This is a genomic window from Staphylococcus nepalensis (assembly GCF_002442935.1).
Classification (GTDB): Bacteria; Bacillota; Bacilli; order Staphylococcales; family Staphylococcaceae; genus Staphylococcus; species Staphylococcus nepalensis.
In genome coordinates, this window is record NZ_CP017466.1 from 1 (window position 1) to 57,671 (window position 57,671).

The following is a 57,671-nucleotide window of genomic DNA, read 5'->3' on the forward strand; positions in this document are numbered from 1 at the left end:
GTATACTATGAATTCTTGTAAGTTATCCACTTATACACATATAAGATGATTGTTTTTGTGGATAATTTATATCCTATTCACAGAGTTATTTACGATTTAGCAACATATTCACACCTATTTGACAGAGGTGATTGTTAAAAAGTATAATTATGTGGATAAGTTATCTAAATATTGATAAATAAAGGGTTATTTTATTAAAAAATATACAAAAACCCTGTGAGTAACTTATGTATATGATAAAGTTATCCACTGATTGTGTGTAAGTTGTGGATAATTATTAACAGCTTGTGATTATACTTATTCACACATGTTATTTTTGTGTATAACTTTTAAAATTTAGAAAGTTGGAGTTTGTTATTATGTCAGAACAAGAAATTTGGGAAAAAGTTTTAACATTGGCTCAAGAGAAAGTCAGCTATCCTAGCTATCAAACTTTCCTAAAAGATACAAAACTTTATTCATTACAAAATGATGAAGCTATCATAGTGATTGATGATCCTTTTGTAGCTAATTGGTTGAAAACACATTACGTTGAAATAGTACAATCTGCATTATATGAAGCTATTGGGCATGAAATCATGCCAGTTTTTTACTCTGAAGATGAATTAGAAAGTTTAAAATCTGAAGAGAAACAAAATAGCAATCAAAAATCTAATGAAAATGAAATAGACTTTGATACAGTCGATGTAGCAAGAATCGGCGATGAACAATTTAATACAAACAATACCTTTGAAACATTTGTCATTGGGCCTGGCAACAGATTCCCCCACGCTGCAAGTTTAGCCGTAGCAGAAGCACCTGCGCAAGCGTATAATCCACTTTTTATATATGGGGGTGTAGGGTTAGGAAAAACGCATCTAATGCATGCTATTGGTCATTATGTTTTAGATAATAACCCGAATGCTAAAGTTATTTATACATCAAGTGAAAAATTTACGAATGAGTTTATTAAATCAATTCGTGATAATAAAACTGAACGTTTTAGAGAAAAATACCGAAACATCGATGTGCTATTAATAGATGATATACAATTTATTCAAAACAAAGAACAAACTCAAGAAGAATTTTTCCATACTTTTAATGACTTACATCAAGCTAATAAGCAAATTGTTATTTCTAGTGATAGACCTCCAAAAGAAATTGCTAAATTAGAAGATCGTTTACGTTCTCGTTTTGAATGGGGGCTAATTGTGGACATAACGCCACCTGATTATGAAACAAGAATGGCAATTTTGCAGAAAAAAATTGGCGAAGAAAATATTAATATTCCTACTGAAGCGCTTACGTATATTGCAAATCAAATACAATCTAACATTCGTGAACTCGAGGGTGCGCTTACACGTGTATTAGCATTTTCAAAATTACAAGGACAACCAATCACAACTGAATTAACTGCTGCTGCTTTAAAAGATATTATTCAAGCACCTAAATCTAAAAAAATCACCATTCAAGATATTCAAAAAGTTGTTGGCGAATATTATAGTGTAAGAATTGAAGACTTTAGCGCGAAAAAACGTACAAAATCAATTGCCTATCCGCGCCAAATTGCTATGTACTTATCACGTGAATTAACTGATTTCTCCTTGCCTAAAATTGGGGAAGAATTTGGTGGCCGTGACCATACGACAGTGATTCATGCTCATGAAAAAATTGTGAAAGATATCAATAATGATCCAACCTTTAAACAAGAAGTTGAAAATTTAGAAAAAGAGATTAGAAACCAATAAAATCGACTGTACTATAACAGATTAAACGAATAAATTGGGAGATATAACAAATTGACGTATTGCTCTGATTTGTGGACAATGTGTAAAAGTAATACACACTGTGCACAAGTTATCCACAGTTATCAGCTGATGGCATACGTGAAATAATTTGAGTTATCCCCTAATCCACAAGCCCTACTACTATTACTACGGGTTTAAAACCTATATAATTATTATATAAACGACTGGAAGGAGTTTAAAAAATGGAATTTACAATTAGAAGAGATTATTTTATAAATCAATTAAATGATACACTAAAAGCAATCTCACCAAGAACAACATTACCTATACTCACTGGTATAAAAATTGAAGTTAAAAGCAATGAAGTGATACTCACTGGTTCAGATTCAGAAATCTCAATTGAAATCACTATTCCTAAACAAGTTGACGGAGAAGATATCATTGAAGTTGCTGAAACTGGTTCAGTTGTACTCCCTGGTCGTTTCTTTGTAGATATTATTAAAAAACTACCAGGAAAAGAAGTTAAATTATCAACGAATGAACAATTCCAAACTTTAATCACTTCTGGACATTCAGAATTTAACTTAAGTGGTTTAGACCCAGATCAATACCCGTTATTACCACAAGTTTCACGCGATGATGCAATTCAATTATCTGTGAAAGTCTTAAAAAACGTGATTGCACAAACTAATTTCGCTGTGTCCACCTCAGAAACACGCCCGGTACTAACGGGGGTTAACTGGCTTATACAGGATAATGAATTAATATGCACTGCTACTGACTCACACCGTTTGGCTGTGCGAAAAGTCGCTTTAGAAGATGCATCTGAAAACAAAAATGTCATCATTCCAGGTAAAGCCTTATCTGAATTAAATAAAATTATGTCAGACAATGAAGAAGAAATAGATATTTTCTTCGCATCAAACCAAGTTTTATTTAAAGTGGGTAATGTAAACTTTATTTCACGTCTATTAGAAGGTCATTATCCAGATACTTCACGTTTATTCCCAGAAAACTATGAAATCAAAATTGGTATAGATAATGGCGAATTTTACCATGCGATTGATCGTGCATCTTTATTAGCACGTGAAGGTGGAAATAATGTTATTAAATTAAGCACAGGTAGTGAATTAGTTGAATTATCTTCAACATCTCCAGAAATAGGTACTGTAAAAGAAGAAGTGAAAGCTAATAATGTTGATGGCGGTAACTTAAAAATTTCATTCAACTCTAAATATATGATGGATGCTTTAAAAGCGATCGATAATGATGAAGTAGAAGTTGAGTTCTTTGGCACGATGAAACCATTTATCTTAAAACCAAAAGACGATGACTCTGTTACGCAATTAATTTTACCGATCAGAACATATTAAAATCTTATAAGAAAGCGTAAGTATTATACTTTTCTAAAAAATTCTTTTTGTACATCAACGAGAATGGCTAAAAAAAGAATTATCAAGAATTAATCCTATAGAGGCAATGTATGATAGGCAAAAAGAGACCCAGATGGGTCTCTTTTTTATATGAAGAAGCTTGAGTTAAGTGAGTTTTATAATTTTTAGAAGTAATTCACCAAAATAAACCGTGTATATTAACAAAGCATATTTTAGTGCATTAAATATATTTAACTATCTACAAGCTATTTAGAGCTTTAATATAAGCATTTAGCAGTCTATTACGAACTTAGATGCCTAAAATTAATAAATGAGCTTAGAAACGCTTTAAAATGCAAAATGATAGATTAATGTAACAGTTTGCTATCGTTACACTTAAAAGTGATGATTTAATATATAGTTAATAAAATTGTTAATAATTAATTTTAAAGTTAGAATATTTTTCTAAAGAAATCGAATAATATGAATAAAAGTTTGTTATAATATATGAGTAATACGTTATTCTAAACACCTTTGTAAATAAATTTCAGAAATAAGTAAAAATAACACACAAGAAAACGCTTTCTAACTGTATTTTACATGAAATTTTTCTAAAAAAAAGGTATAATATATAGATGAGTTTAAAAGGAATGGAGTGATTGATTTGGTTGAAGAAGTAATTGTTGATGGAGACATTACTTTAGGGCAATTTCTAAAGACAGAAGGTATTATTGAGTCTGGCGGACAAGCGAAATGGTTCTTGCAAGATTTTGAAGTAATGATCAATGGTGAGCGTGAAACGCGTCGTGGTAAGAAGTTAAACCATCAAGATAACATCGAAATACCAGAAGTCGGTTCATTTTTGATTATACACCAAGGTGAAGAATGAAATTAAAGACACTCCAGTTAGACAATTACCGTAACTATGAGTCAATCACCTTAAATTGTCATCCTGAAGTCAATATATTGATTGGTGAAAACGCTCAGGGAAAGACAAATTTATTAGAATCTATATATACTTTAGCATTGGCAAAAAGCCATAGAACGTCAAATGACAAGGAATTGATACGTTTTGATAGTGACTATGCTAAAATAGAGGGTGAACTTAGTTATAGGTATGGTGAGATGCCTTTAACAATGTTTATAACTAAAAAGGGTAAACAAGTAAAAATCAATCACTTAGAGCAAAGTAGACTGACACAATATATTGGTCACTTAAATGTTGTCTTGTTTGCACCTGAAGATTTGAACATTGTCAAAGGGGCACCTCAAATAAGACGCAGATTTATAGATATGGAACTTGGGCAAATCTCAGCAGTCTATTTAAATGATTTGTCTCAGTACCAAAGAATTTTAAAACAAAAAAATAATTATTTGAAGCAATTGCAATACGGGCAAAAGACAGATAGCACTATGCTTGATGTCTTAAACCAACAATTTGCAGAATATGCACTCAAAGTTACACTCAGACGTGAACATTTTATTAAGGAACTTGAATCATTAGCAAAGCCTATCCATTCTGGTATTACTGACGAAAACGAAACACTGTCATTGGAGTATTTACCTAGCATCAAGCTAGATGGTGAAGAAAAAAGTGAGACAGAACGCTTAGAGGAAGTCTTAACTTTACTAGATGATAATAAAGATCGTGAAAAAGATAGAGGTGTATGTTTATTTGGGCCTCACAGAGATGATTTAGGTTTTAACGTAAATGGTATGGATGCACAAACTTACGGCTCACAAGGGCAACAAAGAACGACTGCTTTATCTATCAAGCTTGCGGAAATTGAGTTGATGAATATTGAAGTAGGCGAGTATCCCATTCTATTGCTAGACGATGTATTAAGTGAATTAGATGATTCACGTCAGTCTCATTTATTGAGCACAATTCAACATAAAGTGCAGACATTTGTGACTACAACATCGGTTGATGGCATTGATCATGAAATTATGAAAAACGCTAAACTTTATCGCATTAATAAAGGCGAAATTATAAAGTAACAGAAAGTGAAGGTGGAAGCATTGTCAGATGTGAACAACACGGAAGATTATGGTGCTGGTCAGATTCAGGTATTAGAAGGTCTTGAAGCGGTTCGTAAAAGACCAGGTATGTATATAGGCTCAACTTCAGAGAGAGGGCTACATCACTTAGTATGGGAAGTAGTCGACAATAGTATTGATGAAGCACTTGCAGGGTATGCTGACCAAATTGACGTCGTTATTGAAAAAGACAATTGGATTAAAGTAACAGACAACGGTCGTGGTATCCCTGTAGGCATACAAGAGAAAATGGGGCGTCCTGCTGTTGAAGTTATTTTAACTGTATTACACGCTGGTGGTAAATTCGGTGGTGGCGGTTATAAAGTTTCCGGCGGTCTCCACGGTGTAGGTTCTTCTGTAGTAAACGCGTTGTCTGAAGATTTAGAAGTGTATGTTTACAAAGATGAAAATATATATCATCAAGCATATAAAAAAGGTATACCTCAGTTTGACTTGAAAGTCATCGGAGAAACAGATGAAAACACTGGTACGACAATTCGTTTTAAAGCTGATCCTGAGATATTCACTGAAACAACGACATACAACTATGAAATATTGCAACAGCGTATTAGAGAGCTTGCATTTTTAAACAAAGGTATCTCAATCACATTAAGAGATGAACGTGAAGAGGAAACCCGCGAAGACACATATCACTATGAAGGTGGTATTAGATCTTACGTTGAAATGTTAAATGAAAATAAAGAACCTATCCATGAAGCGCCTATTTATGTACATCAATCAAAAGATGATATTGAAGTTGAAATTGCACTTCAATATAACAAAGGCTACGCTACAAACCTTTTAACATACGCTAATAACATCCACACGTATGAAGGTGGTACGCATGAAGAAGGTTTTAAACGTGCGCTTTCTCGAGTATTAAATAACTATGGGATTAATAGTAAAATTATGAAAGAAGATAAAGAAAGACTTTCAGGTGAAGATACACGTGAAGGTTTAACAGCTGTTGTTTCAATTAAACACAGTGACCCACAATTTGAAGGACAAACTAAAACAAAACTTGGTAACTCTGAAGTACGTCAAGTCGTAGACCGTATATTTTCTGAACTTTTTGAACGCTTCTTATACGAAAACCCGCAAGTGGGTCGCACAATAATAGAAAAAGGCATTATGGCATCCCAAGCGCGCCTTGCAGCTAAAAAAGCGCGTGAAGTGACACGCCGTAAGTCTGCTTTAGAAGTCTCTAGTTTACCTGGTAAACTAGCAGATTGTTCTAGTAAAGACCCTTCTCGCAGTGAAATATTTATTGTCGAGGGTGATTCTGCCGGGGGGTCTACTAAGTCTGGACGTGACTCGGAAACACAGGCAATTTTACCGTTACGTGGTAAGATATTAAACGTTGAAAAAGCACGATTAGATAGAATTTTAAACAATAATGAAATTCGTTCTATGATTACTGCTTTTGGTACTGGTATTGGTGGAGAATTTGATCTCAGTAAAGCACGTTACCATAAAATTATCTTGATGACGGATGCTGACGTAGACGGTGCGCATATTAGAACATTGTTATTAACATTCTTCTATCGCTTTATGAGACCATTAATTGAAGCAGGATACGTTTATATCGCACAACCACCATTATTCAAGTTGACACAAGGAAAACAAAAATACTATGTGTTTAATGAACGTGAGTTAGAAAAACTTAAAGGGCAATTAGACCCAAGTCCAAAATGGTCTATTGCACGTTACAAAGGTCTTGGTGAAATGAACGCCGATCAATTATGGGAGACTACAATGAACCCTGAGAATAGAGCGATGTTGCAAGTATCGTTAGATGATGCTATAGAAGCTGACCAAGTTTTCGAGATGTTAATGGGCGATGTTGTTGAGAATCGTAGACAGTTTATTGAAGATAATGCAGTCTATGCAAACTTAGATTTCTAAGACAATGAACTGAATTTTTGAAGGAGGATATCTTGATGGCTGAATTACCTGAATCAAGAATTAATGAACGAAATATAACAAATGAGATGCGTGAGTCGTTCCTAGATTATGCGATGAGCGTTATCGTCTCACGTGCGCTACCAGATGTTAGAGATGGTTTGAAACCAGTACATCGACGTATACTTTACGGCTTACACGAGCAAGGTATGACACCTGATAAATCATATAAGAAATCTGCACGTATTGTTGGGGACGTCATGGGTAAATATCACCCTCACGGAGACTCATCAATATACGAAGCCATGGTAAGAATGGCACAGGACTTCAGCTATCGATACCCTTTAATTGATGGCCAAGGTAACTTTGGTTCCATGGATGGCGATGGAGCAGCGGCAATGCGTTACACTGAAGCGCGCATGTCTAAAATCACACTTGAAATGCTGAGAGATATAAATAAAGATACGATTGATTTTGTTGATAACTACGATGGTAATGAAAGAGAGCCGTCAGTCTTACCATCCAGGTTCCCTAACTTACTAGTAAACGGTGCTTCAGGTATCGCGGTTGGTATGGCTACTAATATCCCACCACATAATTTAACTGAAGTTATAAATGGTGTATTAAGCTTAAGTTATAATCCGGATATTACTATTGCAGAGTTAATGGAAGATATTCAAGGACCGGATTTCCCTACAGCAGGTATCATTCTTGGTAGAAGTGGCGTACGTCGGGCGTTTGAAACTGGACGTGGTTCAGTCCAAATGCGTGCAAGAGCTGAGATTGAAGAACGTGGTGGCGGCCGTCAACGTATCGTTGTGACTGAGGTGCCTTACCAAGTCAATAAAGCACGTATGATTGAAAAAATCGCTGAATTAGCACGTGATAAGAAAATTGAAGGCATTACAGATTTACGTGATGAAACAAGTTTACGTACTGGTGTACGTGTGGTTATTGATATACGTAAAGATGCAAACGCGAGTGTTATATTAAATAACTTGTATAAACAAACGCCATTACAAACGTCCTTTGGCGTGAATATGATTGCTTTAGTGAATGGTAGGCCAAGATTAATTAACCTTAAAGAAGCATTAGTTGAATATCTTGAACATCAAAAAGTAGTCGTTAGAAGAAGAACAGAATACAACTTGAAAAAAGCACAAGACCGAGCTCATATCTTAGAAGGTTTGAGAATCGCTTTAGATCATATTGATGAAATTATTCGTGTGATTCGTGAATCTGACACTGATAAGGTTGCAATGGCAAACTTACAAGAACAATTCAAATTAACTGAACGACAAGCGCAAGCAATACTAGATATGCGTTTAAGACGTTTAACAGGTTTAGAAAGAGATAAAATTGAATCTGAATATAACGAATTAATTGCTTATATAGACGAGTTAAAAGCAATTCTTGCAGATGAAGAAAAATTATTACAACTTGTACGTGACGAATTAATTGATGTACGTGAACGTTTCGGTGATGAACGTAAGACGGAAATCCAATTGGGTGGTCTAGATAACATTGAAGATGAAGACCTTATACCAGAAGAACAAATTGTTATTACGTTAAGCCACAATAACTATATTAAGCGTCTACCAGTTTCAACATATAGAGCACAACATCGTGGTGGTCGTGGCGTACAAGGTATGCAAACGCTAGAAGAAGACTTTGTAAGTCAGCTTGTAACATTGAGCACCCATGATCATGTCCTATTCTTCACAAATAAAGGCAGAGTTTATAAACTAAAAGGATACGAAGTTCCTGAACTCTCGCGTCAGTCTAAAGGTATTCCAGTAGTCAATGCAATAGAACTCGATAATGACGAAACAATTAGCACAATGATTGCTGTTAAAGATTTAGAAAGTGAAGAAGATTATTTAGTGTTTGCAACATTGAATGGTATTGTTAAACGTTCAGCGTTAAGTAACTTCTCACATATTAACAAAAACGGTAAGATTGCTATTGGTTTCAAAGAGGACGATGAATTGATAGCAGTACGATTAACAGACGGGGATGAAGATATTCTCATCGGTACATCGCATGGTTCGCTCATCCGCTTTAATGAAACAGCATTACGTCCATTAGGGCGTACAGCTGCAGGTGTTAAAGGTATTACGCTCAGAGATGGCGATAGTGTCGTAGGACTAGACGTTACTAAAGCAGAAACAGATGACGAAATCCTTGTAGTAACAGAAAATGGTTACGGTAAACGTACGCCAGTAAGTGAATATCGTTTATCAAACCGTGGCGGTAAAGGAATTAAAACTGCAACAATCACAGAACGTAATGGTAAAGTAGTATGTATTACTTCAGTTGAAGGTAAAGAAGACTTGATGATTGTTACAAATGCAGGCGTCATTATCCGTATAGGCGTAGAAGATATTTCACAAAATGGCCGTGCTGCACAAGGTGTGAGATTGATTAAATTAAACGAAGATCAATTTGTTTCTACGGTAGCTAAAGTAGATGAAGAAGAAAAAGAAGCTGAAGAAAACGAGCTACAAGAAACAGATGATGAAGTAATTGAAAGTACTGATAATGCAAGTGAAAATCAACAATCAGAATCAGTAGTAAATGATCATTTATCAGAGGATATTGTCCACACAGAAACAGAAGATGAGGATGAAACAGATGAAGACGGTCGCCAAGAAGTAAGAGAAGACTTTATGGACCGTATCAACGAAGACATTGATAACGAAGATAATGATGAAACGTAAATTTAAATGATGTAATCCAAGAAATGAGCCTGAGGCATATATTGAAATGTCTCAGGCTCATATAATATTGGTAGCATATGACTAGGATTGAAAATATATATTTTCAACCCTAGTCATTTTAGTAAGGAGCGAGACAATGCATTCTTTTTAGAAAAATAGATTTTTGTCTCACTCTTTTTGTATTATTTAATTTTCTAATGATTTCATTGCATATGGAATTTCACTTATCAGTTGAGATGGCGGTACAACATACATTTTATCAGACAATGTTTCACCAATATAACTATGCGTATAAGTTGCACTTGTGACTGCTTCTTTGAGGTCATTGAATTGTCCCACAAAGCTTGTAATCATACCAGCAAGTGTATCGCCCATGCCACCTGTAGCCATTGCTGGCGTACCAATTGGAAGCTTGCATTCACTATCTTTAAAATAGATTTCAGTGCCGTGCATTTTTAACACAATTGTTGCGCCAATGTTATCAACCGCTTCACGATTACGTTCGTGAGTTTGTTCTTCTATTGGAATACCACTTAAACGTTCCCACTCTTTTTGATGGGGCGTAAAAATAACTTTACAGGTTGGAATATCTGGCTTCAATTTACTAAATATAGTGATTGCATCTCCGTCCACGATAAGTGTTTGATGTGGTTGGATATTTTGTAATAAGAACGTGATGGCATTGTTTCCTTTAAAATCACATCCTAACCCAGGCCCAATCAAGATACAATCTGTGTTTTCAATCATTTTAGTGAGCATTTTTGTATCATTGATGTCAATGACCATTGCTTCAGGGCAACGTGAATGTAACGCTGCATGGTTGGTTGGATGTGTAGCTACTGTGATTAAACCACTACCACTGTACACACAAGCACGTGCAGCAAGCATAATTGCCCCACCTAAGTTTGCGTTGCCTCCGATTAACAGAATTTTGCCATAATCCCCTTTATGTGTCTCGTCTTTACGCTTAGGAATACTTACGGATGAAATTGTTTCCAACATTGAAACCTCCTTTAGAGATATAAATTATGATCAATTTAGCTTATTTTAATGATTTGATTTTTTTATGAGTAAGTTTATTATTTTCGATAAAATAATACGTGGTTTTAAGCATTATCAAAGTGTAGTCTATTCTTATATTTACCCTAGTTACTTATTTTATAAATACAATGGAAAATATTATACCTGGTTTGCATTTTAGTCAATAGTTAGAAGTATTAAGCGTGGATTTGTTTTTAGAAAATATAAAATCACTTACTTTGCCTTATTAAAATACTAATTTAATACCATGTTACGGATATGCGTTAACCTATTGTCCTTAAAATTTTGTAAGCGTATACTCAAATTAATTGAAACACATTAAAAGCAAGGAGATGAAAATATGACATTGCAACTTAATGGAGAAAGTTTAACGATTAATAAAATAAAGGAATTACTATATCAAAGCGATGAAGTTAGTGTGACGGATGATGCATACCAGCGTGTAAAACAAAGCCGAGCAACCGTAGAGAAGATTATAGAGAATAAAGAAACGATTTATGGTATAACGACAGGATTCGGGTTATTCAGTGACGTACGGGTTGATGAAGGAGAATACAATCAATTACAAGTGAATTTAATTCGTTCGCATGCTTGTGGGATAGGAAAACCTTTTTCACAAGACGTTGCATTAGTGATGATGGTATTACGTCTAAATACATTACTTAAAGGTCATTCTGGTGTGACCGTCGATTTAGTAGATCAACTCATATACTTTATTAACAATAGAATCATTCCTATTATTCCTCAACAAGGATCACTGGGTGCTTCTGGAGATTTAGCGCCACTTTCACATCTAGCTTTAGCGCTAATCGGAGAAGGCAGCGTATATTATAAAAACGAGGAAGTAGACAGCCGGTATGTCTTAAATCTATTAAATCGTACCCCTTTAAGATTACAGGCTAAAGAAGGCTTAGCTTTAATTAATGGCACGCAAGCCATGACTGCTCAAGGTGTGATTAATTATATAGAAGCGGAATATATAGGTTATCAAGCAGAATGGATTGCTGCACTCACACATCAAGCATTAAATGGTATAACAGACGCATACCATGAAAACGTACATAAAGTACGTCATTTCAAAGAACAAATCGATGTTGCAGCACGTATGTTAGATTGGCTTGAAGGTTCAAAATTAACTACATCACAAGGAGACATTCGTGTACAAGACGCTTATACATTGCGTTGTATCCCACAAATACATGGCGCAAGCTTCCAGGTATTTAATTATGTGAAAGAAAAACTTGAATTTGAAATGAATGCAGCTAATGATAACCCATTAATATTTGATGAAGATGATGAAACGTTCGTTATTTCTGGCGGGAACTTTCACGGACAACCAATTGCTTTTGCACTGGATTTCTTAAAACTGGGTGTTAGCGAATTAGCTAATGTTTCAGAAAGAAGACTAGAAAGACTTGTTAATCCGCAATTAAACAATGGCTTGCCAGCATTCTTAAGCCCACAACCAGGACTACAAAGCGGTGCGATGATTATGCAATACGCAGCAGCGAGTTTGGTTTCAGAAAATAAGACACTTGCACATCCAGCGAGTGTAGATTCCATTCCATCATCAGCTAACCAAGAAGATCATGTGTCTATGGGAACAATTGCCTCTCGCCATGGCTATCAAATGATTGAAAATGCACGGCGTGTGCTAGCAATAGAAGCTATTATTGCACTTCAAGCAGTAGAATATAAAGATATTGAAAAATTATCACCTAAAACGTATGAAAAATATCAAGCTTTACGCAAGGTAGTACCCTCTATAACACAAGATCGACAATTTCATAAAGATATCGAAGCTGTTGCACAATATTTACTAGATCATGCTTATTCAAATGAAATTTAATTGTTTCAATGTCATCAGTCTTGAAAAATGGTGCGTTATTTGCTATATTTAAAACAACTCAATAAAGTTATTGTTCGTAGGATAAGTAGTGTTGAATCGTCTGATTTCAGAGAGCTTGTGGTTGGTGAGAACAAGCAATCAGTGTCAATATGAATCTACCTACTATAAAGAAGAACAATCGGATTTAACCGTTATTTTTGTGAAAGTGCAGTCTTTTTTGACTGTTAAATAGGGTGGCAACGCGTAAAGACCACGTCCCTTGTATAGGGATGTGGTCTTTTTTGTGTTCAATCTGAAAATATTTACATTTGAAAGGATGGAAAGTGATATGTTAGACATTAAACGATTTCGTAACGAACCAACGTTACTAAAAGACAAAGTTTCAAAACGTGGTATGGACGCAAAAGTAGTGGATGATGTATTAGCACTTGATGATAAGCGTCGTGAACTTATTCGCAGTGCTGAGGAAATGAAAGCGAAACGTAATAAAGTGAGTGGCGAAATCGCTGAGAAAAAACGTAATAAAGAAAATGCAGATGACGTTATTGTAGAAATGCGTAAATTAGGCGATGATATCAAACAATTAGATGCAGATTTAAATAAAGTAGATAAAGAATTAGAAGATTTATTATCACGTATCCCAAATATCATTCATGATGATGTGCCTGAAGGCGATTCTGATGAAGAGAATGTAGAATTAAAACGTTGGGGTACGCCAAGAGCATTTGACTTTGAAGAAAAAGCACATTGGGATTTAGTTGAATCATTACAAATGGCTAATTTCGAACGAGGCGCAAAAGTTTCTGGCGCTAGATTTGTCTTCTTAACTGGGGAAGGTGCTCAATTAGAAAGAGCATTGATGAACTATATGGTAACGAAACATACGACACAGCACGGTTACACTGAAATGATGGTGCCGCAATTAGTGAACGCCGATTCTATGTATGGTACAGGACAATTGCCAAAATTCGAAGAAGATTTATTCAAAATTGAAAAAGAAGGACTTTATACAATTCCAACTGCAGAGGTGCCATTAACGAATTATTATCGTAATGAAATTATTGAGCCAGATGTGTTGCCTGCTAAATTCACTGCCCAATCAGCTTGTTATCGTAGTGAAGCGGGTTCTGCAGGTAGAGATACAAGAGGCTTAATTCGATTACATCAATTCGATAAAGTAGAAATGGTGCGCTTTGAAAAACCAGAAGACTCTTGGAACGCATTAGAAGAAATGACACAACATGCAGAATCAATTTTAGAGGAGTTAGGATTACCTTATCGTAGAGTTATTTTATGTACAGGAGATATCGGTTTTGGTTCAAGTAAAACATATGACTTAGAAGTTTGGTTACCAAGTTATAACGAATACAAAGAAATCAGTTCTTGTTCAAATATTACTGATTTCCAAGCGCGTCGTTCTAACATTCGTTTTAAACGTGATAAAACAGCAAAACCGGAATTAGTGCATACGCTCAATGGCAGTGGCTTAGCAGTAGGTCGTACATTTGCTGCAATTGTAGAAAACTATCAAAATGAAGATGGATCAGTAACAATTCCAGATGCATTAGTGCCTTATATGGGCGGTAAAACAGTTATACGCCCAGTTAAATAGAAAGATGAATTAAAGTTTAAATATCATGATAAACTACGTGAATGTTTAAAATGAGCTTAGCATCATCTAGCTTTAAAAAAGCAGGATTGTAATCTTTGCGAGATTACTATTCCTGCTTTTTTAATTTGGAGAAAGGGTAGGGAGGGATCAATTTAAATGGTTAATCATAGATAATAATACAGAAAAACAGCATTTTACTTAACTATAAGAGGGACGTCTAAAATAATGATTTAAAAATTCTGAAATTAAAACTATTATAAAAACAGCATTTTAACACTTCGGTTAGTCTAACGTAAGACAAGCAGATGTCTAAAAGCATTGAATATATTTTACGAGTCGTATTAAAATAGTCATATTATTTTCTTATTACAAAAACTTTAGGAGGTGGCGTTATGGAAACACATTTAACTTTTAGGCAAGGTGTCAAAGAATGTGTGCCTACATTGTTAGGTTATGCAGGTGTTGGACTTTCATTTGGTATTGTAGCAGTAGCTTCGGGTTTTAATTTACTCGAGATTATTTTGTTATGTTTACTCGTTTACGCAGGTGCTGCACAATTTATTATATGTGCGTTAGTCATTGCTGGGACACCCATTTCTGCAATTGCATTAACTACGTTTATTGTTAATTCAAGGATGTTTTTATTAAGTATGACACTTGCACCAAGTTATAAAGATTATGGTTTTTGGAATCGTATCGGGATGTCTACACTCATTACTGATGAAACATTCGGTGTTGCTATCACGCCACATTTAAAAGGAGAAAAAATTAATGATCGCTGGCTACATGGTTTAAATATCACAGCATACCTATTTTGGACATTTGCAAGTATCGTTGGCGCTGTCTTTGGTAAATACATAACTAACCCCGATGCTTTTGGTTTGGACTTTGCGATTACCGCGATGTTTATATTTTTGGCTGTATCGCAGTTTGATACTATTAAACAATCACAAATTAGGACTTATCTAGTATTAATCGTTTGCGTGATTATACTAATGTTTGTTTTAAGCTTTTTCATGCCTTCATATGTAGCCATTATATTAGCATCCATCTTTACTGCTGCTTTAGGGGTGGTGATTGATAAATGACAACGACCCTACACATGTTATTAATCATCGTGTTATGCGGTGTGATTACTTGGTTAACACGCATCATACCCTTTATATTAATAACTAAAATTAGATTATCGGAAACAATCGTAAAATGGTTATCCTTTATTCCAATCACACTGTTTACGGCATTAATTATAGATGGTGTGTTAGAGCAACATGAAGGAACAATGATCTATAGTATTAATATCCCTTTTTTAGTTACTATGGTGCCAACAATTATTATCGCAGTCATTACACGAAGTCTAACGATGACAATTGTTGGCGGCATCTTGCTCATGGCTATTTTAAGATGGGTATTTTAAATATATGATTGAAGTACATCCCAAAATCCGTTAGAATGACAATAATTAGAAAATTATGAAATTTGAAGTACGCGTGCGTCATTGATGAAGTAAATCACTTTTATATACGTCGTTTTTTTTTAACAATTAAAACTAAATCTTATTTCGAGAAGCAGAGGGACTTGGCCCGATGAAGCTTCAGCAACCGGCTTTTAAAGCACGGTGCTAATACCAACGACTCGTCGAATAATAAGTATTTTAACTTCTTACTTATTATAAATAGGTGAGAAGTTTTTTTACTAGGTAGGAGGTAAATGATGACAAATTATACAGTTGATACATTGGAATTAGGGCCATTTACAACAGAATCAGGTGAAACGATTTTAAATTTGAAATTACGTTATGAGCATGTTGGGTATCAAGGGCAACCATTAGTGCTGGTATGCCACGCATTAACAGGTAATCATTTGACGTATGGCACGGATGATAATCCAGGGTGGTGGAGAGGCATTATAGATGGTGGTTATATGCCTATTCATGACTATCAATTTTTAACATTCAATGTCATTGGGAGCCCATATGGTTCTAGTTCGGCACTTACAGATGCAGACTTTCCTAAACATTTAACTTTACGAGATATTGTACATGCAATTGAATTAGGTATTAAAACGTTAGGGTTTGATCGAATTAATATTTTAATTGGAGGCTCTTTAGGTGGCATGCAAGCATTAGAATTATTATACAACCATAAATTTGAGGTCGATAAGGCAGTTATTTTAGCTGCTACAGACAAAACATCTTCATATAGTCGTGCATTTAATGAAATTGCTAGACAAGCAATTCAATTAGATCACAGCGAGGGTATGAGTATAGCAAGACAACTTGGCTTTTTAACTTATCGTTCGTCTAAGAGTTATGATAGACGCTTTACGCCGGACCAAGTTGTGAATTATCAAAAACACCAAGGTAACAAATTCAAGAAAAACTTTGACCCATTGAGCTATTTAACACTACTGGATGTCTTAGATAGCCATGATATAGATAGAGATCGCAAAGATGTAGATGAAGTATTTGGACGTCTTGATACTAAAGTCATGACGATGGGATTTACAGATGATTTATTATATCCAGATGATTTGGTATATGCGACTGGTGCTCGCTTTAAATACCATAAACACTTCTTTGTACCGGACAATGTAGGACATGATGGCTTTTTACTTAATTTTAATGATTGGGCGCCCAATTTATATCATTTCTTAAAAGTATCCAAATTCAAAAGAAAATAAATATATGGTTACGATGTACGTGGAAAAATAAGACGTCTGGAAGATGGCTTTCTAGTTGATTAAAAGAGTGAAGTGATTGCCTTACCAGGACGTCTTATTTTTATAGCATAACATCAGAAATAAATGAGGCATTTTGGTCAAATTAATGCGTAAAAGTACATTTTGAAGTATTAGTCTATTTTTGAATTTTATAGTTTGAATGGAACTTCTATTAAAAAGGATTGTCAATAATTGTATAAAAGTTTTAAAGAGGTTAAAATAATAAACATAGACAAAATTAGTATAGGAGTGGCGAACTTGTTTTCTAAAATAGATACTAAAGCCACTATACTTAGTGTGATTACGTTAATTATAGTGGCTTTAGCTTTACATATATTACCACCACTTGGGTTGCTGTTAGGCTTATTTGCAACAATTCCAGGTATTATTTTATGGCATAAATCTGTAGAATCATTTGCTTTGACAGCGGTGGTTACAGTTGTGTTAACAACATTGCTGGGTAATATATTCGTGTTAAGCATTATGATCCTCTTGCTTGTAGTGAGTTTTGTAGTGGGTCAATTATTAAAAGAACGTACATCTAAAGAACGTATACTTTATATAACAACAACGTATATTAGTATTATTGCGTTAATTGCATTTATGATGTTACAAGCATTAAAAAAAATACCAAACGCTACATCATTAATTAAACCATTTAAAGACCAGATGTATAGTGTGATTGCTAGCGCTTCTGTAAGCGCAGATTATAAACAAATGTTTGAAGAAACATTCCGCCAATCATCAGTTCAATTACCAAGTTATATTATTATTGGCGTTTTTCTATTAATATTAATCAATTTAATTATTACTTTTCCAATCTTGCGTAAATTCAAAATCGCTACACCCATATTCAAACCATTATACGCTTGGCAAATGAAGCGTTCTGTATTATGGATATATATTATTGTATTAATATGTGTTATGTTTTCAACCGAGCCAAGCGCATTTCAAACTATCGTATTAAACTTTCAAACTGTGTTATCATTATGTATGTATATTCAGGGGTTAAGTGTGATTCACTTTTTCGGAAAGGCAAAATCAATGCCGCCAGCACTTACTATCATTCTAATGGTGGTGGGGACAATTTTAACACCATTAACACATATTGTAAGTCTCCTGGGTTTTGTAGATTTATGCATCAATTTAAAACGTATCATTAAAAAATGATTTGAGGTGGAAGAATGAACCGTCAATCCACTAAAAAAGCGTTGATTTTACCATTTATAATCATGGTATTGACAGCGATAGCGCTTGTAGTCGTTTGGTTTATTTTTAATCAATTGATTGCAGGTATAGCCACCGTTGTTTTACTTGTGATTATTATAGGGACAGCACTGATGGTAAGACAAGCTTTACAAAAACTGGATAGCTATGTAGATAGTCTAAGCGGAATAATTTCAGCAAGTAGCAACACTGCTATTAAAAAGCTACCGATTGGTATGATTATCTTAGATGAAAATGAAAACATAGAGTGGATGAACCAATTTATGTCAGAGCGTTTGGATCGAAATGTTATTTCTGATCCAGTCAACGAAGTATATCCTAACATCTTAAAGCAATTAGAAAAGACACAAGAAGTTGAAATTCAAGAAAATGAATATCACTACCGTGTAAGATATTCAGAAAAAGAACACGTACTTTATTTCTTCGATATAACAGAAGAAGTACACACACAAGCATTATACGAAGCATCTAAACCAATCATTGCCACACTATTTTTAGATAACTACGATGAAATCACTCAAAATATGAATGACACACAACGATCAGAGATTAACTCAATGGTTACGCGTGTGATAAGTAGATGGGCGACAGAATATAATATCTATTTCAAACGGTATAGTTCTGATCAATTTGTCGCTTATTTAAATCAACATATTTTAGATGAAGTTGAAGCGTCTAACTTTAGTATACTAAGTCAATTACGCGAAAAAAGCGTGGGTTACCGTGCACAATTGACGTTAAGTATTGGCGTAGGTGAAGGTTCTGAGAATTTAATCGACTTAGGAGAATTGTCACAATCTGGACTCGATTTAGCGCTAGGGCGTGGTGGTGACCAAGTTGCGATTAAGAATATGAATGGGAATGTGCGTTTCTATGGCGGTAAGACTGACCCAATGGAAAAACGTACTCGTGTCAGAGCACGTGTTATCTCCCACGCATTAAAAGATATTTTAATGGAAGGCGATAAAGTCATTATTATGGGACATACACGCCCAGATTTAGATGCTATAGGCGCAGCGATTGGTGTATCACGCTTCGCTATGATGAATAATCTAGATGCTTACATTGTGTTAAATGATTCGGATATTGATCCGACATTACGCCGTGTAATGGATGCTGTAGATGAAAAACCAGAACTCAAAGATCGTTTCATAACATCAGATGAAGCATGGGATATTATGACATCTAAGACAACTTTAGTGGTTGTAGACACACATAAACCAGAAATGGTCATTGATGAAAATATTTTAAATAAAGCAAATCGTAAAGTTGTGATTGATCATCACAGACGTGGCGAAAGCTTTATTTCTAGCCCATTACTCGTCTATATGGAACCATATGCAAGTTCTACCGCAGAGCTAGTGACAGAATTACTAGAATATCAACCGACAGAACAAAGATTAACACGTTTAGAATCGACGATTATGTTTGCAGGTATTATCGTAGATACACGTAATTTCACATTACGTACAGGCTCAAGAACATTTGATGCGGCAAGTTATTTACGGGCACATGGTGCTGATACAATCTTGACGCAGCATTTCTTGAAAGACGACTTAGATACGTATATTAATCGTACAGAATTAATTCAAACAGTGAAGTTACAAGATCACGGTGTAGCCATTGCGCACGGTTCAGATGAAAAAATCTACCATCCTGTCACAGTTGCACAAGCTGCTGATGAACTGTTAAGTTTAGATGGCGTAGAGGCTTCTTATGTAATTGCTAGAAGAGAAGATAACCTAGTCGGTATGTCTGCCCGTTCGCTTGGTGCAGTTAATGTTCAACTGACAATGGAAGCACTCGGCGGCGGTGGTCACCTGACTAACGCAGCGACCCAATTAAAAGATGTAACTGTCGAAGAAGCAATAGAACAATTACAACAAGCAATAACAGAACAAATGAGTAGGAGTGAAAATACATGAAAGTAATATTTACACAAGATGTTAAAGGCAAAGGTAAAAAAGGCGAAGTTAAAGACGTACCTGTAGGCTATGCAAATAATTTCTTATTGAAGAAAAACTATGCAGTTGAAGCGACGCCAGGTAATTTAAAACAATTAGAAAAACAACACGAAGCTGCTGAAGCTGAGCGTCAACAAGAAATTGAAGATGCTAAAAAATTAAAAGAAACATTAAGTAATATTGAAGTTGAAGTATCTGCTAAAACAGGTGAAGGTGGAAAATTATTTGGCTCTGTAAGCACAAAACAAATCGCTCAAGCTTTACAACAACAACACGATATTAAATTAGATAAACGTAAAATGGATTTACCAAATGGTATCCATGCGTTAGGTTACACAAATGTGCCAGTTAAATTAGATAAAGAAGTAGAAGGTACAATTCGTGTACACACAGTTGAACAATAAAAACGGATTGAGATATGAGGTGTAATCATAATGGATGGAATGTATGAACAAAATCAAATGCCCCACAGTAATGAGGCTGAACAATCTGTCTTAGGTGCCATTATCATAGATCCGGAACTGATAAACAGAACTCAGGAAGTTTTACTTCCTGAGTCCTTTTATAGAGGCGCACATCAACACATCTTTAGAGCCATGATGAACCTCAACGAAGATAATAAAGATATTGACGTGGTTACAATTATGGATCAGTTGTCGTACGAAGGGCGACTAAATGAAGCGGGTGGCCCACAATATCTAGCAGAATTATCTAGTAATGTACCAACAACACGAAACGTTCAATACTATACAGATATCGTTTTTAAACACGCAACAAAACGTAAATTAATACAAACTGCTGATAGTATTGCGAACGACGGTTATAATGACGAATTAGAATTAGATACAATACTAAACGATGCCGAACGTCGTATCTTAGAATTATCGTCGACAAGAGAAAGCGACGGCTTTAAAGATATTAGAGACGTACTTGGAGAAGTATATGAAAACGCAGAATTGCTTGACCAAAATAGTGGTCAAACGCCGGGTATTCCAACTGGTTATCGAGATTTGGATCAAATGACAGCTGGTTTTAACCGCAATGATTTAATTATTTTAGCGGCTAGACCCTCTGTTGGTAAGACTGCCTTCGCACTTAATATTGCTCAGAAAGTAGCTACGCATGAAGACCATTTTTCAGTAGGTATTTTCTCACTTGAGATGGGTGCTGACCAATTAGCAACACGTATGATTTGTAGTTCGGGGAACGTCGATTCCAACCGTTTAAGAACAGGTATGATGACCGAAGAAGACTGGAATCGTTTTACGATTGCAGTAGGTAAATTATCTAGAACGAAGATATTTATTGACGATACACCTGGCATTCGAATTACAGATATCCGTTCAAAATGCCGCCGTTTAAAACAAGAACATGGCTTGGATATGGTCGTTATAGACTATCTTCAATTAATATCAGGTAGCGGCTCGAGATTTTCAGATAACCGACAACAAGAAGTATCTGAAATTTCGCGTACGCTCAAAGCGATTGCGAGAGAGATGGAATGTCCTGTCATTGCACTAAGTCAGTTATCACGTGGCGTAGAACAACGTCAAGATAAGCGACCAATGATGAGCGATATTCGTGAATCGGGATCAATTGAGCAAGACGCCGATATCGTTGCCTTCCTATACCGTGATGACTATTATAATCGTGGCGAAGATGAGGAAGACGACGATGGAGATACGAACTATGAACCTCAAACCAATGACGATAACGGCGAGATTGAAATTATTATTGCCAAACAACGTAATGGCCCAACAGGTACTGTGAAACTACACTTTATGAAACAATATAATAAATTTACAGACATCGATTATGCACATGCAGATATGGGTTAAGAAAAAGAAATAAAATTATTTTTTCCGTACAATAAATAACCAGGTTTATTTATTGTACGGTTTTTGTTTGTGTTTGATTCTTTATTATTTTATGAAGTATGTATTAGCATTTGAAAGAAAAGTCTTTGAAAACCTTGATAACAGTCAGTTTATAGTGTGTTGAGTGAAATTTGGATATTTACCAAAAACTAAAAAAACGTAAAAAATCAATGTTCGATTTTTGTTTGCAATATCGGTTTGGTATTGGTAGAATACTTAATGGTTAATTGAGAAAAACTTGGAGGTGCTCATATGTCATCAATCGTAGTCGTTGGGACACAATGGGGAGACGAAGGTAAAGGTAAAATCACAGATTTCTTAGCTGAACAAGCAGATGTTATTGCACGTTTTTCAGGCGGTAACAATGCAGGCCACACAATTAAATTTGGTGGAGAAACATATAAATTGCACTTAGTACCATCTGGTATTTTTTATAAAGAAAAATTAGCAGTGATTGGTAATGGCGTCGTTATCGACCCAGTCGCATTATTGAAAGAGTTAGACGGTTTAAATGAAAGAGGTATTTCTACAGATAATTTACGTATTTCTAATCGCGCTCAAGTTATTTTACCTTATCACATAAAACAAGATGAATATGAAGAAGAACGCCGTGGAGATAATAAAATTGGCACTACGAAAAAAGGTATCGGACCTGCTTATGTAGATAAAGCACAACGTATTGGCATCCGTGTTGCTGATTTATTAGATAAAGAAACTTTTGAAAAATTATTAAAAGAAAATATTGAATACAAATCAGCCTACTTCAAAGGCATGTTTGATAAAGTATGTCCATCATTTGAAGAAATTTTCGAAACTTATTATGCTGCAGGTCAACGCTTAGCAGAGTTTGTTACAGACACTGCAAAAGTTTTAGATGACGCATTTGTAGCTGAAGAAAAAGTATTATTTGAAGGCGCACAAGGGGTAATGTTAGATATCGATCATGGTACGTATCCATTTGTTACTTCAAGTAATCCTGTTGCAGGTAATGTCACTGTTGGTGGCGGTGTAGGACCAACATTTGTATCGAAAGTTATTGGCGTATGTAAAGCATATACCTCACGTGTTGGTGATGGCCCATTCCCAACAGAATTATTTGATGAAGATGGAGACCATATTCGTGAAGTTGGCCGTGAATACGGTACAACTACAGGACGTCCACGTCGTGTTGGTTGGTTTGACTCAGTCGTGTTACGTCACTCTCGTCGTGCAAGCGGTATTACAGACCTTTCTATTAACTCTATCGACGTGTTAACAGGTCTTAAAGAAGTGAAAATTTGTACAGCATACGAATTAGATGGTAAAGAAATCACAGAATACCCTGCGAACTTGAAAGATTTACAACGTTGCAAACCAATCTTTGAAACATTACCAGGTTGGACAGAAGATATTACAAGTTGCCGTTCATTAGAAGAATTGCCAATGAACGCACGCAGATATTTAGAACGCATTTCTGAATTATGTGATGTTCAAATTTCTATCTTCTCTGTAGGGCCCGACCGTAACCAAACAAACTTATTGAAATCATTATGGTAAGCTACTTAGTTAGATGCCCAAACCTTTAGAATTAAAAATAAAATTTTAAATATACAAACCCCTTGCAAAGGCTATTTCAAATTAGCATATCTGCAAGGGGCTTTTTGTTTAAATATTAGATTGTGTTAAGTGTTGATCACGAAAGTTTAGAATATGATCAACTGCTAATTGATAACCTGTTTTATCACTAGATTGTACAGATTTAACTTTTTTAATATTTTGTTGATAATATGGTAATGCTGCTAGCATGTCCAGCACAGTTTGTTTTAATTGCTCTGGCGTTATATCTTCTGTATTTAATTGACGACCAATATTTAACTTTTCAATCTGCTGGGCGACAACAGGTTGGTCGGCACTTTGCGGAAAAGCTAACATCGGCACGTCCATCAACATAGCTTCGTTTGTACTATTCATGCCTGCATGGGTTAAGAATAAGGCAGTATGTTGTAATAACTCTGTTTGAGGAACGTACTGTGCAACGGTAAAGTTAGATGGTATCATATCAAAATCTTCGAGTTGATTACGATAACCAATTGAAACGACGAATGAAGCATCAATATCTGCTAAAGCCTTAAAGCAATGATTGAAAAAAGTAGCATTTTGGTTGAAAACTGTCCCGAGGGAAATATAAATGACTGGACGCGTTGTATCGATTTGGTCCATAAATCCAGAAACATTAGGTTTAAGTACTGAAGGTCCAACAAATTTATAATCATTTGGATCAAAAGTATCATAATTGATTTGGAAACCTTTCATCACATAAGCAATGTTAATATTTCCCGGGTTATTCATGACTTCAAAACGTGAAGGAACAATGACATTATATGTGCTCTCTACGTGATTTTTTAATACTTCAAATGTTTCGTCAGCTTGTTGGATTTCCTCAGCATTCACGGTAGAAGTTAAATGATTTATAAATGTATCAAATGTTGCTTTTGTATGTGCGAAAGACGAAACAGATGAAACAGATGGTAAATTTAATTTCTGTGCAAGTATATAGCCACAACTAAACATAGAATCATGAATCATATAATCAAAATGTTCATTTTTAGTTTCTCTTAAAATGCGTGGAACAATAATATCTACTGTTCTCAATAAGCCATTAATGACATTAAATAAGTGATGATTTTCATGATGAGTGAATGCACTCATCATAGCTTCTGTAGGTAATGTTCTAATTTCAGCGCCTGTTTCACTTAATTTATCTTTGTACAAATCACTTGCATAATAAACGACTTCTTCGCCACGTTTCACTAATTCTTTAACAACTGCAATGGTTGGATTAACATGCCCAGCAGAACCTGGGTTAACAAATAATATTTTTGCCAATATTGCGCCTCCTTGTATGTTGTGAGGCCGTGACCTCAATAAAGTCTCGGTATCTCGACATCAATATGATATAGGTAGTAGATGATAAAGCGCACTTTTTATACACGAGTTTGGCTCATGAATCACTTACTTACGAAGAGGAGTAGAACTTATGTAAGCACCTTAGCACTTATATCCCCTTTTATGCTTTAGCGATTGATACTTATGCATGGGCTTATGCCTATGTCATCTTTTAGCCATAGCAAAACGTATACATAACCTTGAGCTCGTATAGTCTTCTATAAAGACGAGTAATACTTATATAAGCGATTCATCTTTTGTAACACGTCTTAGTCATCTAGCCTTGGCGGGGCGGCATCATCATTTTAGAAAATGTGACTTTTGCCCTGCTCTGATATAATTTTAGCAAAAGATATTTAAAACAAAAATATTTTGTATTTATTATTTAGATTTTAAAATATAAATGATTTTTAAATAAAGATGAAATGAGTTTATAACCGAAATAACATCCGTTTTAAAAAGATAAATAAGGCGGATAAATACTATTTTATCAGTATTTAATGTTGTTTTCTTACTTTATACATTAATGTTAGAAAATTATACTAAATAAATTTTAAAAATAGCTTGTCATCCTTAATAAGAGTTGATATAATTTATCTTGTGCTTAAGAGAGGCTCCTTGGTCAAGCGGTTAAGACACCGCCCTTTCACGGCGGTAACACGGGTTCGAGTCCCGTAGGAGTCACCATTTTTTTAGGTCTCGTAGTGTAGCGGTTAACACGCCTGCCTGTCACGCAGGAGATCGCGGGTTCGATTCCCGTCGAGACCGTATTGCCCATCCAATAGGATGGGCATTTTTTTATGTGGTTTGAACATAAAACATGTCAAACTTAAACCAGATATGGGAAGTAAACGACTGAGATAAAAATACGCTTATAACAAGCTTTCGAAAAGCGACACTTATTACGTGCTTAAGCTCATGCCATCTTTTATGCATTTTGATAGTGTTTGCCAAGACAGACCAACGCACTCATTTTAGTGAAATATATTTTACTTGGTTACCATCTTGCTATAACGCTTTTTTATACAATTAAAATCAAAAAGGTTAAACTAGAAAGTAATAAGTGGGATAAACGTGAGGTGAGACGATGACTGTAGATCCAAAATTAAAGGATTTAGATATGCTAGATACCATCAGTGAACGACACGGTGAATTACGAAATATTATAGAAACTAAAGCAAACGACATCAATGGCATACACAATTCTAGTTCTGAATGGTATATCATGGCTAAACTATATGAAAGCACATTAACATTTGTAGAAGTAACACAAGCTGTGAATTTAACGAGACAAGCTATTCATAAAGCAATTAAACAATTAGAAGAAAAAGAATTGGTTAAAGTTAAAAATATGACCCATAATAAAAAAGAAAAATGTGTGTCACTGACATATCAAGGTATCAAATGTATAGAACGCTATATGACTTATAAACAATTAATTGAAACACATATTGAAGCGATGATAGGTCCCGAGCAATTCCAGAGTTTTAAAATGATTTTACAACAAGATTGGCAACTCAAAGACTTAAAAGAGAATGACCCTAAATAAATGAAACGAATGAAGTATTGAGCCATTTCATAAAATGTGGTTTCAATACTTTTATTTTAAAATTTATTATCGTCAACTTAGTTGACAATAATTATAAAATTTTGCTACAGTAAGTAAGTTGATTATTCAAGGACATTGCTTTGAAGCAACTAAAATATCTATACATACCAATGAAAATGGCAATGTATAAATTTCAAAATTCAAATTGTGAATGTTCAATCATACAAATAAATTTGAATGGTAATATAGGAATAAGTTATGAACATAGAGGTTTTTAAAAAGAATGATTACTAGTCATATCGTGTACCAATGCATTACGTATACATATTAAGCATTCTTAAGTCTCTCAATGATACTTATACTTCATTTGACCATTAAAAGGAGTATATTAAATGGCTACACAAGTAAAAGTAAAAAATCCAAAAATGTACGCACTCGTACTTATGATTGGTGGATTTATGGGTCTGTTTAGTGAAACAGCGTTAAATATGGCTTTAACAGATATTATGACAGATTTCCAAGTTTCAGCTGCAGTCGTGCAATGGCTTACGACGGGGTACTTGCTCGTAATGGCTTGCTTAGTCCCCGCATCATCTTATTTAATTAAATGGTTTAATACCAAACAACTGATTATTACTGGTATTCTGTTATCATTATTAGGTGTCATTATTGGTGCACTTGCACCGAGTTTCGGATTCCTTTTATTAGGACGTATCGTACAAGCACTCGGTACAGGGATTTTATTACCAATCATGGTAACAGTATTAATGCTTATATTCCCTATAGAAAAACGGGGCGCCGTAATGGGGATCATGGGACTGGTTATTACTGCTGGACCAGCTCTTGGACCAACGCTTTCAGGTGTTATTATTTCTGCTTCAAGTTGGCATTTTATTTTTTGGATTAGTGCTATTTTATATATTATTGTATTATTATTAGCTATTTCGAAGGTAGAAAATGTAGGCGAAATTACAAAACCTAAAATCGATATCATTTCTATTGCTTTATCTACGGTAGGGTTTGCAGGGTTAATTTTTGCATTAAGTTCTTTAGCAGAAGCCTCTTTTACAAATATCATAGTATGGCTACCACTACTTATAGGCGTCGTTGCATTGGCAATCTTTATTGCACGTCAATTTAAAATCGATTCGCCCATGTTAAATTTAAATGTGTTCAAATATCCCATGTTTGTTTTAGGTGCTGTAATGGTTTTTGTAACTATTTTATGCGTACTTTCTATGGGTATCTTACTCCCACTTTATTTAAAGGGCGCTTTGCTATTTAATTCCATTATAGCCGGTTTAATCTTATTGCCAGGTAATGCTATCAATTTAGTATTATCACCTGTGGTAGGGTCTTTATTCGATGGATTCGGCGCAAGATATTTTGGCATTATTGGATTTTTACTGATGTTTATTGCAGCGATGGCCTTTGCATTGATGATTTCAGTTTCTACCCCTGTTTGGGCTATTATTTTAGCGTTTATGGTGCTTTTCTTTGGTATATCTATGGTGATGATGCCAGCACAGACAAATGCTTTAAATCAATTACCTCATCACCTTTACGCAGACGGTTCGGCGACGATTACGACTTTAATTCAAGTGGCAGGTTCAGCTGGTACTGCCATCGCGATTACCATTTATACGACTGCGATGCATGCATTTGGTACAAACCATCCTAATGCTGAACAAGAAGTCATACTGGCGTACGGTATTCAATACGCATGCTTCTTTATTGTTGGATTGACAGTTATCGGATTTATCTTATCGCTGTTCGTTAAAAAACTAAAAAAATATAACTCTATCAGTGATGCATATACAGGATCGAGGCCGTCATGTTTCAGTCATAACTAAAAGCATTAGAATGACAAAACATACGTCTTCTCTGATATGTATCACTTTATTTTTGCGCTATAGGCAATAAGGTCGAACAATGATATCATTTTATATAGACTGAATATGACTATAATTTATGATAATTACCCATTTAATAGTAAAAAATGTTATAATTTTACAATATACCAATTTTATTTTTTGTATAGAAAAATAGAATTAGCACGCTATAAATGGTAAATTATATTATAGAGAAATGCGTAGAAATTTATGTAAATGTACTACAATTTAGAAATGAGGTTTATAAATATGGCTAGAAAAGTTGTGGTAGTAGATGACGAAAAACCAATTGCTGATATTTTAGAATTCAACTTAAAAAAAGAAGGCTATGAAGTATACTGTGCATACGACGGAAACGACGCAGTAGATTTAATATACGATGAAGAACCAGATATTGTCTTATTAGATATTATGTTACCTGGCCGTGATGGTATGGAAGTATGTCGCGAAGTCCGCAAAAAATACGAAATGCCAATTATCATGTTAACAGCAAAAGATTCTGAAATTGATAAAGTTTTAGGGCTAGAGCTTGGGGCTGATGACTACGTAACGAAACCATTTAGTACGCGTGAATTAATCGCACGTGTAAAAGCAAATTTACGCCGCCATTATTCACAACCAGCACAAGAAGTGAATGATGCGTCTAATGAAATTACAATCAAAGATATTGTTATCTACCCAGATGCGTATTCTATTAAAAAACGCGGTGCAGATATCGAATTAACACACCGTGAATTTGAGTTATTCCATTATTTATCTAAACATATGGGTCAGGTAATGACACGCGAACATTTATTACAAACGGTTTGGGGCTATGACTATTTTGGTGACGTACGTACAGTAGACGTAACAATTCGCCGCTTGCGTGAAAAAATTGAAGATGATCCATCTCATCCAGAATATATAGTGACACGCCGCGGTGTTGGATATTTCCTCCAACAACATGATTAGGGGATAGTGTTAAATGAAATGGCTTAAACATTTTCAATCGTTACACACGAAACTTGTTATTGTCTATGTATTGTTAATCGTAATCGGAATGCAGATAATCGGTTTATACTTTACCAATAGTCTAGAAAAAGAATTAACGCAAACATTTAAAAATAATATTTCGCAGTACGCGAAACAAATAGAAATCAATATTGAAAAAGTCTATGACGAAGATAACTCAGTTAATGCTCAAAAAGAAGTACAAAACTTATTAAATGAGTATGCGAATAGACAAGAAATAGAAGAAATCCGTTTTATTGATAAAGACCAAATTATTATGGCTACCTCGAAGCAGTCTACGCGTAGTCTAATTAATCAAAAAGCTAATGATAGTTCTATACAAAAAGCCTTATCTTTAGGGGAAATTAATAGCCATACGGTATTAAAAGACTATGGTAACGGTAAACAGCGTGTGTGGGTCTACAATTTACCAGTGAAGACATCAAACGACGGCACGATTGGTAATGTTTATATTGAAGCAGATATAAACGATGTTTATAACCAATTAAGTAATATCAATCAGATATTTATTGTTGGGACAGGTATCTCTCTTTTAATCACAGTTATATTAGGTTTCTTTATTGCGCGCACAATTACCAAACCAATTACAGATATGCGTAACCAAACGGTGGAAATGTCTAAAGGTAATTATACGCAACGTGTTAAAATATATGGTAATGACGAAATTGGTGAACTCGCGCTAGCCTTCAATAACCTTTCAAAACGAGTACAAGAAGCACAAGCAAATACTGAGAGTGAAAAACGCCGTTTAGACTCAGTTATTACACATATGAGTGACGGTATTATCGCAACCGATCGCCGTGGTCGTGTACGTATTGTGAACGACATGGCATTGACAATGATGGGCATGAAAAAAGAAGACATTATCGGTCATTATATGTTAAACATGCTTAAATTAGAAGAAGACTTCTCATTAGATGAAATCCAAGAAAACAACGATAGTTTCTTATTGGATATCAATGAAAGTGAAGGTATTATTGCACGTGTTAACTTCAGCACAATCATACAAGAAACTGGGTTCGTGACAGGTTATATTGCTGTGCTCCATGACGTTACGGAACAACAACAAGTTGAACAAGAACGCCGTGAATTCGTAGCAAATGTGTCACATGAACTACGTACGCCATTAACCTCAATGAATAGTTATATCGAGGCCTTAGAAAGCGGTGCATGGAAAGACGATGAATTAGCGCCACAATTCTTATCCGTCACACGTGAAGAAACAGAACGTATGATTCGACTTGTAAATGATTTACTACAATTATCTAAAATGGACAATGAATCAGACCAAATCACTAAAGAAATTGTCGACTTCAATATGTTTATCAATAAAATTATCAACCGTCATGAAATGTCTGCTAAAGACACGACATTTGTCCGTGAAATTCCAAATCAAACTATCTTTACAGAAATTGATCCAGATAAGATGACACAAGTGTTCGACAATGTGATTACCAACGCGATGAAATATTCACGTGGTGATAAACGCGTCGAGTTTCACGTGAAACAGAACGCGCTTTATAATCGTATGACAATTCGTGTTAAAGATAATGGTATTGGTATCCCTATTAACAAAGTAGATAAAATCTTTGATCGTTTCTACCGTGTGGATAAAGCCCGTACACGTAAAATGGGTGGTACAGGTCTAGGACTAGCGATTTCTAAAGAAATTGTCGAAGCGCACAATGGCCGTATCTGGGCGAATAGTGTAGAAGGACAAGGGACGTCAATCTTTATTACACTTCCATGTGAAGTACTAGAAGATGGTGATTGGGATGCAGAGTAAAGAGTTGATTAAATCTATCATACTGTTTCTTTTAGTATTGATGAGCGCTATTTTAACGTATATGACATGGAACTTTTCACCTGATTTAGCGAACGTGGATAAAGATGATAATAGTAAGAAAGAAGCAAAATCAAATACAATTGGTAAACCTTTAGACCAAGGGATGTCTCAAGTGGTTACGCCATATCAAGTCATTCACTCTAAAGGCGAAAACACAGAAGGTATGGAAGCAACACGTAGCAATGTTGAAGAAACAATTCAGCCGTTAAAAAACCACCGCGTTTTACATGCTGAACAAATGCACAGTAACCATAATTTAATTATTCCAGATTTAAGCGATGAATTTTTAGTATTAGACTTTACGTATGATATGCCGTTAGCCACATACTTAGGACAAGTTTTAAATATTAATGCTAAAGTACCAAACAACTTTAAATTTGATCGTCTTTTAATCGATAATAATCAAGATGGTAAGATTAAACTTTATGCTATTAGTAAAGATAGACATAACGTCGTACGCATGACCACGACGGTTAAAGCAGATAAATTTTCACAAGCGATGAAAAAACAACAACAACAAATGCAACCATACACAGAAATTATTACGAATAAAGATACTATCGATAAGGCAACACATATTTTTGCGCCTAAATCACCAAAAGGACAAAAATCTTATCACACGATTTTTAATCGAATTAGTGTAGATACAATGAATTCTATTCTATTTAATGATTCAGTTGTTGTACGTAGTTCAAGAAGTGGTTCAGTGACTTACAATAACAATACAGGCGTTGCAAATTACAACGATGAAACTGAAAAATATCGCTATACGAATCTTTCAGAAGATGAAGCTCGTTCAAATAATATGCAAGACAGTATGCCAAGTACCTATGCATATATCAATAATCACGGTGGTTTTACCGATGATTTCAGATTATTCCACACCGACAATAAACGTGGTGAATTGACATATCAAATGTTCTTAAATGGTCGACCAACATTTAACGATGACGATTTAAATACATTAAAAGTATCTTGGGGTAATAAAGGTATTTTTGGTTACGCACGTACACTATTAAAAGCCAATGTAACCATTGATAGTGGTGAAAAGGAAGTAGACTTGCCTGGTGCTGAAACGGTCCGTTCTGAACTAGCTAATAATCCTGAAATAGAATTCGAAAAGGTAACCAATATGACCATAGGTTACAGCATGGAAGATAAGAAAGATAACGGCGATATCGAAATTCAACGCAACAGTGAATTCAATCCACAATGGTATGTAGAGTACGATGGCCAATGGCTTGCATACAAAGATGGGGGGCTAGAATAAATGAACTGGAAACACACGAAAACCTTATTTATTTTTGTATTTATTCTAGTGAACATTAGCCTCATCATTATCTATATTGATAAAGTGAATAAATCACACATTAATGACAGCGCCGACGAAAACGCAGTTAACTTTAAACAAGAAAAAATTGAAATTCCTGATAACTTACCAACCGTTAAAAACATTAAAATGCAGTTGCTGACCGCGAGATCTAACGACTTTTCATCCTATGCTAAATCACGTTCACATGTAACGAGTGAAGATTCTGGTCAGAAAATCAAAGGTGATATTAACAATCCTATTGATGTTAGTAACGACCAATATACAGATTTAAAATCTTATGTTAAAGATAGTGTTTATAAAGGCAAAAATTATGAAATGAGTAAGATTGACGATGATCACGTCACATTCGAACAGACATACAACAATTTTCCAATAATGAATAATAGCAAAGCTAAACTTGAATTTAACATTAATGATGATGGCAAAGCTTCCAGCTATAGACAAACAGCCATGAAAACCATAGCACCTTCAGAAGGTGCCAATAATGATAAGAAACAAGTAAACACAGCTAGAAGCGCAATTGAAGCACTCTATTACAATCGTTACCTCAAACGCAACGATGAAGTGACCAACATCCGACTGGGTTACTACACCGTCGTTAAGGAGCCTAACGTTCAAGTATTAGAAGCCAATTGGGAAGTCAAAGTTAAGCATGCAAATGAGTTCAAGACATACTACGTCGAAGCCATATCAGATAGCCCGAAAATTATTGAAGAATAATAAGAGTGATATTTTTGTAGTTTTTGCAGCGTGATTAAAAACATTGTGCAGTAGTATCAATCAGTTTTATAAAACTTGTATTAACCACTGACGATAAGAGAGCGGATATACGAAATTAAACGCATCATTTTTGATTTCTATACCGCTCTTTTTCTATAAAAATAGAGAAGCGGCATTTTAAAAATGAGCTATTTTATTAAACAATAAACTCAGTTTAAGCATCAAAGTATGTTAAAATAGATTATTGTTAAATGATAATGTATGAATGTGCAAAAACACGAGACGATATCATGTTATAAAAATGAATTCAAAACACCTATAAATGGTGAAAAAGTGATAAGTACATATTTTAAAATTCATTTTAGCTATTATAAAAACATCAATAATTATACGGAAGGCATGCTAAGGGCACATAAACCGCAGACTGCCTTTAAGCATATAAGCAAATAGGTTTATTAGATTAGAAAGGGTGAATCGCTTGATACGGATGAGTGTATTAGCGAGTGGTAGTACAGGAAACGCCACTTATGTAGAAAGTGATAAAGGTAGTATCCTTGTCGATGCAGGCTTAACAGGTAAAAAAATGGAAGCACTATTTGGACAAATCGACAAACAAATTAAAAATTTAAATGGCATCTTAGTGACACATGAACATTCAGACCATATCAAAGGCCTCGGTGTCTTAGCACGTAAATACGGCTTGCCCATTTACGCAAACGAAAAAACATGGTCAGCGATTGAAAAGAAAGACAGTAAAATTCCAATGGATCAGAAATTCATTTTTAATCCATACGATACAAAATCTATTGCAGGATTCGATATCGAGTCCTTTAACGTATCTCATGATGCCATAGATCCACAATTCTATATTTTCCATAATAATTATAAAAAATTCACGATACTTACTGATACAGGCTACGTTTCAGACCGCATGAAAGGTATGATTCAAGGTAGCGACGCTTTCGTATTTGAAAGCAATCACGACGTTGATATGCTGCGCATGTGCGGTTATCCATGGAAAACCAAACAACGTATCCTAAGCGATATGGGACACGTATCCAACGAAGATGCAGGACATGCAATGACAGATGTCATAACAGGCAGCACCAAACGCATTTACCTATCCCATTTATCACAAGATAATAACATGAAAGACCTTGCCCGCATGAGCGTCGGCCAAGTCCTAAACGAACACGATATCGATACAGAAAAAGAAGTCCTCCTCTGCGACACAGACAAAGCACAAGCCACACCAATATATACACTATAGAAGCGCTTGGTCTCATAGGTTGTGGGACCTAGCGCTTCTTAATGCATTAGCCTCAGCTAATGTAAACCGTAGTTTAGTAGTGTTAACCAAAAAGTTTAGCGGCTCTTAATGCATTAGCCAAGGGCTAATGTAAACTGTAGTTTAGTAGGGTTAACCAAAAAGTTTAGCGGCTCTTAATGCATTAGCCTCAGCTAATGTAAACCATAGTTTAGTAGTATTAACCAAAAAGTTTAGCGGTTCTTAATGCGTTTGCCAAGGACTAATGTAAATTCATATAAGATGTAGGACATAGCATTTCTAAATGTAGCCAACAGCAAGTTGTTGTAATCTTAAATTTGGCATAAGTTTAGTGATTTTTTAAGTAACGAATATATATTTAGTATCTATACAAATAAAATATGATAGAAGTCTTAGTCTATATTCCAATGAGAGTATAGGCTATTTTGTGGTTAAGAAATTAAAACAAAAGATAATTGGAATATAAAATAATTTAAAGTAGGCTAATAACATAGTTATACATATATGCATTTATCTGATAATTTATAAACAGTGGATAACTTCGCTTATAGCAAGAATAACTCAGACAAAATGTAAAAAATACGTAAATTATGTGAATAAGTATGTAAGACACCCAGTAACTTATCCACTAAATTATGCAAAGTTATCCAGAGGTGTGCACAATTAATATAGAAGTACCCACATTATACACAGAGTTATCCACAAACAAACAAGTTATACACGTATAATTGTGAAAATAACGTAAATATTTTTAAATTATCGTATACATTCCTGTTATAATAAGAGGGAATAGTGTGAGTAAGTGAATAACTTGTGGATAAGTATAATAACTACTGATTCTTAAAGCTTTTACAGGAGGCAAATAATGAAAATTACTATACTTGCAGTAGGTAAATTAAAAGAAAAATACTGGAAACAAGCAATAGCTGAATACGAAAAAAGACTTAGTGCTTATTCAAAAATAGAAATTATAGAAGTACCAGATGAAAAAGCGCCTGAAAATATGAGTGATAAAGAAGTAGAACAAGTCAAAGAAAAAGAAGGCCAACGTTTACTAGCAAAAGTAAAACCACAATCTACAGTGGTAACTTTAGAAATTAAAGGGAACATGCTGACGTCTGAAGGATTAGCTAAAGAAATAGAAGGACGAATGACTAGAGGACAAAGCGACTTCACATTTATTATTGGCGGGTCCAATGGTTTACACCAGGACGTCTTAAACAGAAGCAATTACGCCTTGTCATTTAGTAAAATGACTTTTCCACACCAAATGATGCGCGTCATCTTAATTGAGCAAGTCTACCGTGCGTTTAAAATTATGCGAGGGGAAGCGTATCACAAATAAAACTAAAAAATAAGTTGCGAACAACTTAGAGGGTGGTTTAGAGATGGAAAGAGAAATAATAATTTCAATATGCTCAATTATTGTTGCGATTTTTGCATGTGCTGCAGCTATTATAACTGCCATATATACAAGAAAAGCATATATTACACAAAATAAAGGTTATATTGGTGTATATTGTGAAGGCTATTATATAGGTAAGTTTGTCAAAAAAATTGTAATTAAAAATTATGGTAATTCCCCAGCAAAAATTAATAAGATAAGTGTAAAAGGGATTGAAAATCAAGATTACTTAAAAAAATTTATTAATGCTCAAAAAGATAAAACATATATGCCTAATCAAATTTCGACGTGCATAATTTTACCTGATAACTATGACTTAGTAATCGAATTGGAATACAGTTATATAAGTATGAATAGAAATGAAACTCAATATTTGACTATTGATTTAAGCAATACGAATAAAGAATTATATACTATAGTTGAAAATGTAGGTAGCAAATTTGAAAATGAAATACTTACAGCATTAAATCAATTATTTAGTAAAATTTAAAAAGGAGTTAAAAAGCAATGTCATCAAATGAGATAGTAAGAAAATTATATTCAAAGGAAGATATTCGCATAGAATTAGAACTTACTCCACATAAATTCAATAAAAAAATGGATACAATTTCTAACCTTTTTAAAATTGATATGAAAAATTTTCACAATTACAAAGGCCAAGATATAAATAATCAATATACATTTAACGGCGTCGCAAAAGAATTAATAAAGGTGTTACTCAAAAGTATTGACTATTACCCAGTGGATATAAATTCCAAAAATTTTAAACAAAATGGAAAATCTAAAAAAGAGATGATTGAAAATATAAATGCCTCTAGTTACATGGAATATACATATCAGTTAATGAAATCTATCAATGAAATTAAATACAAAAGATTAATTGCAGACATACATATGAAAGATGTATATCAAAATACCAAAGCATGGTTAAGCATTGGTGAATCAATTAATAAAAAGGAACAAGAATTATACCAATATATGAAACCTTTGCCTTTACATAAAAGAATTGAGCTACAAAATGAAGTATTAAAATCTATAGATGAAACAATTTTTCAATTTATGGCAAAAGAGCATAGAAACAACCAAATTGAAGAAAATGATGAATTAGGGGCTTATATAAAAGGAATTAAAGAAGATAAGGATACAAAGAATGATTATGAATTGAATCACCTCTTATATAAGAAGAATCAATTACCTATAGATACTTTAATTAAAGATATGTGGGACTATGATGAAACAGAACATATTGAGCTTGATTGGTTAATTGTAGATATGTTGAAGCGTTCACAAAGAGCTGACGTTTATTTTAAAGAAAGTTTAGATAAGAAAAACAAATTGAGGAAAAATATACATAAAGATTCTATTAAAAATATATCTAAGTTGATTGATCATGAACTGCTAAAAAGTAACCATAGGTGGGACATATTATCTTTTTATAAAAGTTATCAGTTTTGGAATAATATCAAATTAAATCGAGATATCCAAAAATACAATGTTTTATATTATAAAAATAATAATTTAAGCATTGAAAATCAAAGTGCTATTATAAAGAAAATCAAAACGATAGAAGCCAATTTAGAAAATGCTAATAAACAATCGAGCTATTTAGACCATTTTTTACAAGCTAAATTTGATTTAGAAAAACTGGAAAGTGAATTAATGAAATATAATTTGAACCCAAAATATATAGATAAGATTAATGACGATTTTATAAGGTATGCTATCGAAGATGTACATAATGCAATTATTAAAATCGACAGATATATAAGCACTGATGAAGTGAATTTAAATTATTCAAATATTCAAATGGTTGTAAGAAATGAAATAAAGGAGCAAGGTAGTTTTTTTGTAACACAAACATTGAATACATTGTCAAAGGTAGAAGAATCTGACTGTCACTTCGATAATTTTATGGTAGGGCCTTTTGTCGAAAATTTTAAAAGAGCAATTAAAAATCGCAGATTTGGTATGAAAACCAAATAATCTTATTTATATAGAAGTTATAGCTAAGAGAAAATCAAAGTGATTTTTCAAACCCCATAAACGCTGTTATAAAAGCGTTTATGGGGTTTTTTCTTATTTCTTTTTTTTCAGATACTCAGATACTTCGGAAATTAATTTTGATAGATTAAACATTGTCGAGGCCAAGACAAATAAAAAATTAAAGCAAAAGTTAGCGCGCAACTTTCTGCTATAAAGGAGCAGATTTATATGGAGACAAGAGACAAACTGATGTCATTGACTCAAAGTGACAAAACACAGCAATGGTTAATGGACAAATCATCTAACCAAACTGATGTTCAACAATTGCAGCAACAATTCAGCCAGCAGTTAGATCAAAAATATAATGCACTTTTAGCTGATGAACAAGCTAAGTTAGACCAATATGTGGAAGTACATCAAGGATTGGAAGCATTAAAGAAAGAGATTGAATCGGAACCCATTATGCTTAATATCGATAAATTACCCGATGTAAAATCAACAATGCTTGAAAAGGCTAAGAACGATGAACATTCTGATAAAATCGAACAGTTATTTGATAGATTAGATCATTCATTAAATGGAACGTATCGATTATATACACAATTATCGTTGATAGGTACACGAACACATCGAATCACAACTAAAAATTTTAATCTTCAGGGCTTACCTAAAGCAGTCCAACGCACAATTTTACCTTCAAAATATAAGAAGGTGTATACAGTTGACTTTAAATCATTTGAGCCATCAGTTGTAGCATACATGACCCAAGATTCAAAACTGATTGACTTTTTGAATCAGAAAGACGGACTGTATGACGCATTACTAAGTGAATTAGAATTACAAGATGAGCAACGAGTACTTGTTAAACGTGCATTTATTGGTTCGTTTCTATTTGGCGGCAACTTCGATAGCCCTAAATTCAAGTTGAAACAATATGTAAGTGAAGTGCAATGGTTGGATGCGGTCAGCCAATTTACAAAAGTCATTGAACTTAAGAAACAAATCGAAGAGCATAAAACCATGCCTATGCCCTACGGCATTGAACATGATATGAGCGCATTTCAAGGTAGCAGTATTATGGCATTTTATGTACAAACTGTAGCGAGTTATATTTTCAAACACATTCTATTGGAAGTGTACAGAGCACAATGCGAACAAAAAACGTTTAAAATTATTGTACCCATACACGATGCGATTATGATTGAATGTGATGATGAAGTAACTGCACGTGATGTTGCTCAGCTAATGAAAAGTACAGCTAACCAGTTGTTCAATGATGAATTTGCACATGTGACAGTGGAAGAACTGGGAGGTGAAGGCCATGAATAATGATAGAGGACAAAGTTTACAAATACCAAATAGCACACCACTCAAAGAAAATTATATATATGTAGCTACGTTATATTCTGTGAGAGAAACAAATTTCTCAGGTGATGTGAAACATCAATTCACATATGAAATTGAAGTGAATAATCAGATCGTATATGTGAATCGTAATATCTCAACACAAAAGACAGCTAAGCAGTTGTCAATCAATGATTGGCTTAAACGTCACAGTAATTATAGCTCCACTCATGAGAATTATGACCCTTACATTGATAGAAAGCATTTAATCCATGTAGGTTGCTTTAACGGTAATTACTATGTACAAGATGTAGCATCATTAAATGAAGATGGAGGATTATTATAATGAACCATATATTACAAATGTTATCTAAGCTATTAAGTGTGGCTAAGGAGGCAATCGACCGTCAAGGTCTGATTGCTATCCTAACAAGTAGTATTGGAAATGATGAAATGGATAATTCTGAACAAGCTATAACGGTGTATAACGAGCTTATCGATAAGCTACAGCTTAACATTCCTAAAGATGTCGACTATAGACCTAACATATACAGTTATTTTGGCATTCAAAAAAAGCCAAATGACACAATATTAGTGGAAATGATGATAAGTATTTTTCATATCAAGCGTTTTGATTCAGAGTTGTTTATTTTCAAAGATATAGGTTGGCAAAAGGTAAATGAAGATGAATTGCAAGGGTTGATATCTAAAATGATACACGTGTTGTTGGTAGATTATAAACCTTCACTAAGTACTTTGACAAATATAGTGAATGGCTTACAAAAATCAACAGATGTAGAAGAACTTGTTGAGAATAAACAATACATTGGTTGTGGTAGAACCATGTTCAATCTGAATACATTTGAAGTAGTGGGAAATTGCATAGAAATTTTCCCAAAAACACGCTTGAATTTGGCAGTAGATAAAAGTGATGTCATCACTGACAAGATACCACCGTATTTTAATGAATATATGCTAGAACTTGCTAATTTCGATTCTGATTTACAATACTTTCTTTTCCAACATACAGCGGTGTTACTCACTGCAGATACTAAACTACGTCGTGGACTTGTTTTGTATGGAACTGCAAAAAATGGGAAATCGGTCTATATCAAATTAGTTAAGTCATTCTTTTATAGTAATGATATCGTATCTAAAACACTTAATGAACTTGGCGGGCGTTTCGATAAGGAAAGCCTAATTGGTAAACGAATTATGGCAAGTGATGAAGTGGGGAAAGCTAATGTTGATGAAGCAACTGTGAATGATTTCAAAAAATTACTATCTGTTGAACCAATTCATGCTGACCGTAAAGGAAGAACGCAAGTAGAAGTTACGTTAGATTTAAAACTCATTTTTAATACGAATGCTGTACTCAATTTTCCATCATCCCATGCAAAAGCATTAGAGCGTAGAATGGCTGTTATTCCATGTGAATATTATGTTGAAAAAGCTGACCCTGACTTAATTGAAAAGTTACAGGATGAAAAGAAAGAAATCTTTCTTTACTTGATGTATGTGTATAAGCAAATTGTAAAAAATGATATTGAGTACCTCCAAAATGATCGTGTTACTGAAATTTCTCATGATTGGTTAAATTTTGGATATGAATTTGTTTCTAGTAAATCAGCAAGTATTGCAAATCAGAAAGCGTGTATTAATTTACTCAGAAAACTTATAGAAATCAAACCAGGATCACGAATCAAAGTATCCGAGTTAAATAAAGTTATTAATGAAGAAATAAAGGTGAGTTCTCAGGTTATTAAACAGTTAATTCAAGCAAACTTTGATACTCAAACCAAACTATACAATGGCTACGATTATTGGATTGATTTAGGTTGGAAAGAAACTGATAAAAAAGATGACATGATTTCATTCGATAAAAATGAGAATGTAACAGATGATGAGTTTTTATACGAAGATGATTTGAACTTAGGTTGGGAGGACTTTGACGATGAATAATGAACAAATTGAAGCATTTGTAGAAGTGCTTGTGCCTATCATAGAAGAACGTATCAATCAAGGTAAGTAATCTAATTACGTACTACAGGCAACTGCCTGTAGTACTCATATAATTAAGTGGTAAAAGTGATAAAAATGAAACGAAATTATAAATATATATTATTCATATGATGTTACAAGACCGATGGTCTGTAGCAATAATCTAATAAAAGGAGCGGTATGATATGAAGGGTAAAATTGCACTTTATTCACGCGTTAGTACGTCAGAGCAGTCGGAGCATGGGTACTCAATCCATGAGCAAGAACAAGTACTCATCAAAGAGGTTGTGAAAAACTATCCAGGTTATGACTATGAAACTTATATCGATTCTGGTATATCAGGTAAAAATATTGAAGGTCGACCAGCAATGAAACGTCTATTACAAGATGTTAAGGATAATAAAATCGAAATGGTGTTAAGTTGGAAATTGAATCGTATCTCACGCTCAATGAGAGACGTTTTTAATATTATTCATGAATTCAAAGAGCATGGGGTAGGATATAAATCGATTTCTGAGAATATTGATACATCCAATGCATCTGGAGAAGTGCTTGTTACTATGTTTGGTCTTATAGGATCAATCGAACGTTCAACACTCATCAGTAACGTCAAGATGTCGATGAATGCCAAAGCACGTAGTGGAGAGGCTATTACAGGTAGAGTTTTAGGCTACAAGTTATCACTTAACCCACTTACTCAGAAGAATGATTTAGTTATTGATGAAAATGAAGCTAACATTGTTCGAGAAATATTCGATTTGTACTTAAATCATAATAAAGGACTTAAGGCAATTACAACAGTACTGAACAAAAAAGGATATCGTACCATCAACAAAAAGCCATTTTCGGTTTTTGGTGTCAAATATATTCTGAACAACCCTGTTTATAAAGGTTATGTCAGATTCAATAATCATCAAAACTGGTCAGTTCAACGAAGAAGTGGTAAAAGTGACGAAAATGATGTGATATTGGTCAAAGGAAAACATGAAGCCATTATAAGTGAAGAAGTATTTGATCAAGTTCATGAGAAATTAGCATCTAAAAGTTTTAAACCAGGCAGACCTATTGGCGGAGATTTTTACCTTCGTAGCCTTATTAAATGCCCAGAATGCGGAAATAATATGGTATGTCGACGGACTTATTATAAAACGAAAAAGTCCAAAGAACGGACAATCAAGCGTTATTACATTTGTTCCTTATTCAATCGTTCAGGGAGTTCTGCATGTCACAGTAATGCCATCAATGCTGAAGTCGTCGAGCGTGTAATTAATGTTCATTTGAATCGTATTCTGTCTCAACCAGATATTATCAAGCAGATTGCGTCAAATGTGATAGAAGAACTGAAACAAAAGCATAGTAACCAAACAGAAATTAAATATGACATTGATAGTTTAGAAAAACAAAAAGCTAAGCTTAAAACACAACAAGAACGATTGTTAGAATTGTTCTTAGATGATCAAATGGATAGCGAAATGTTAAAAGCAAAACAAAGTCAGATGAATGGACAACTAAAGATGCTAGATAAGCAAATTAAAGAAGCGCAACAAGCTACTGAATCACAAGATGAAGTACCAAATTTTGATAAACTGAAAAGCCGTTTAACCATGATGATTAGCCGATTTAGTGTCTACTTAAGGGAAGCTACACCAGAAGCAAAAAATCAACTTATGAAGATGTTGATTGATTCTATTGAAATTACTACAGATAAAAAAGTGAAACTCGTACGGTATAAAATTGACGAAAGTCTTATCCCTCAATCTTTGAAAAAAGATTGGGGGTCTTTTTTTATGCCCAAAATTCACTTTATTATTTATGGTACACAGAAATATTCTATCGACAAAATTACCACTTTTGCCACTTTGTCATAAGTGATAAAAGTGAATGAAATGAACAGAAAATTAAATTTATATTATAAAAATGATGTAGCAAGTAATTACATCATTACACATTATAGGAGGTCATAACAATGACAATAGAACTACAACTCAAACACTATATAACCAATTTATTCAACCTACCAAAAGGTGAAAAGTGGGAATGTGAATCTATCGAGGAAATCGCTGATGATATTCTACCTGAACAATACGTTAGACTTGGGCCGCTTAGTAATAAAACACTTCAAACTAATACCTATTACTCTGACACACTTCACGAAAACAACCTCTATCCTTTCATTCTCTACTATCAGAAACAACTCATAGCTATCGGATATATCGATGAAAATCATGATATGGATTTCTTATATCTACACAACACCATCATGCCCCTTTTGGATCAACGATACTTACTAACAGGAGGAGAATAGTATGCATAAATATATCAAAATCACACAATTAGTCATCACAATCCTAAGCGAAATCATTACATGGATGAAAGAATCAGAACGAAAGGAGATATCTTATGAATAGATACATGACACGCGGCATTGCCAATAACTTACCTATTACCTTACAACACCAATTATGGCAAATTGTAGCACAACGTGAAAACGAACAGTCCGAGGAATTAGAAGCAATAGATTACTTTCATATCTTTCAGTTCAACATGCACAATAACCAATTATATTTCCAACACAAGCAAGAACGTCCTGAGTACATCAGAATTCATAAAGCTAATTATTCAAAAACTATCAGTATGAATAAGGTCTACATTATCCGCGAAGATGATGTAGACCTTTCTTATTATGTGATGTTATTACCGGAAGAATACTAGAGGAGAGAATATTACATGGAAACAATAAAAAGTACATTAGAAACAGAGGCCATATTCAGCGATGACCAACAACATCGCTATATACTTAAGAAAACATGGGAAAGTGAAAAACAAACAATTACGATCATTACAATGTATCCACATTATGATGGCATTCTCAATATTGATCTAACAACTCAACTCATAATAAACAAAGTTTCAGAAATGAAAACATTTGGTTCAATCAATTTTGTGAATCTATACTCTAATATTACAACCCCTATCAATCTCAAACATTTAGAAAACGCATATGATAAGCATACAGATATTCAAATTATGAAGGCCGTGAAAGAATCGGATGAAGTGATATTAGCATGGGGTGCTTACGCTAAAAAACCCGTCGTCGAAGCACGTGTTAATGAAGTATTAGAAATGTTGAAACCACATAAGAAGAAAGTGAAACAACTCGTAAATCCAGCAACCAATGAAATCATGCATCCCCTTAATCCAAAAGCACGAAGTAAGTGGACATATAAGTAATATTAATAAATAATACTAGCTAATTTTCAAAAATAATTGTAGAAAAGCGTAGCAAAATAGATTAATATAATATTGATGCATTTAAACGATACAGATACTTTGATAGAAAATAAATAATATTGCTGTATAATGAGAGTGGAGCCTGGGAGATGATAAGTTGTCCCAGGCATTTTTAATGTATTAGCAGACAATGACTGAATTGAAAATACGCTTCTATCAAGATTGTTTCAACTTTGGTAGAAGCCCTAGTATTGAAACGTTCGTATGTAGAGTATCATAGCGATTTAAATAAAGTTATCTTTAATGACCTTAAAGATAACTTTATTTTTTGCTATATGTGGCTTGTTAAAAAATTGCGAATTCCACTTAATTAACGAGATTCTATTAGCATATATTTATAAAATTTTATTACTTTTTGTGAACGAATTAATAATTTTTAGTTTGAAATTTATTTGAAAACTTACAATAAAGGTGTATAATCAAAATTGTACAAATCAAAATTGTGGAGGGTATTATGGAAGAAACAATTGATTTAAATAAACTATTTGGAATATTAAAAAAAAATATGAAATATTTAATAATTTTACCGATAGTTTTTCTTGTTTTAAGTATGGTAATGACATTTTTATTTATGACACCTAAATATTCTTCTTCTACACAAGTACTTGTTAACCAAAAAGAAACAGACAGCGAAATGATGGCTCAACAAGTGCAATCCGACTTACAACTAGTCAATACATACTCAGAAATTATTAAAAGTCCAAGAATATTAGACAAAGTATCTAAAAATTTAAAGGGTAAGTATTCTAGTAAAGAAATTGAAGGCATGCTCACAGTTAGCAATCAAGCAGAATCACAAATTTTAAACATAACTGTTGAAAATGAAAGTCGTGAAGCAGCGGGTAAAGTTGCTAATGAAATAGCGAACGTCTTTAGTAAAGATGTTAATAAAATTATGAACGTAGATAATGTTTCTATTCTTTCTAAAGCAGATAATAATGGGAATAAAGTTTCACCTAAACCGTTTACAAATGCAGTGGTCGGTGTTTTTTTAGGCTTAATTATCGCACTTGTTATAATATTCTTGAAAGAAATCTTAGATAAGAGAATAAAAACGGAAGAAGATGTAGAAGAATTATTGGATTTACCAGTATTAGGCACTATACAAGACTTTAGTAAATAAGGGGAGGTAAGAATATGGCTAAAAATGAAAATGTAAAACCACTTATTACAGCAGATAAACCTAAATCAGTAATAAGTGAAAAATTCAGAGGTATTCGTACGAACATTTTATTCTCGACAGCGGATAACGATGTTCAAACTGTCGTAGTTACTTCTGAAAAACCATCAGCTGGCAAATCAACAATTTCTGCTAACGTTGCAATCACATATGCACAAGCTGGATATAAGACATTGTTGATAGATGGAGATATGAGAAAACCGACACAGCATTATATGTTTAGTACGACGAACATTGATGGTTTGTCAAATTTAATCATTAATAAAACAGATTATTCTAAAGCAATTCATAAGACAGATATTTCAGGTTTGGATCTAATTACAGCGGGTCCGATTCCACCAAATCCTTCAGAATTAATAGGTTCAGAAAACTTATTAGAAATATTTCAATATGTAAAAAAAGAATATGATTTTATTATTATTGATACGTCTCCAGTAAATACCGTAACAGATGCACAGTTGTTCTCTGAAATTGCTAAATATGTTGTTTATGTAGTAGATGTACAAAAAAATGATCGAAACGCAGTGAAAAAAGGTAAAGAACTCATTGAAAAAGCGGGTGCAAAAATTTTAGGAGTTGTGTTAAATAAAGCGCCTAAAGATAAATCATCTAGTTATTATTATTACTACGGGAAAGATGAAAAATGATTGACATCCATAATCATGTTTTAGTAGGATTTGACGATGGGCCGCAATCTTTAGATGTAACCATTGCTTTATTAAAGCAAGCAAGAGCACAAGGGATTAAAGGTATTGTTGTAACACCACATCATTTACACCCTAGATATGACAATATATTTACTGATGTAGAATGGGGAATTAATAAGCTACAACATAATCAACAAATCAAAGACTTAGAAATCCAATTATATGCTGGTCAAGAAATCAGGATAACTGACCAAATATTGGATGATATAGAGCAACATAAAGTTAAAGGCATTAACGGATCTAAATATCTTCTAATAGAATTACCTTCTAATTCAGTACCTCACTACACCAAGAATCTTCTGTATGAAATTCAAACTAAAGGTTTTGTTCCGATAATAGCGCATCCTGAGCGTAATAAATCAATTGCTAAAGATATTAATTTACTTTATGAATTAATAAATAATGGTGCGTTAAGTCAAATCACTGCTTCATCTTTAACAGGTGAGCTTGGTAAAAATATACAAAAATTATCTATACAAATGTTAGAACACAATTTAGTACATTTTGTTGCTTCAGATGCACATCATTCAGAAAGTAGACCATTTAGTTTGGATGCTTTGTTTAGCACGCCTAAATTAAAAAATATTGAATCTGTTATAAGCGTGTTACTAAATAATAATGAGTCAATGATTCAAGACAAGAGTGTGGTTATGGGAAGACCCATTGAATTTAAGAGGAATAAATTTTTTGGTCTATTTTAATTAAAGAAATCGGGGAATGAGAATTGAAATATATATCAATTAAGCAAAGACTTATAATGTTGTTGTTCATAGACTCAATAATTGTAACTTTTTCAGTGTTTTTAGGATATTACATCTTAGAACCCTTTTTTAAAGGCTACTCAATTAACGTATTGATTTTATCATCATTCATCTTACTTATATCGCATCATGTATTCGCTCAAATCTTTGATTTGTATCATAGAGCCTGGGAATATGCGAGTATTAGTGAATTAATATTAATCGTTAAAGCAGTTACAAGTTCCATCGTTGCTACAGGGATAATTGTTCCAATATTTACACAACAAGCACCTTTTTTACGATTGTATTTTATAACTTGGATGATGCACTTATTGTTAATCGGTGGGTCAAGGTTGTCTTGGAGAATATATAGAAAGACATTTATTAGTAAAGAAGGTAAAAAGAAACCAACTCTTATAGTAGGTGGCGGTAGAGGTGGTTCATTACTTATTCGTCAAATGATGAATACACCATATATGGGAATGGAACCAGTTCTAGTAGTAGATGATGATTCAAATAAACAAAAAATGTCTATCACATCTGGCGTTAAAGTTCAAGGTTACGTTACAGATATACCAGAATTAGTAAAGAAATTTAATATTAAAAAAATCATCATTGCGATTCCGACACTTTCACAACAGAGATTAAGAGAAATCAATAAGTTGTGTGAAGGTGCAAATGTAGAAGTATTTAAAATGCCTAACATAGAAAATGTTATGTCAGGTGAAATTGAAGTTAATCAATTGAAAAAAGTAGAGGTTGAAGATTTACTAGAAAGAGATCCAGTAGAGCTAGATATGGTATCCATTTCAAAAGAACTAACACACAAAACGATACTTGTAACAGGAGCAGGTGGATCAATCGGTTCTGAAATATGTAGACAAGTATGTAAGTTCACACCAGATAGAATCATGCTACTTGGTCATGGAGAGAATAGTATATATCACATTCATCAAGAACTTACTGGACTATATAAAGAAGAAATAGAAGTCATACCCATTATTGCAGACGTTCAAGATAAAGAGCGTATGAAAGAAGTCATGCAAGCTTATAAACCATACGTTGTTTATCATGCAGCAGCACATAAACACGTACCATTAATGGAGTATAACCCACAAGAAGCAATTAAGAATAATGTTTTAGGAACAAGAAATACAGCAGAAGCAGCTAAATTAGCAGAAGTAAGTAAATTTGTAATGGTATCAACAGATAAAGCCGTAAATCCACCAAACGTTATGGGTGCTTCTAAACGATTAGCAGAAATGGTCATACAAAGTATGAACAATGAAACAAGTAAGACGGACTTCGTAGCAGTACGATTTGGAAATGTGCTTGGTTCAAGAGGATCAGTAATACCATTATTTAAGAGGCAAATAGAAGCGGGCGGCCCAGTAAAAGTGACTCACCCAGATATGACAAGATACTTTATGACGATACCAGAAGCGTCAAGATTAGTATTACAAGCTGGAGCATTAGCAACAGGTGGAGAAGTATTCGTGCTAGATATGGGCAAACGGGTTAAGATTGTTGATTTAGCTAAAAACCTTATCAGACTAAGTGGTTATAATGAAGAAGATATAGGTATTGAATTTAGTGGTATTAGACCAGGTGAAAAATTATTTGAAGAATTGTTGAATAAAGATGAAATACATCCGGAGCAAGTGTATGAGAAGATTTATCGAGGGAAAGTCAAAGAAATTGAAATAAATGAAGTTAATACATATATAAATGAAATACTAAGTGTTAAAGGTGATATTAAAAAGAAAACAATAAAAATAGCTAATAGGAAGTTTTAAAATGATTAATATATATAGAATTATTACCGTATTTTTATCAATTATAAGTATAATATTTAGTTTATTAAATCATAATGATATTCCCAAAAACTTGCTTTTTTTACCATTGTGTTTTGTTTTACTTTTTTTAATTATACCTTCCTTTTCAAAATATAATTTTAAAAACATAGGTATTACTATTTTAAATTTTTCTATGCTAATAAGGTATTCAATATCACCCTTATTAATGTCGATTTATGGAGTGAATCTGAATTCAGGATTATATTTATCTGAAAAGGTACAATCAAGAGCTATTAATTTAATGATATATGAGATGATACTTATATTTATAACTTTTTTAATATTTCAAAAGAGATTTTATAAATCTTCACAGAATCAAATTAAGTTAATTAAACCTAGCAAAAGTTTATTTAGTTGGTTATTTGTCATCGTAGCTCTAGTAGTTATTTTAGTTTTCCCAGAAATACTTAGTCGATATTCGTTTGTATGGACAGCAACTAAGCTGAAAAGTAAAGAGGTTGAAGGAATTTCTTATTCATTTTTACTTATAATAGTACAATTAGGCCATTTAGTTTTTACGGTAAATTTAATTAATTTATTGTATAAATATTACACAAAAAAGAAATCTTTGACACTTGTAATTTTATCGTTATTTGTTGTTGGAGTATCTTCATCATTTATGGTTGGTACTAGTAGGTTTAGTATTGTATTACCTTTAGTTACAGGTTTATTTACAGTTTTTTTAATTTATAAACCTTATAGAAGATTAATTGGTTTATTTTCATTAGTTATCTCATTAGTTTTAATCATTTTAACAAGTATCTTAAAGACCAAAACAATTGCCGGTGAAAGAAGTTTAAGTTCATTATCTAAAGGATTTAATGAATTGAATAGTAATTTGCAATTGTATTTTTCAGGAGTAGCTAACGTATCACATTCATTAAATACTAGACTGATATATGAACCATTTAACTTTGATGATATTTTAGCGGATTTATTTAAATCGGTTGTATTTATAAGTAAATATTTCATGGATTTTCAAAGTGCAATAGTTAATTATAATATTAACTTTTATGGTAGAACTGGAATTCAAGATCAAATATTACCTATGATAGGTCAAGGTTATCTATATTTTGGTTATATTTTAGCGCCTGTTTTTTCAATAGCAACAATTATAATAATTATGTATCTAGATAAAAAAATAGTTGAAAATAATTCTTTGTTCAATATATATATATTAGTTTATTTATGTCTTAAATTTGCATTGTTTAATATGGCAAATGCGACAATCCTAATATCATTTTTTACAAACTTTTTTGTTGTTTTAATGGTTATAAATATACTGAATAAACGCATTAGGTTAGGTAGGGATGTTAAAAAATGAATATCGGAAAAAAAGATGTACTTTGGGGATATCTAAGCTTAGGAATGGTTCATGGAATTAATTTATTGCTATTACCAGTTATTTTAAAATTTTTAAATATCAATGAAATTGGATTGTGGTACACATTTACATCATTATATGGAATGGCGATGTTAATAGATTTTGGGTTTCAAACAGTAATAGGTAGGAATATAAGTTATTTATGGGCTGGTTCTAGTGAAATAAAAAAAGCTAGTTACAATAATAACAAATTGTCTTTTGACATAACATACTTTATAAAAGTACTTTCAACTGTTAAATTTATATATTTTTGTATGGGATTAATAGTGTTAATATTTTTATCAACAATTGGCACAATTTATATAATTGAAATATCTAAAGATGAAATTGAATTACAAAGTGCTTTAACTGCATACTTTTTGTATATGACGTCTATTATTTTGAATATATCATTTTCATACTGGAATGCTTTGTTAAAAGGTATTGGAGCAATTAAATCATATAATCAAATACTTATACTAACTAAATCGGTACAATTAATTTTATCAATTTTATTTTTAATTTTTGGAATGGGAATTGTAGGTGTGTCGTTAGCATATTTAATATCGGTAATCGTAAATAGAATAGCGCAATCCAAAATATACTATAATTTTTCGACTGATACTTATAATACTCAAAAGCAAATTAAAATATCCTATAATAAAGAAATATTTATGGCGTTGTTACCAAATACAATGAAAACAGGAATTCTATCATTTACAAACTACTTAATAATAAATTTCCCAATAATTTTAAGTTCATACTACTTATCACTTGAAATGTCTGGTAGGTTCGGACTTTTTAATCAAATATTGACTATAATCATTACTATTTCTAACTCTTATTTTAATACTTATTTGTCTAAAATTAATTATTTAAGAGTGAAAAATCAATATTACGAAGTTGTAGAAATTTTCAAAAAAGCAATGATGACTAATTATATATTTAATATTACAGCTTTTGTATTACTAGTATTTATGGGTGGATATATTTTAGAGTTAATAAATAAAAATTATGAATTAATACCTATAATACCAATGATCTTAGTGATTATTTATAGATTTTTGTATAACAATCAAGGGTTATTCACAACATTTCTTACTACTAAAAATAGTATTCCTCACTACATACATTTTTTAGTTTCAGCTATAGTGACTATTATTGTACAGATTATACTTCTTGAATTTGTTGATAATAGCTTGATAAATCTAATATTACCATTATTATTTGTGCAATTATTTTTTAATAATTGGTACTGGGTTTATTATGTTATCAAAGACATAATAAAAGATAAAGAAAGTTATGACAATGAAATAAATTAAAAAGAGTGGGGATTTGATGAAGATACTATTTGTTGTAAATAATTTTAATTTTGGTGGTCCGCAAAAAAGCTTGCTTAATCTGATGTATGAATTGGAAGATAAAGATGTTGAAGTTGATTTAATGGTTTTGAACAATCAGAAGCAGTTAAGTAAGTATCTACCGAGTTATGTAAATATTGTAGAGGTTCCATCTAAATTCTCTTTGTTAATGTTATCTAAAGAAAACATTATAAAAAATATGGCTAGAAACATAACTCATCCAATATTAATTTTAAAAGTCATAATTTTTTTGATAAAAAGCTTATTGAAACTACAAGAAAATGTCAAAGCCAAACAAATATTTTGGATTAAAAACAAATGGAAATGTAAAAAAAACAGAAAACACTATGATTTTGCTATTGGTGTATCTGGCGGACATTCAGTTTTTTATATTGTTGATTATATTAATGCAAAAAATAAACTAGGCTGGATCAGAACAGATTATAGAGTCTTAAAAAGAGATAATGATATAGATTCTACTTATTTTGATCAAGTAGATGGTATGTTATCAGTTTCATCATTGTGTGCAAACATATTTGAAGAATTATTTAATATTAAACCAAAAGTTTTTTACAATAGCTTACCGACTAAGTTGTATCAAAATATACAAAGTAAGCCTCTAGAAATTGATTTGAATAAATTGAATATTTGTACGATTTGCAGATTAGATACTGGAAAAGGATTAGATTTATTAATAGATGCAGCTGTGATTTTAAAAGAAAATAATATAAATATTAACTGGTATGTCGTAGGTACTGGGAAATTAAGTAATTGGCTTAAAACAGAAATTGAAGAGCACGAGCTCCATGAAATTGTAAAACCATTGGGATTTGTATTTAATACAGGAAATATAATTAAAAAAATGGATTTCTTAGTTCATCCTTCAAGATTTGAAGGAAAGTCTAATACAATTGATGAGGCGCTCTATTATTGTAAACCTGTGGTAGCAACAAACTTTGAAACTGTATATGAACAAATTAATAATGGGAAAAATGGCTTTATTGTTAATATGGATGGTAAGGAAATTGCAAATAAGATTATGAAGTTAGCTAATAAACTTCATCTATTAGAAGTTATGAAAAGTAATATTATTAAAAATAAAGTAGAAGAAATCGATAAAGGAAAAGAGTTTTTAAATACAATCTATAGCTTCGGAAAGGGATAATATGAAAGTAACTATATTTACACCTACCTATAACAGAAGAGACACTTTACCAAGACTTTATGATTCATTATTATCACAAACTTCAAAGCAGTTTGAATGGATAATTGTTGATGATGGTTCAACAGATGATACTGAAGAATATGTGAAAAGTCTAGAGACAGATTTATTTGATATCAAATATATAAAACAAAAAAACGTTGGAAAACACGTTGCTACAAATGTTGGAATGAAAAATGCTAATGGCGATATATTTACTTGTTTAGACAGTGATGATTGGTTCTATGAGGATACAATTGAGTTTATAATTGAAGAGTTCAAAACAAATAAAGAGATGACAGGATTTATTGCATTAGATACATATCAAGATGGATCTATTGTAGGAGAAAAATTACCGGAAATAAATTTTGTTAACTGGGTAGATTTACGTTATAAACATAACGTTAAGGGCGATAAATGTTATGTCTTTAGGACAGATGTTATTAAAAACATGACATTTCCACAGTATGGAAATTCTAAACATATGCCGCCTTCATATCAATTATTTGAATACAGTAGGAAATTCGATTTTAAATTAATTAATAAGCCATTAAAATACGTTGAATACTTATCAGATGGATTGACATTTCAGATAAAAAAACAATATTTTATGTCAGCAGAAAATTATTGCGAATATAGAAAAATCGGACATCAGTTATTACCTAATAACAAAGAAAAAATTAAAAATATAATTTTATTTGATATTTCGTGGATTCATACAGGTTTTAAAAAAGAACATCAATTTCAAGGTACAACAAATAAGTTGTTGTCTATATTATTATTGTTGCCTTCTACTGTTATATATTTCTATTTTAAAGGGAGATTGATATGAACAAAAAAAAGCTAAGGCAAAAAATTATAAAAGTTGCACAAATCCCAATTAATATTATACCAAAGTTAATTCTTAATATTATTTGGGATGTAACTAGCACTAGTGAATCGTTAGGTGCAATTTTATATCGTTATTTATATATAAAAAAATATGCTAACAATATAGGAGAGAATGTATTTATCGGTAAATACGTTACATTAAAAAATATCCAAAATTTAAGTGTTGGAAATAATGTGAGTATACACGCATATAATTATATCGATGCTTTTGGTAATGTAATTATTCGCGATAATGTTTCAATTGCAAATCATTCTACTATAATTTCTTCTAGTCATACTTGGGATGATATTAATAAACCTATTAAATATAATCATGTAACTAAAAATCCAATAATGATAAAAAATGATGTTTGGATTGGTTCAGGGGTTAGAATATTAGGCGATTCAATAATAGAAGAACGAAATGTTATTGCGGCAGCAGCTGTAGTTAATAAAAAAACAGAAAAAAACTCATTGTATGTTGGTGTTCCCATAAAAAAAATAAAGGAGATATAATATGAAAATTCTAATCACAGGAACAGCAGGTTTTATCGGTTCTCATTTATCAAAAAAATTAATATCACAAGGTCACAAGGTTGTAGGTATTGATAATATAAATGATTATTATGATGTAACAATTAAAGAAGATAGATTGAAATCAATCGGTACAGAAAATTTCACTTTCTATAAAATTAATCTTGAAGATGATTCAGCAATGGATGAAATATTCAAAAATGAAAAGCCTCAAATAGTTGTTAATTTAGCTGCTCAAGCAGGTGTTCGTTATAGTTTGGAAAATCCTAGAGCATACATTGATTCAAATATAGTTGGATTCACTAATATATTAGAGTGTTCAAGACATAATAAAGTAGAACATTTAATTTATGCTTCATCTAGCTCTGTTTATGGTGCTAACACTTCTAAGCCGTTTGCAACTTCTGATAATGTTGATCATCCTTTAAGTTTATATGCCGCTACTAAAAAATCTAATGAGTTAATGGCTCATACATATAGCCATTTATATAATTTACCAACTACTGGGTTAAGATTTTTTACTGTATATGGACCGTGGGGAAGACCAGATATGGCATTGTTTAAATTTACGAAAGCTATTGTGAATGATGAGAGTATTGACGTATATAATCACGGTAACATGATGAGAGACTTTACATATGTTGATGATATTGTTGAAGCTATAAGTAGATTAGTTAAGAAACCAGCACAACCAAATCCTGAATGGTCTGGGGCTAATCCAGATCCTAGTTCATCTTATGCACCATACAAAATATATAATATCGGTAACAATAGTCCAGTTAGATTGATGGAATTTGTTGAAGCAATTGAAAATAAGCTAGGCAAGGTTGCTAAAAAGAATTACATGGACTTACAACCAGGGGACGTACCAGAAACTTATGCAAATGTAGATGAATTATTTAATAATATTGATTTCAAACCAGAAACTACAATTCAAGATGGAGTTAATAAGTTTGTTGATTGGTATTTAGATTATTATAAATAAAGATAATAAGGGAGATTATGACATGAAGAGAAAAATAGCTATCGTTGGACTAGGTTATGTAGGGTTACCGGTTGCTGTAGCCTTTGGGAAACAACAAGAAGTTGTTGGATTTGATATTAATGAAACAAGAATTAATGAGTTGAAAAGTGGCTATGATCGTACTAATGAAGTGACTGATAATGATTTAAAAGAAAGTAATATTCTATTTACTAATCAACCAGAAGTACTAAGCAAAGTTGATTTTATTATTGTAGCAGTACCAACTCCTATCAATAAAAACAATCAACCTGATTTAACTCCGTTGATCAAAGCTAGCGAAACAGTTGGTAAAGCTTTAACAAAAGATACTATAGTAGTGTATGAATCAACTGTATATCCTGGCGCAACAGAGGAAGATTGTGTACCAGTACTTGAAAAATTCTCTGGTTTAACTAGTGGAAAAGATTTCTTTGTTGGCTATTCACCTGAGCGTATTAATCCAGGAGATAAAGTACATACATTTGAAACTATTACAAAAGTTGTTTCTGGTCAAACGCCAGAGGTGTTAGATGTAGTTGCTGAAGTATACAGTATGGCAATTAAAGCTGGAGTTCATAAAGCGTCATCAATCAAAGTAGCAGAAGCTGCAAAGGTTATTGAAAATACACAACGTGATGTAAATATTGCATTAATGAATGAAATCGCAATTATATTTGATAAAGTTGGAATTGATACTACAGAAGTATTAGAAGCTTCAAGCACAAAATGGAACTTCTTAAACTTCAAGCCTGGATTAGTTGGCGGACATTGTATCGGTGTAGATCCATATTACTTAACTTATAAAGCACAAGAACTAGGACATCATCCAGAAGTAATATTAGCTGGAAGACGTACCAATGATAATATGGCTAAACATGTAGTAGCTAATATTATTAAAGAATTATTGAAAAAAGGTATCGAAGTTCAAGGTATGACGATTAACTTATTAGGCTTAACATTCAAAGATAACTGTCCTGATTTAAGAAATACTAAAGTTATTGATATCGTTAGAGAACTAGAAGAGTATGGGATGAGTGTTAAAGTTAATGATGTAGAAGCAGATAAAGCAACTGCAAAAATATTATACGATATTGATTTAATAGATAAAAATGAAATGACAAAATCTGATGCACTAATATTTGCAGTTTCACATAATGATTATGTTGAAAATAAAAATGAATATTTAAATTTATTAAATGACAATGGTATTATAATTGATATAAAAGGACTAATTAAAGATAATGATTTAAAAGTAAATCAAACTATTTGGAGATTATAATATGAAGATTGTTCAAGTAGTGGCGGTCGATGTAACTTTAGAAACTTTGCTAAAGCCCTTAATTAAAGCTACTCAAAATAAAGGGATTGAAACTCATTGTGTATCAAATAAAGGTCCTTATTATAATGAATTAATAGATAATGATTTTTATTTTCATGAGGTTAAAATTGATAGAAAAATTAGTCCAATTAATAACTTGAAATCGATAATCTCACTAGTGAAATTATTTAGAAACATCAAACCGACAATAGTGCATGTGCATACTCCTGTAGCTTCTGTCTTAGGAAGAATTGCTGCTAAAATAGCTAAAGTTCCAGTGATAATTTACACGGCACATGGTTTTTATTTTCACGAAGGTATGTCAAATAAGCAGTATAATTTTTTTTATAAAATTGAGAAATATGTAGGAAAATTCTGCACGGATTATATATTCACACAAAGTGAAGAAGATTTTGAAGTTGCAAAATCAGGAAAGTTTTTATCTAAGAAAAACAGTGATAATTTTGTTCATATTAGCAATGGTATAGACATTACTAATAAGTTTAATTACAGCAAATTTAAAAAACAGCGTAACATAAACTTAAGAAAAAAATATGGATTGAGGGAAGACGATCTTGTAGTCACATTTATAGGTAGATTAGTGAAAGAAAAAGGTATACTAGATTTTTTAGATAGTTATAAATTTTTACAAACTGAAAATGTAAAATTTATAGTTATCGGTGGTTTACCTGAAGGTGAAAGAGATACTGAGACAGTAAACAAACTTGAAAAATACAAAGCAAATAAAAATATAATTTTTACAGGACACATTAAAAATATTAATGAACATTTGTTTATGAGCGATGTGTTCTGTTTGCCATCATATAGAGAAGGAATGCCAAGATCTATTATTGAGGGGATGGCTATGAAAAATGCAATATTAGCAACCAATATTAGAGG

At 32.9% G+C, this 57,671-nt stretch carries 47 protein-coding genes, 2 tRNA genes, 1 riboswitch and 1 other annotated feature (1 of these 51 running past the window's edge); of the genes, 47 read left to right on the forward strand and 2 right to left on the reverse strand.

Annotated features, from left to right (window positions below; genetic code table 11):
* The first annotated feature begins 359 nt into the window (after positions 1–359).
* The 6 genes from dnaA (at position 360) to gyrA (ending at position 9,762) form a co-directional block, all read left to right on the forward strand.
* Complete coding sequence (dnaA, locus tag BJG89_RS00005; protein WP_096807940.1) at positions 360–1,727, forward strand: chromosomal replication initiator protein DnaA; 1,368 nt, start codon at positions 360–362, stop codon at positions 1,725–1,727.
* Positions 1,728–1,969: 242 nt separating this feature from the next.
* Complete coding sequence (dnaN, locus tag BJG89_RS00010) at positions 1,970–3,100, forward strand: DNA polymerase III subunit beta (RefSeq protein ID WP_096807941.1); 1,131 nt, start codon at positions 1,970–1,972, stop codon at positions 3,098–3,100.
* A gap of 655 nt (positions 3,101–3,755) precedes the next feature.
* Entirely contained in the window at positions 3,756–3,989 is a 234-nt protein-coding gene (yaaA, locus tag BJG89_RS00015; RefSeq protein WP_174221760.1) for a S4 domain-containing protein YaaA, read from the forward strand.
* Entirely contained in the window at positions 3,986–5,101 is a 1,116-nt protein-coding gene (recF, locus tag BJG89_RS00020; RefSeq protein WP_096807943.1) for a DNA replication/repair protein RecF, read from the forward strand. The genes yaaA and recF overlap by 4 nt, the downstream gene beginning before the upstream one ends.
* Before the next feature lie 12 nt (positions 5,102–5,113).
* On the forward strand, positions 5,114–7,045 hold the full coding sequence (gene gyrB, locus BJG89_RS00025; RefSeq protein ID WP_174221775.1) for a DNA topoisomerase (ATP-hydrolyzing) subunit B: 1,932 nt from the start codon (positions 5,114–5,116) through the stop codon (positions 7,043–7,045).
* 35 nt (positions 7,046–7,080) lie between these two features.
* Entirely contained in the window at positions 7,081–9,762 is a 2,682-nt protein-coding gene (gene gyrA / locus BJG89_RS00030; RefSeq protein ID WP_096807945.1) for a DNA gyrase subunit A, read from the forward strand.
* Between the two features lie 186 nt (positions 9,763–9,948).
* Here the strand turns inward: gyrA and BJG89_RS00035 are convergent, their stop codons facing one another.
* Complete coding sequence (locus tag BJG89_RS00035) at positions 9,949–10,764, reverse strand: NAD(P)H-hydrate dehydratase (RefSeq protein ID WP_318270733.1); 816 nt, start codon at positions 10,762–10,764, stop codon at positions 9,949–9,951.
* Positions 10,765–11,143: 379 nt separating this feature from the next.
* Between BJG89_RS00035 and hutH the strand changes: the two genes are divergently transcribed.
* From hutH to BJG89_RS00085, 10 genes are all read left to right on the forward strand, one after another.
* Positions 11,144–12,652, forward strand: a complete 1,509-nt coding sequence (hutH, locus tag BJG89_RS00040; protein ID WP_096807946.1) for a histidine ammonia-lyase — start codon at positions 11,144–11,146, stop codon at positions 12,650–12,652.
* Positions 12,653–12,713: 61 nt separating this feature from the next.
* Positions 12,714–12,915 (forward strand) — a binding site (T-box leader).
* Between the two features lie 65 nt (positions 12,916–12,980).
* On the forward strand, positions 12,981–14,264 hold the full coding sequence (serS, locus tag BJG89_RS00045) for a serine--tRNA ligase (protein ID WP_096807947.1): 1,284 nt from the start codon (positions 12,981–12,983) through the stop codon (positions 14,262–14,264).
* A 392-nt stretch (positions 14,265–14,656) separates the two neighbouring features.
* Positions 14,657–15,352, forward strand: a complete 696-nt coding sequence (locus tag BJG89_RS00050) for an AzlC family ABC transporter permease (RefSeq protein WP_096807948.1) — start codon at positions 14,657–14,659, stop codon at positions 15,350–15,352.
* Positions 15,349–15,678: an AzlD domain-containing protein gene (locus BJG89_RS00055; protein WP_096807949.1), complete on the forward strand. Its 330-nt coding sequence runs from the start codon at positions 15,349–15,351 to the stop codon at positions 15,676–15,678. Before BJG89_RS00050 ends, BJG89_RS00055 begins: the two co-directional genes overlap by 4 nt.
* 136 nt (positions 15,679–15,814) lie before the next feature.
* Positions 15,815–15,913, forward strand: a riboswitch (SAM riboswitch).
* A 61-nt stretch (positions 15,914–15,974) separates the two neighbouring features.
* Positions 15,975–16,943 (forward strand): homoserine O-acetyltransferase MetX, encoded by a 969-nt coding sequence (metX, locus tag BJG89_RS00060; RefSeq protein ID WP_096807950.1) that lies wholly within the window; start codon positions 15,975–15,977, stop codon positions 16,941–16,943.
* 282 nt (positions 16,944–17,225) lie between these two features.
* Positions 17,226–18,152 carry a DUF2232 domain-containing protein gene (locus BJG89_RS00065; RefSeq protein WP_186330063.1) on the forward strand — a complete coding sequence of 309 codons (927 nt, stop codon included), beginning with the start codon at positions 17,226–17,228 and terminating at the stop codon, positions 18,150–18,152.
* 14 nt (positions 18,153–18,166) lie between these two features.
* Positions 18,167–20,134, forward strand: a complete 1,968-nt coding sequence (locus BJG89_RS00070) for a DHH family phosphoesterase (RefSeq protein ID WP_096807952.1) — start codon at positions 18,167–18,169, stop codon at positions 20,132–20,134.
* Positions 20,131–20,577 (forward strand): 50S ribosomal protein L9, encoded by a 447-nt coding sequence (rplI, locus tag BJG89_RS00075; RefSeq protein WP_096807953.1) that lies wholly within the window; start codon positions 20,131–20,133, stop codon positions 20,575–20,577. Before BJG89_RS00070 ends, rplI begins: the two co-directional genes overlap by 4 nt.
* Before the next feature lie 30 nt (positions 20,578–20,607).
* Complete coding sequence (dnaB, locus tag BJG89_RS00080; protein WP_096807954.1) at positions 20,608–22,011, forward strand: replicative DNA helicase; 1,404 nt, start codon at positions 20,608–20,610, stop codon at positions 22,009–22,011.
* 291 nt (positions 22,012–22,302) lie between these two features.
* On the forward strand, positions 22,303–23,586 hold the full coding sequence (locus tag BJG89_RS00085) for an adenylosuccinate synthase (protein WP_096807955.1): 1,284 nt from the start codon (positions 22,303–22,305) through the stop codon (positions 23,584–23,586).
* A 108-nt stretch (positions 23,587–23,694) separates the two neighbouring features.
* Here BJG89_RS00085 and BJG89_RS00090 read toward each other — a convergent pair whose 3' ends face one another.
* Entirely contained in the window at positions 23,695–24,915 is a 1,221-nt protein-coding gene (locus BJG89_RS00090; RefSeq protein WP_096807956.1) for a macrolide family glycosyltransferase, read from the reverse strand.
* Positions 24,916–25,587: 672 nt separating this feature from the next.
* On the opposite strand from BJG89_RS00090, the gene BJG89_RS00095 reads away from it, so the two are divergent.
* From BJG89_RS00095 to BJG89_RS00245, 31 genes are all read left to right on the forward strand, one after another.
* A tRNA-Glu gene (locus BJG89_RS00095) sits at positions 25,588–25,662 on the forward strand.
* A gap of 8 nt (positions 25,663–25,670) precedes the next feature.
* Positions 25,671–25,743 (forward strand) — tRNA-Asp (locus BJG89_RS00100).
* A 319-nt stretch (positions 25,744–26,062) separates the two neighbouring features.
* Positions 26,063–26,524 carry a MarR family winged helix-turn-helix transcriptional regulator gene (locus tag BJG89_RS00105; protein ID WP_096807957.1) on the forward strand — a complete coding sequence of 154 codons (462 nt, stop codon included), beginning with the start codon at positions 26,063–26,065 and terminating at the stop codon, positions 26,522–26,524.
* 392 nt (positions 26,525–26,916) lie between these two features.
* A complete protein-coding gene (locus BJG89_RS00110; RefSeq protein WP_096807958.1) occupies positions 26,917–28,377 on the forward strand; it encodes a DHA2 family efflux MFS transporter permease subunit in 1,461 nt (486 codons plus the stop codon).
* A gap of 288 nt (positions 28,378–28,665) precedes the next feature.
* On the forward strand, positions 28,666–29,367 hold the full coding sequence (yycF, locus tag BJG89_RS00115) for a response regulator YycF (RefSeq protein ID WP_096807959.1): 702 nt from the start codon (positions 28,666–28,668) through the stop codon (positions 29,365–29,367).
* A 13-nt stretch (positions 29,368–29,380) separates the two neighbouring features.
* Positions 29,381–31,213: a cell wall metabolism sensor histidine kinase WalK gene (walK, locus tag BJG89_RS00120; protein ID WP_096807960.1), complete on the forward strand. Its 1,833-nt coding sequence runs from the start codon at positions 29,381–29,383 to the stop codon at positions 31,211–31,213.
* Positions 31,203–32,543 (forward strand): YycH family regulatory protein, encoded by a 1,341-nt coding sequence (locus BJG89_RS00125; RefSeq protein WP_096807961.1) that lies wholly within the window; start codon positions 31,203–31,205, stop codon positions 32,541–32,543. The genes walK and BJG89_RS00125 overlap by 11 nt, the downstream gene beginning before the upstream one ends.
* Entirely contained in the window at positions 32,544–33,326 is a 783-nt protein-coding gene (locus BJG89_RS00130; RefSeq protein WP_096807962.1) for a two-component system regulatory protein YycI, read from the forward strand. It begins immediately after the preceding gene.
* Between the two features lie 469 nt (positions 33,327–33,795).
* Positions 33,796–34,596 carry an MBL fold metallo-hydrolase gene (locus BJG89_RS00135; protein WP_096807963.1) on the forward strand — a complete coding sequence of 267 codons (801 nt, stop codon included), beginning with the start codon at positions 33,796–33,798 and terminating at the stop codon, positions 34,594–34,596.
* Positions 34,597–35,479: 883 nt separating this feature from the next.
* The gene (gene rlmH, locus BJG89_RS00140) at positions 35,480–35,959 is read left to right on the forward strand and encodes a 23S rRNA (pseudouridine(1915)-N(3))-methyltransferase RlmH (RefSeq protein WP_096807964.1); all 480 of its coding nucleotides are present in this window, start codon (positions 35,480–35,482) and stop codon (positions 35,957–35,959) included.
* A 43-nt stretch (positions 35,960–36,002) separates the two neighbouring features.
* On the forward strand, positions 36,003–36,509 hold the full coding sequence (locus BJG89_RS00145) for a hypothetical protein (protein WP_019469178.1): 507 nt from the start codon (positions 36,003–36,005) through the stop codon (positions 36,507–36,509).
* A gap of 17 nt (positions 36,510–36,526) precedes the next feature.
* On the forward strand, positions 36,527–38,002 hold the full coding sequence (locus BJG89_RS00150; RefSeq protein ID WP_096807965.1) for a DUF6038 family protein: 1,476 nt from the start codon (positions 36,527–36,529) through the stop codon (positions 38,000–38,002).
* Positions 38,003–38,230: 228 nt separating this feature from the next.
* Positions 38,231–39,331 carry a DNA polymerase gene (locus tag BJG89_RS00155; RefSeq protein WP_096807966.1) on the forward strand — a complete coding sequence of 367 codons (1,101 nt, stop codon included), beginning with the start codon at positions 38,231–38,233 and terminating at the stop codon, positions 39,329–39,331.
* Positions 39,324–39,692 (forward strand): hypothetical protein, encoded by a 369-nt coding sequence (locus tag BJG89_RS00160; protein WP_069820762.1) that lies wholly within the window; start codon positions 39,324–39,326, stop codon positions 39,690–39,692. The genes BJG89_RS00155 and BJG89_RS00160 overlap by 8 nt, the downstream gene beginning before the upstream one ends.
* On the forward strand, positions 39,692–41,308 hold the full coding sequence (locus BJG89_RS00165; protein WP_096807967.1) for a DUF5906 domain-containing protein: 1,617 nt from the start codon (positions 39,692–39,694) through the stop codon (positions 41,306–41,308). The genes BJG89_RS00160 and BJG89_RS00165 overlap by 1 nt, the downstream gene beginning before the upstream one ends.
* Before the next feature lie 224 nt (positions 41,309–41,532).
* Positions 41,533–43,215 carry a cassette chromosome recombinase CcrC gene (gene ccrC, locus BJG89_RS00170; RefSeq protein WP_096807968.1) on the forward strand — a complete coding sequence of 561 codons (1,683 nt, stop codon included), beginning with the start codon at positions 41,533–41,535 and terminating at the stop codon, positions 43,213–43,215.
* A 98-nt stretch (positions 43,216–43,313) separates the two neighbouring features.
* Positions 43,314–43,652, forward strand: coding sequence for an SAUGI family uracil-DNA glycosylase inhibitor (locus BJG89_RS00175; RefSeq protein WP_096807969.1), 339 nt, complete (start codon positions 43,314–43,316; stop codon positions 43,650–43,652).
* A gap of 95 nt (positions 43,653–43,747) precedes the next feature.
* On the forward strand, positions 43,748–44,059 hold the full coding sequence (locus BJG89_RS00180) for a DUF960 family protein (protein ID WP_096807970.1): 312 nt from the start codon (positions 43,748–43,750) through the stop codon (positions 44,057–44,059).
* Positions 44,060–44,074: 15 nt separating this feature from the next.
* Positions 44,075–44,578, forward strand: a complete 504-nt coding sequence (locus BJG89_RS00185) for a DUF1643 domain-containing protein (protein WP_096807971.1) — start codon at positions 44,075–44,077, stop codon at positions 44,576–44,578.
* Between the two features lie 514 nt (positions 44,579–45,092).
* Positions 45,093–45,761 (forward strand): Wzz/FepE/Etk N-terminal domain-containing protein, encoded by a 669-nt coding sequence (locus BJG89_RS00190; RefSeq protein ID WP_096807972.1) that lies wholly within the window; start codon positions 45,093–45,095, stop codon positions 45,759–45,761.
* Positions 45,762–45,775: 14 nt separating this feature from the next.
* Entirely contained in the window at positions 45,776–46,465 is a 690-nt protein-coding gene (locus BJG89_RS00195; protein WP_096807973.1) for a polysaccharide biosynthesis tyrosine autokinase, read from the forward strand.
* Complete coding sequence (locus tag BJG89_RS00200) at positions 46,462–47,226, forward strand: tyrosine-protein phosphatase (protein WP_096807974.1); 765 nt, start codon at positions 46,462–46,464, stop codon at positions 47,224–47,226. Before BJG89_RS00195 ends, BJG89_RS00200 begins: the two co-directional genes overlap by 4 nt.
* A 23-nt stretch (positions 47,227–47,249) precedes the next feature.
* Positions 47,250–49,061: a polysaccharide biosynthesis protein gene (locus tag BJG89_RS00205; RefSeq protein ID WP_096807975.1), complete on the forward strand. Its 1,812-nt coding sequence runs from the start codon at positions 47,250–47,252 to the stop codon at positions 49,059–49,061.
* A gap of 1 nt (position 49,062) precedes the next feature.
* Entirely contained in the window at positions 49,063–50,445 is a 1,383-nt protein-coding gene (locus BJG89_RS00210; protein WP_096807976.1) for an oligosaccharide repeat unit polymerase, read from the forward strand.
* Entirely contained in the window at positions 50,442–51,806 is a 1,365-nt protein-coding gene (wzx, locus tag BJG89_RS00215; RefSeq protein ID WP_096807977.1) for an O-unit flippase-like protein, read from the forward strand. Before BJG89_RS00210 ends, wzx begins: the two co-directional genes overlap by 4 nt.
* A 16-nt stretch (positions 51,807–51,822) precedes the next feature.
* The gene (locus tag BJG89_RS00220) at positions 51,823–53,010 is read left to right on the forward strand and encodes a glycosyltransferase (protein WP_096807978.1); all 1,188 of its coding nucleotides are present in this window, start codon (positions 51,823–51,825) and stop codon (positions 53,008–53,010) included.
* Between the two features lies 1 nt (position 53,011).
* A complete protein-coding gene (locus BJG89_RS00225; RefSeq protein WP_096807979.1) occupies positions 53,012–53,878 on the forward strand; it encodes a glycosyltransferase family 2 protein in 867 nt (288 codons plus the stop codon).
* Entirely contained in the window at positions 53,875–54,432 is a 558-nt protein-coding gene (locus BJG89_RS00230) for an acyltransferase (protein WP_096807980.1), read from the forward strand. The genes BJG89_RS00225 and BJG89_RS00230 overlap by 4 nt, the downstream gene beginning before the upstream one ends.
* Position 54,433: 1 nt before the next feature.
* Positions 54,434–55,435 (forward strand): NAD-dependent epimerase, encoded by a 1,002-nt coding sequence (locus BJG89_RS00235; RefSeq protein ID WP_096807981.1) that lies wholly within the window; start codon positions 54,434–54,436, stop codon positions 55,433–55,435.
* Positions 55,436–55,457: 22 nt separating this feature from the next.
* On the forward strand, positions 55,458–56,732 hold the full coding sequence (locus BJG89_RS00240; protein ID WP_096807982.1) for a nucleotide sugar dehydrogenase: 1,275 nt from the start codon (positions 55,458–55,460) through the stop codon (positions 56,730–56,732).
* A gap of 1 nt (position 56,733) precedes the next feature.
* Positions 56,734–57,671: the 5' portion of a glycosyltransferase family 4 protein gene (locus tag BJG89_RS00245; RefSeq protein WP_096807983.1), read on the forward strand. The gene runs 208 nt beyond the window's last position; 938 of the gene's 1,146 nt are visible here — the first part of the coding sequence; it begins with the start codon at positions 56,734–56,736; the stop codon falls past the right edge of the window.

Bases quoted from the DNA above. Each gene is read 5' to 3' on its own strand.
- BJG89_RS00050 (WP_096807948.1), top strand. From the start codon at position 14,657: ATGGAAACACATTTAACTTTTAGGCAAGGTGTCAAAGAATGTGTGCCT.
- serS (WP_096807947.1), top strand. From the start codon at position 12,981: ATGTTAGACATTAAACGATTTCGTAACGAACCAACGTTACTAAAAGAC.
- BJG89_RS00160 (WP_069820762.1), top strand. From the start codon at position 39,324: ATGAATAATGATAGAGGACAAAGTTTACAAATACCAAATAGCACACCA.
- BJG89_RS00155 (WP_096807966.1), top strand. From the start codon at position 38,231: ATGGAGACAAGAGACAAACTGATGTCATTGACTCAAAGTGACAAAACA.
- BJG89_RS00165 (WP_096807967.1), top strand. From the start codon at position 39,692: ATGAACCATATATTACAAATGTTATCTAAGCTATTAAGTGTGGCTAAG.
- BJG89_RS00200 (WP_096807974.1), top strand. From the start codon at position 46,462: ATGATTGACATCCATAATCATGTTTTAGTAGGATTTGACGATGGGCCG.
- BJG89_RS00240 (WP_096807982.1), top strand. From the start codon at position 55,458: ATGAAGAGAAAAATAGCTATCGTTGGACTAGGTTATGTAGGGTTACCG.
- metX (WP_096807950.1), top strand. From the start codon at position 15,975: ATGACAAATTATACAGTTGATACATTGGAATTAGGGCCATTTACAACA.
- BJG89_RS00235 (WP_096807981.1), top strand. From the start codon at position 54,434: ATGAAAATTCTAATCACAGGAACAGCAGGTTTTATCGGTTCTCATTTA.
- BJG89_RS00110 (WP_096807958.1), top strand. From the start codon at position 26,917: ATGGCTACACAAGTAAAAGTAAAAAATCCAAAAATGTACGCACTCGTA.
- rlmH (WP_096807964.1), top strand. From the start codon at position 35,480: ATGAAAATTACTATACTTGCAGTAGGTAAATTAAAAGAAAAATACTGG.
- rplI (WP_096807953.1), top strand. From the start codon at position 20,131: ATGAAAGTAATATTTACACAAGATGTTAAAGGCAAAGGTAAAAAAGGC.
- BJG89_RS00180 (WP_096807970.1), top strand. From the start codon at position 43,748: ATGAATAGATACATGACACGCGGCATTGCCAATAACTTACCTATTACC.
- BJG89_RS00145 (WP_019469178.1), top strand. From the start codon at position 36,003: ATGGAAAGAGAAATAATAATTTCAATATGCTCAATTATTGTTGCGATT.
- BJG89_RS00220 (WP_096807978.1), top strand. From the start codon at position 51,823: ATGAAGATACTATTTGTTGTAAATAATTTTAATTTTGGTGGTCCGCAA.
- BJG89_RS00210 (WP_096807976.1), top strand. From the start codon at position 49,063: ATGATTAATATATATAGAATTATTACCGTATTTTTATCAATTATAAGT.
- ccrC (WP_096807968.1), top strand. From the start codon at position 41,533: ATGAAGGGTAAAATTGCACTTTATTCACGCGTTAGTACGTCAGAGCAG.
- BJG89_RS00035 (WP_318270733.1), bottom strand. From the start codon at position 10,764: ATGTTGGAAACAATTTCATCCGTAAGTATTCCTAAGCGTAAAGACGAG.
- gyrA (WP_096807945.1), top strand. From the start codon at position 7,081: ATGGCTGAATTACCTGAATCAAGAATTAATGAACGAAATATAACAAAT.
- BJG89_RS00195 (WP_096807973.1), top strand. From the start codon at position 45,776: ATGGCTAAAAATGAAAATGTAAAACCACTTATTACAGCAGATAAACCT.
- yycF (WP_096807959.1), top strand. From the start codon at position 28,666: ATGGCTAGAAAAGTTGTGGTAGTAGATGACGAAAAACCAATTGCTGAT.
- BJG89_RS00105 (WP_096807957.1), top strand. From the start codon at position 26,063: ATGACTGTAGATCCAAAATTAAAGGATTTAGATATGCTAGATACCATC.
- BJG89_RS00150 (WP_096807965.1), top strand. From the start codon at position 36,527: ATGTCATCAAATGAGATAGTAAGAAAATTATATTCAAAGGAAGATATT.
- walK (WP_096807960.1), top strand. From the start codon at position 29,381: ATGAAATGGCTTAAACATTTTCAATCGTTACACACGAAACTTGTTATT.
- hutH (WP_096807946.1), top strand. From the start codon at position 11,144: ATGACATTGCAACTTAATGGAGAAAGTTTAACGATTAATAAAATAAAG.
- BJG89_RS00225 (WP_096807979.1), top strand. From the start codon at position 53,012: ATGAAAGTAACTATATTTACACCTACCTATAACAGAAGAGACACTTTA.
- BJG89_RS00130 (WP_096807962.1), top strand. From the start codon at position 32,544: ATGAACTGGAAACACACGAAAACCTTATTTATTTTTGTATTTATTCTA.
- BJG89_RS00185 (WP_096807971.1), top strand. From the start codon at position 44,075: ATGGAAACAATAAAAAGTACATTAGAAACAGAGGCCATATTCAGCGAT.
- dnaA (WP_096807940.1), top strand. From the start codon at position 360: ATGTCAGAACAAGAAATTTGGGAAAAAGTTTTAACATTGGCTCAAGAG.
- dnaN (WP_096807941.1), top strand. From the start codon at position 1,970: ATGGAATTTACAATTAGAAGAGATTATTTTATAAATCAATTAAATGAT.
- dnaB (WP_096807954.1), top strand. From the start codon at position 20,608: ATGGATGGAATGTATGAACAAAATCAAATGCCCCACAGTAATGAGGCT.
- recF (WP_096807943.1), top strand. From the start codon at position 3,986: ATGAAATTAAAGACACTCCAGTTAGACAATTACCGTAACTATGAGTCA.
- wzx (WP_096807977.1), top strand. From the start codon at position 50,442: ATGAATATCGGAAAAAAAGATGTACTTTGGGGATATCTAAGCTTAGGA.
- BJG89_RS00085 (WP_096807955.1), top strand. From the start codon at position 22,303: ATGTCATCAATCGTAGTCGTTGGGACACAATGGGGAGACGAAGGTAAA.
- BJG89_RS00230 (WP_096807980.1), top strand. From the start codon at position 53,875: ATGAACAAAAAAAAGCTAAGGCAAAAAATTATAAAAGTTGCACAAATC.
- BJG89_RS00125 (WP_096807961.1), top strand. From the start codon at position 31,203: ATGCAGAGTAAAGAGTTGATTAAATCTATCATACTGTTTCTTTTAGTA.
- BJG89_RS00070 (WP_096807952.1), top strand. From the start codon at position 18,167: ATGAACCGTCAATCCACTAAAAAAGCGTTGATTTTACCATTTATAATC.
- BJG89_RS00190 (WP_096807972.1), top strand. From the start codon at position 45,093: ATGGAAGAAACAATTGATTTAAATAAACTATTTGGAATATTAAAAAAA.
- BJG89_RS00175 (WP_096807969.1), top strand. From the start codon at position 43,314: ATGACAATAGAACTACAACTCAAACACTATATAACCAATTTATTCAAC.
- BJG89_RS00055 (WP_096807949.1), top strand. From the start codon at position 15,349: ATGACAACGACCCTACACATGTTATTAATCATCGTGTTATGCGGTGTG.